Origin of the sequence: Enterococcus florum (assembly GCF_004309355.1) — a bacterium.
Taxonomy (GTDB): domain Bacteria; phylum Bacillota; class Bacilli; order Lactobacillales; family Enterococcaceae; genus Enterococcus_A; species Enterococcus_A florum.
Genome location: NZ_BJCC01000022.1, coordinates 57,672 through 115,342 on the forward strand (window position 1 = coordinate 57,672; position 57,671 = coordinate 115,342).

At 41.2% G+C, this 57,671-nt stretch carries 46 protein-coding genes and 1 pseudogene (2 of these 47 cut by a window edge); 45 read left to right on the forward strand and 2 right to left on the reverse strand.

The annotated features are described in order from the left end of the window. From NRIC_RS12920 to NRIC_RS13110, 38 genes are all read left to right on the forward strand, one after another. A protein-coding gene (locus NRIC_RS12920; protein WP_146623118.1) for a GH39 family glycosyl hydrolase crosses the window boundary here: on the forward strand, positions 1-64 show its 3' portion. It extends 2,366 nt beyond the left edge of the window; the window shows 64 of its 2,430 coding nt (coding positions 2,367-2,430); its start codon lies off the left edge, out of view; the stop codon is at positions 62-64. Positions 65-224: 160 nt separating this feature from the next. Then, positions 225-1,619 (forward strand): MFS transporter, encoded by a 1,395-nt coding sequence (locus tag NRIC_RS12925; protein WP_146623119.1) that lies wholly within the window; start codon positions 225-227, stop codon positions 1,617-1,619. 216 nt (positions 1,620-1,835) lie between these two features. Beyond that, the gene (locus NRIC_RS12930; protein WP_146623120.1) at positions 1,836-2,930 is read left to right on the forward strand and encodes a Gfo/Idh/MocA family protein; all 1,095 of its coding nucleotides are present in this window, start codon (positions 1,836-1,838) and stop codon (positions 2,928-2,930) included. A 99-nt stretch (positions 2,931-3,029) separates the two neighbouring features. Next, positions 3,030-4,040: a sugar phosphate isomerase/epimerase family protein gene (locus tag NRIC_RS12935; RefSeq protein WP_146623121.1), complete on the forward strand. Its 1,011-nt coding sequence runs from the start codon at positions 3,030-3,032 to the stop codon at positions 4,038-4,040. A 13-nt stretch (positions 4,041-4,053) separates the two neighbouring features. Next, positions 4,054-4,443, forward strand: a complete 390-nt coding sequence (locus tag NRIC_RS12940) for a C-glycoside deglycosidase beta subunit domain-containing protein (protein ID WP_146623122.1) — start codon at positions 4,054-4,056, stop codon at positions 4,441-4,443. 18 nt (positions 4,444-4,461) lie between these two features. Beyond that, positions 4,462-5,517 carry a Gfo/Idh/MocA family protein gene (locus NRIC_RS12945; protein WP_146623123.1) on the forward strand — a complete coding sequence of 352 codons (1,056 nt, stop codon included), beginning with the start codon at positions 4,462-4,464 and terminating at the stop codon, positions 5,515-5,517. A gap of 14 nt (positions 5,518-5,531) precedes the next feature. After that, positions 5,532-6,443 (forward strand): sugar phosphate isomerase/epimerase family protein, encoded by a 912-nt coding sequence (locus NRIC_RS12950; RefSeq protein WP_146623124.1) that lies wholly within the window; start codon positions 5,532-5,534, stop codon positions 6,441-6,443. 11 nt (positions 6,444-6,454) lie between these two features. After that, positions 6,455-7,402: an ROK family protein gene (locus NRIC_RS12955; RefSeq protein ID WP_373862079.1), complete on the forward strand. Its 948-nt coding sequence runs from the start codon at positions 6,455-6,457 to the stop codon at positions 7,400-7,402. Positions 7,403-7,940: 538 nt separating this feature from the next. Beyond that, on the forward strand, positions 7,941-8,381 hold the full coding sequence (locus NRIC_RS12960; protein ID WP_146623126.1) for a DUF4279 domain-containing protein: 441 nt from the start codon (positions 7,941-7,943) through the stop codon (positions 8,379-8,381). 229 nt (positions 8,382-8,610) lie between these two features. Continuing rightward, positions 8,611-9,234 carry a DUF6287 domain-containing protein gene (locus tag NRIC_RS19315; RefSeq protein WP_175580092.1) on the forward strand — a complete coding sequence of 208 codons (624 nt, stop codon included), beginning with the start codon at positions 8,611-8,613 and terminating at the stop codon, positions 9,232-9,234. A 766-nt stretch (positions 9,235-10,000) separates the two neighbouring features. Continuing rightward, entirely contained in the window at positions 10,001-12,040 is a 2,040-nt protein-coding gene (locus NRIC_RS19930) for a BglG family transcription antiterminator (RefSeq protein ID WP_146623127.1), read from the forward strand. 15 nt (positions 12,041-12,055) lie between these two features. After that, positions 12,056-12,688 (forward strand): bifunctional 4-hydroxy-2-oxoglutarate aldolase/2-dehydro-3-deoxy-phosphogluconate aldolase, encoded by a 633-nt coding sequence (locus NRIC_RS12975; protein WP_146623128.1) that lies wholly within the window; start codon positions 12,056-12,058, stop codon positions 12,686-12,688. Then, the gene (locus tag NRIC_RS12980) at positions 12,688-13,146 is read left to right on the forward strand and encodes a PTS sugar transporter subunit IIA (protein WP_146623129.1); all 459 of its coding nucleotides are present in this window, start codon (positions 12,688-12,690) and stop codon (positions 13,144-13,146) included. Before NRIC_RS12975 ends, NRIC_RS12980 begins: the two co-directional genes overlap by 1 nt. A gap of 24 nt (positions 13,147-13,170) precedes the next feature. After that, positions 13,171-13,449 (forward strand): PTS sugar transporter subunit IIB, encoded by a 279-nt coding sequence (locus NRIC_RS12985; RefSeq protein WP_146623130.1) that lies wholly within the window; start codon positions 13,171-13,173, stop codon positions 13,447-13,449. Between the two features lie 24 nt (positions 13,450-13,473). After that, on the forward strand, positions 13,474-14,838 hold the full coding sequence (locus NRIC_RS12990; protein WP_146623131.1) for a PTS galactitol transporter subunit IIC: 1,365 nt from the start codon (positions 13,474-13,476) through the stop codon (positions 14,836-14,838). Positions 14,839-14,853: 15 nt separating this feature from the next. Further along, positions 14,854-15,999: a galactonate dehydratase gene (gene dgoD / locus NRIC_RS12995; RefSeq protein WP_146623132.1), complete on the forward strand. Its 1,146-nt coding sequence runs from the start codon at positions 14,854-14,856 to the stop codon at positions 15,997-15,999. 16 nt (positions 16,000-16,015) lie between these two features. Next, the gene (locus NRIC_RS13000; protein WP_146623133.1) at positions 16,016-16,492 is read left to right on the forward strand and encodes a hypothetical protein; all 477 of its coding nucleotides are present in this window, start codon (positions 16,016-16,018) and stop codon (positions 16,490-16,492) included. Between the two features lie 474 nt (positions 16,493-16,966). Then, on the forward strand, positions 16,967-20,095 hold the full coding sequence (locus NRIC_RS13005) for a leucine-rich repeat protein (protein WP_146623134.1): 3,129 nt from the start codon (positions 16,967-16,969) through the stop codon (positions 20,093-20,095). 151 nt (positions 20,096-20,246) lie between these two features. Then, entirely contained in the window at positions 20,247-22,706 is a 2,460-nt protein-coding gene (locus NRIC_RS13010; RefSeq protein WP_146623135.1) for a LuxR C-terminal-related transcriptional regulator, read from the forward strand. A gap of 1,207 nt (positions 22,707-23,913) precedes the next feature. After that, entirely contained in the window at positions 23,914-27,024 is a 3,111-nt protein-coding gene (locus NRIC_RS13015) for a vWA domain-containing protein (protein WP_146623136.1), read from the forward strand. Then, positions 27,021-27,734: a pilin N-terminal domain-containing protein gene (locus NRIC_RS13020; RefSeq protein ID WP_146623137.1), complete on the forward strand. Its 714-nt coding sequence runs from the start codon at positions 27,021-27,023 to the stop codon at positions 27,732-27,734. Before NRIC_RS13015 ends, NRIC_RS13020 begins: the two co-directional genes overlap by 4 nt. Next, positions 27,731-29,386 carry a SpaH/EbpB family LPXTG-anchored major pilin gene (locus tag NRIC_RS13025; RefSeq protein WP_150136657.1) on the forward strand — a complete coding sequence of 552 codons (1,656 nt, stop codon included), beginning with the start codon at positions 27,731-27,733 and terminating at the stop codon, positions 29,384-29,386. The genes NRIC_RS13020 and NRIC_RS13025 overlap by 4 nt, the downstream gene beginning before the upstream one ends. Before the next feature lie 555 nt (positions 29,387-29,941). Then, the gene (locus NRIC_RS13030) at positions 29,942-33,085 is read left to right on the forward strand and encodes a SpaA isopeptide-forming pilin-related protein (RefSeq protein WP_146623138.1); all 3,144 of its coding nucleotides are present in this window, start codon (positions 29,942-29,944) and stop codon (positions 33,083-33,085) included. A gap of 419 nt (positions 33,086-33,504) precedes the next feature. Beyond that, positions 33,505-34,014: a YehS family protein gene (locus NRIC_RS13040; protein WP_146623139.1), complete on the forward strand. Its 510-nt coding sequence runs from the start codon at positions 33,505-33,507 to the stop codon at positions 34,012-34,014. Positions 34,015-34,115: 101 nt separating this feature from the next. Beyond that, positions 34,116-34,478: a MoaF-related domain-containing protein gene (locus NRIC_RS13045; RefSeq protein WP_146623140.1), complete on the forward strand. Its 363-nt coding sequence runs from the start codon at positions 34,116-34,118 to the stop codon at positions 34,476-34,478. Positions 34,479-34,607: 129 nt separating this feature from the next. Next, complete coding sequence (locus NRIC_RS13050) at positions 34,608-34,892, forward strand: hypothetical protein (RefSeq protein ID WP_227873800.1); 285 nt, start codon at positions 34,608-34,610, stop codon at positions 34,890-34,892. 333 nt (positions 34,893-35,225) lie between these two features. Further along, positions 35,226-37,382: a hypothetical protein gene (locus NRIC_RS13055; protein ID WP_146623141.1), complete on the forward strand. Its 2,157-nt coding sequence runs from the start codon at positions 35,226-35,228 to the stop codon at positions 37,380-37,382. Between the two features lie 13 nt (positions 37,383-37,395). Further along, positions 37,396-37,914: a hypothetical protein gene (locus NRIC_RS13060; RefSeq protein ID WP_146623142.1), complete on the forward strand. Its 519-nt coding sequence runs from the start codon at positions 37,396-37,398 to the stop codon at positions 37,912-37,914. 42 nt (positions 37,915-37,956) lie between these two features. Next, positions 37,957-38,592, forward strand: a complete 636-nt coding sequence (locus tag NRIC_RS13065; RefSeq protein ID WP_146623143.1) for a hypothetical protein — start codon at positions 37,957-37,959, stop codon at positions 38,590-38,592. Positions 38,593-38,616: 24 nt separating this feature from the next. Beyond that, positions 38,617-38,850: an LPXTG cell wall anchor domain-containing protein gene (locus NRIC_RS13070; RefSeq protein ID WP_146623144.1), complete on the forward strand. Its 234-nt coding sequence runs from the start codon at positions 38,617-38,619 to the stop codon at positions 38,848-38,850. A gap of 497 nt (positions 38,851-39,347) precedes the next feature. Then, on the forward strand, positions 39,348-39,548 hold the full coding sequence (locus NRIC_RS13075) for a cold-shock protein (RefSeq protein WP_146623145.1): 201 nt from the start codon (positions 39,348-39,350) through the stop codon (positions 39,546-39,548). Positions 39,549-39,652: 104 nt separating this feature from the next. Further along, positions 39,653-39,871: a DUF2187 domain-containing protein gene (locus NRIC_RS13080; protein WP_146623146.1), complete on the forward strand. Its 219-nt coding sequence runs from the start codon at positions 39,653-39,655 to the stop codon at positions 39,869-39,871. Between the two features lie 137 nt (positions 39,872-40,008). After that, positions 40,009-41,070, forward strand: a complete 1,062-nt coding sequence (locus tag NRIC_RS13085) for an ABC transporter permease (protein WP_146623147.1) — start codon at positions 40,009-40,011, stop codon at positions 41,068-41,070. 39 nt (positions 41,071-41,109) lie between these two features. Then, the gene (locus NRIC_RS13090; RefSeq protein ID WP_146623148.1) at positions 41,110-41,802 is read left to right on the forward strand and encodes an ABC transporter ATP-binding protein; all 693 of its coding nucleotides are present in this window, start codon (positions 41,110-41,112) and stop codon (positions 41,800-41,802) included. Positions 41,803-42,591: 789 nt separating this feature from the next. After that, positions 42,592-45,921: a SpaA isopeptide-forming pilin-related protein gene (locus NRIC_RS13095; protein WP_146623149.1), complete on the forward strand. Its 3,330-nt coding sequence runs from the start codon at positions 42,592-42,594 to the stop codon at positions 45,919-45,921. Further along, positions 45,922-47,409, forward strand: coding sequence for a SpaH/EbpB family LPXTG-anchored major pilin (locus NRIC_RS13100; protein ID WP_146623150.1), 1,488 nt, complete (start codon positions 45,922-45,924; stop codon positions 47,407-47,409). It abuts the gene before it with no gap. A gap of 2 nt (positions 47,410-47,411) precedes the next feature. After that, positions 47,412-49,259 carry a pilin N-terminal domain-containing protein gene (locus tag NRIC_RS13105; protein WP_146623151.1) on the forward strand — a complete coding sequence of 616 codons (1,848 nt, stop codon included), beginning with the start codon at positions 47,412-47,414 and terminating at the stop codon, positions 49,257-49,259. 82 nt (positions 49,260-49,341) lie between these two features. Next, the gene (locus NRIC_RS13110; RefSeq protein WP_146623152.1) at positions 49,342-50,190 is read left to right on the forward strand and encodes a class C sortase; all 849 of its coding nucleotides are present in this window, start codon (positions 49,342-49,344) and stop codon (positions 50,188-50,190) included. A gap of 1,226 nt (positions 50,191-51,416) precedes the next feature. Here NRIC_RS13110 and NRIC_RS19895 read toward each other — a convergent pair. Both NRIC_RS19895 and NRIC_RS13120 read right to left on the reverse strand, forming a co-directional pair. Continuing rightward, a pseudogene (locus NRIC_RS19895) lies at positions 51,417-51,821 on the reverse strand (helix-turn-helix domain-containing protein); the annotation flags it as partial. 814 nt (positions 51,822-52,635) lie between these two features. Then, positions 52,636-53,403, reverse strand: coding sequence for a DeoR/GlpR family DNA-binding transcription regulator (locus NRIC_RS13120; protein ID WP_146623154.1), 768 nt, complete (start codon positions 53,401-53,403; stop codon positions 52,636-52,638). Positions 53,404-53,684: 281 nt separating this feature from the next. Here NRIC_RS13120 and rpiB point away from each other — a divergent pair, with 281 nt between their 5' ends. The 7 genes from rpiB to NRIC_RS13155 all read left to right on the forward strand — a co-directional run. Then, positions 53,685-54,134, forward strand: a complete 450-nt coding sequence (rpiB, locus tag NRIC_RS13125) for a ribose 5-phosphate isomerase B (RefSeq protein ID WP_146623155.1) — start codon at positions 53,685-53,687, stop codon at positions 54,132-54,134. Between the two features lie 15 nt (positions 54,135-54,149). Continuing rightward, positions 54,150-54,794, forward strand: a complete 645-nt coding sequence (fsa, locus tag NRIC_RS13130; RefSeq protein WP_146623156.1) for a fructose-6-phosphate aldolase — start codon at positions 54,150-54,152, stop codon at positions 54,792-54,794. 36 nt (positions 54,795-54,830) lie between these two features. Next, positions 54,831-55,601, forward strand: coding sequence for a triose-phosphate isomerase family protein (locus tag NRIC_RS13135; RefSeq protein ID WP_146623157.1), 771 nt, complete (start codon positions 54,831-54,833; stop codon positions 55,599-55,601). Between the two features lie 4 nt (positions 55,602-55,605). After that, the gene (gene dhaM / locus NRIC_RS13140; RefSeq protein ID WP_146623158.1) at positions 55,606-55,989 is read left to right on the forward strand and encodes a dihydroxyacetone kinase phosphoryl donor subunit DhaM; all 384 of its coding nucleotides are present in this window, start codon (positions 55,606-55,608) and stop codon (positions 55,987-55,989) included. Between the two features lie 80 nt (positions 55,990-56,069). Beyond that, positions 56,070-56,492 (forward strand): Lin0368 family putative glycerol transporter subunit, encoded by a 423-nt coding sequence (locus tag NRIC_RS13145; protein ID WP_146623159.1) that lies wholly within the window; start codon positions 56,070-56,072, stop codon positions 56,490-56,492. A 62-nt stretch (positions 56,493-56,554) separates the two neighbouring features. Further along, complete coding sequence (locus NRIC_RS13150) at positions 56,555-56,896, forward strand: Lin0368 family putative glycerol transporter subunit (RefSeq protein ID WP_146623160.1); 342 nt, start codon at positions 56,555-56,557, stop codon at positions 56,894-56,896. Positions 56,897-56,914: 18 nt separating this feature from the next. Beyond that, on the forward strand, positions 56,915-57,671 hold the 5' portion of the coding sequence (locus NRIC_RS13155) for a dihydroxyacetone kinase subunit DhaK (protein ID WP_146623161.1). The gene runs 236 nt beyond the window's last position; only the first 757 of its 993 coding nucleotides appear in the window; it begins with the start codon at positions 56,915-56,917; the stop codon falls past the right edge of the window.

Genomic DNA, 57,671 nt, shown 5'->3' on the forward strand with positions numbered 1-57,671 from the left:
GATCGAAATGGAACTTTCCCCCCAAGATATTCAATTGATTGAGATCCAAAAGGTCTCTCGTTAACAAGATTGTGTAATACAATCTTGTTTTTTTGTGGGAATTTTGTCGATCTTCCTGTGAAAGTATCAATAGAATCAATGACAAACGCCGAGTATTGTTTCCCGTGACAGCTTAAACTAGTCATTGTAAACGTTTGCAAATACAACGATTCTAGGAGGTTCACATGGAAAAAGAGGTCTTTGAGAATGGAATGAAGATGGAGAAAAAAGGATTAACGAAATTTTCGATGATTGCGTATGGTTTGGGAGACTTGGCGAGTCAATTTGTTTGGACGTTTGTCGGCACTTATTTAACTGTTTTTTATACAGATATTGTCGGTTTGGCTCCTGTGGCAGTTTCCATGATTATGTTGGTTGCTCGTTTGTGGGATGGGATCAATGACCCGATGATGGGAATGATCGCAGAACGGACAAGAAGTAAATTAGGCCGTTTTCGTCCCTATATTGCTTTTGGTTCACCGTTTTTAGCACTCTTTTCAGTTTTGACCTTTACTGGCCCATTTGGCAATGGAACCGCAGGTATTGTCTGGGCAGCGGTTATTTATATTATCGCCGGAATGATTTACACATTGGTGAATATTCCTTATGGTGCATTAGCAGCAGTCATGAGTGAGGATGCCAATGAGCGAAATCAACTGAATGCTTGGCGCTCTGTGGGAATGAATGTGGGGATGATCATTGTTAACTCCATGTCTTCCTTTATCATGCTAGCATTCTCGGATGGTTCGCAGGTAGCGACGGGACGCGGCTATTTTATGACCGCCTTGATTTATGCAGTGATTTCCATTCCTTTGTTCTTTGCGGTATTTGCGACTTCTCGAGAAGTTGTTCAGCCGATGAAAAATGAACACAAAGTACCGTTTCGTACCACGATAAAAAATGTCATTGGAAACAAATATTTAATGATTGTTTTTCTGATTATGATCTTGCAAATGACGGCCTTCATGGGCAGAATCGCCGTAACCACGTTCTATGTCATTTATTGCCTAGGGGCATTTACGTTGATTGCGTTACTCATGACGATTCCTTCCATTGGCGGTGCACTTTGCTCATTAGCGATTGTCCCGTTAGTGAAACGATTTGGAAAACGCAACGTGTTGATGGTTTCCTTGATTCTTCAAGGGATTGGTTTGCTGGTGGTTTATTTTGCAGACTTTGATAACCTGCCGATGATTATCGCCGGTCACGTGATCTTTGGGCTATTCAATATGGGCTTTCCAATTTCACTATCTTTAGTAGCAGACTCAGTCGATTATCAAGAATTGAAATCAGGCGTTCGGACCGATGGTACCGCTTATGCCACTTATGGACTCGCGACAAAAATTGGAAACGCTATTGGGGCTTCAGTAGGGATTATGTTGCTGCATTCCTTTGGTTATCAGGCGAATATGGAGCAATCACTGGCAACTAAAAATGGCATCAATCTTGTGGTAAATCTGATACCAGCAATCCTGTTCTTTGTATCGGCCTTGGCTTGTCTCTTATGGAACTTAAGTGACAAGGACACGGATGATATTCGTACACAATTAGATAAAAAGCGTGAGAGCAACAACGATTGAGCATAAATGTATGATATAAATTTGTACGAGAAAAACCAAAGAATGAGAAAGTGCAAAGAAGTTTGGCTTTTTCTTGTAACTTTTGAGAAGTACAAAACTCAATGATTCTATAAACTAGATTTTGTAAGCGATATCTATTTAGCCAGTCGAATAAATGCTAAGGGCTGGCTTTTAAATGGATAGCCGTTCAGCAGAACGCATAAGGAGGAAAACAACATGACAAAATTAAAATTTGGGATTATCGGGTGTGGCGGAATCGCCAATCAAAAGCATTTACCAGCGTTAGCAAAATTGGCTGATCAGGTAGAATTGGTGGCTTTTTGCGACACCATCATTGAACGTGCTGAAAAGGCGGCGGCAGAGTATGGTGTTTCAAATGCTTTAGTGACCGCGGATTACAAAGATGTGGTGAAACAGGAAGAGATCGACGTGATTCATGTATTGACACCGAATATTTCTCATTCATTTATTACGGTTGATGCGTTAGAAAGCGGCAAGCATGTGATGTGTGAAAAACCAATGGCGATCAATTACGAAGAAGCGAAGAAAATGCTGGATGCCGCAGAAAGAACAGGCAAAAAATTAACGATTGGCTATCAAAATCGCTTTCGAGCGGATTCATTAGCAACTTACGATGCTTGCAGCAAAGGAGAGTTAGGTGAAATTTACTTTGCGAAAGCCCATGCGGTTCGGAGAAAGGGCGTGCCAACTTGGGGCGTATTCCCAGACAAAGAAAAACAAGGCGGCGGACCATTGATCGACATTGGTACCCACGCATTGGATTTGACCCTTTGGTACATGAATAACTACAAACCAAAAACGGTCTTAGGCTCGACGTATCAGAAATTGAAGGACAATCCGATGGCGAATATGTTCGGACCTTGGGAACCGGAATCCTTTGAAACGGAAGATTCAGCGTTTGGTTTAATCAAAATGGAAAATGGTGCAACGATTTTCCTTGAAGCAGCTTGGGCGTTAAACATGATCAACCCGAAAGAAGCACAAGTGACTTTATGCGGTACAGATGGTGGGGCAGAAATGTTTGGTAAAGCTTTTTTAGACCAAGGATATGTTGTGTTTAATAAAGCAGATCATAATCAATTGGAACAAACGGAACCTTCAGATGCCGGTGGTGTTTTTGGTTTTGAAGGCGCTAGTCTAGAGCAAAAAGATGCAGAAGCGAAACAATGGGTAGAGGCCATCATTAATGACACAGAACCTCTGGTAAAACCTGAACAAGCAATCGTTGTAACCCAAATCTTAGAAGCAATTTATAAATCTGCTGAAACAGGTAAAGTTGTCGAATTGTAATAAATTGTTTGGACGAACATTACTTGTCATAATGTTCGTCCACTATTTTCAAAAAGAATAGTGAATAAGTGTTTAGTACAAAAAGTAGGAGGAATAGGAATGTCTAGAATTAAAACTGCTGTAAGTTTATACAGCTTACAAGATGAATATTTAAATCATCGGATGTCATTAGATGATTTGATGAAGTTTTTAAAAGAGCATCACGTGGAAGGTGTGGAAATCTTACCAGATCAAATGATTAAAAATGCGCCTCATCCTTCAAACGAAGATGTAGCACACTGGCACAAGCTGCTTGAAGAAACAAGGATCAAACCTGTGATTGCTGATGTTTTCTTGAACACCAATTTGTATCATAATCGTAATTTGACTCAAAAAGAATGTATTGAATTGCTGATTGAAGAAATCAAACAAGCGAACCGTTTGGGAATGAAATTGATTCGACTTGTATCAATGGTCCCTTACTGGGTTTGTGAGCCGTTATTGCCTTACTGTGAAAAATATGATGTCACGATTGCTTTGGAAGTTCATGCAGGAATGGCGTTTGATGAACCAGAAACATTGAGTTTTATCGAGGAAATGAAGCGGCTGAATTCGCCATATATCGGCTTAGTCATTGATACGGGTATTTTCTGTCAAAAATTCCCACGGGTGGTTGTGAATTACGAAGTGAACAATGGCGCTAGTCCTGAAATGTTTGCCTATCTAGATCAATTGTTTGAGCAAGGAACAGACTTACACCGAGTAATCCGAGAAAATAACGGAGAATTTCCTGAGGACTTCAAGAAAGTCATAAAAACAAAAGAAGATCAAATGTTCGCACCTCTTTGTGATGGGTATGAAAACTATCCATTCACTGTGTTAGATGAATACATGCCGTATATTAAACACTTCCACGTTAAGATGTTTGAAATGACTCCAGAAGGTCCAGAATATTCCATGGATTATCGTGGACTGTTAGAGTACTTGCATGAAAAAAATTATGACGGCTACGTGGCAACAGAATACGAAGGAAACAGGTTTACTTTGCCAGGCAAACCAATGCAGGAAAAAGAACAGGTGGCGGCAAATCAAGCGTACTTGCAAGAGTGTCTAAAAGAGATTCAAGGATAGGAGGAGCAGTAAAATGTTTGACAATAATGTCTTCAAAAAAAATAGTTGTAAAAACATCGAGGAAAACGGAGAAATCATTGGGTACGAATTGCAAACGCTAATTACTTATTATCGAGGAATTCCTCTCTCTATGTTGGAATTTATTAAAGTGGCAGTTGACGGGCAAGAAGAATCACCTGAAGCTATTCAGATTTCAATTGATCAAAAGGATTGGTTTACATTAGATGAGGCGACTACTGTAACCAGTTATAAATGGGAATACGGGGAGCCGTTGTATGTCCGTGTGCTAAAACCTGGTGGGTTAGAGAAAGGGGAGCATCAGGTTGCCTTAACAGTTGCTACTAGAACGGCCTATATTCCAGTACCATTAGTGGGTGTAAAAGAACGAGCAGTTACAATTTAAAGGAAATGAGGAAATGCTATGTTGAATTTTGGAATCATTGGCTATGGCTTTATGGGTCAAACTCATGGAGACATGCTTCAAAAATTGGATTATGCCAAAATCGTTGGTGTTTGTGATATCAACAAAGAACAATTAAGAGATGTTCCCGCAGACATTCACACCTATCTAAAGGCCGATGAGTTATTGGCAAATTCAGATATTGATACCGTGATTATTGCTGTACCAAATCATATTCATTTGGAAATGGTTAAAAAGGCAGCAAATGCTAAGAAAGACATCATTTTAGAGAAACCTGCTGCTATGAATGGACCTGAATTTCAAGAAATGATGGTGTTAACGAAAGAAGCAAATGTTCGTTTTACGATTCATCATCAACGACGTTGGGACAAAGATTATCGTTTGATTAAAGAAGTCGTGGATAGTCAGACATTAGGAGACATCTATACTATTAAGAATTGTTTATACGGTTTTAATGGGAATATGCATGATTGGCATGTTTACCCTGAATTTGGTGGGGGCATGCTTTATGACTGGGGTGTACATTTGATTGATCAGATGCTCTGGATGATTCCTGGAAAACTTAAAACAATTTATGCCGATGTCAGAAATGTCATCAATCAAAATGTGGACGATTATTTCAACATCCAGCTGTATTTTGATAGTGGTATTACTGGACAAATTGAATTAGGAACGTATTTCTTAGAAGACAAAGAAAAATGGTTTGAGCGCCATTGGTTTGTAGGAGGAGACAAGGGCAGTGCATATGTGGATGGTTTTGAACCAAAAGGGAAAATCGTTCGGACCAGTGAATTGTTAGCCAATGTTCCAGGAAAGATCACCATGACGGCTGCTGGTCCGACGCGTTCATTCGGACCACCACCAGCTGGACGGTTAGTTACGGAAGACTTGCCCGATGTGAATGTAAACCATCAAATGTTCTTTGACCATTATTATGATTATGTAGAAGGTAAAGAAGAGTTAGCGGTGAAACCAGAAGAAATCTTGCGCTTAATGAAGGTTCTTGATGCTATTCGGATTTCAGCTGCTGAACATCGTTCAGTGGATTTTGAATAGGAGGAAATGAAAAAATGCAAATAGGATTAGTTTCAGCTATTTTAGATCAAAGCGACTTCTTTGAAATGATCGATATTGTTGCTGAGAATGGATTGGATTGCGTGGAAGTTGCTTGCTGGCCTGCAGGAAAAGCAGAGCGTCGTTATGCAGGTGTTTCACACATTGATACAGAAAATTTAACAGAGAAACAAGCAGAACAATATAAAACTTACGCCTCTGAGAAGAATGTTGCAATATCAGCTTTAGCATATTATCCCAATCCATTAGATGAAGATTTGACCAAACGTGAACAAGTAATTAACCATCTTTATTCTATTATCGATGCAGCAAGATTAATGAAGATTAATCTTGTGACAACTTTTATTGGAAGAATGCCATCGAAAACAGTTTCTGAGAACTTAAAAGAAATGGCAAAAGTATGGAAACCAATTGTTGCCTATGCTGAACAAAATGAAGTGAAAATTGCTATCGAAAACTGCCCGATGCTCTTTACAGAAGATGAGTGGCCGGGAGGACAGAATTTGATGACGACACCGGCGCTCTTCCGAAAGATTTTTGATATTTTGGATAGTGACTATATCGGGTTGAATTTTGATCCATCCCATTTTGTATGGCAACAGATGGACTATATTGCACCGATTTATGAATTTAAAGACAAGCTTTTCCATGTTCATTACAAAGATATCAAACTTTATTGGAATAAATTACAAGAAGTTGGAATTATGGCAACCCCTCTAGAATATATGTCACCTAAGTTACCAGGATTAGGCGATGTAGATTGGGGAAACTATGTCTCTGCTTTAACAGATATTGGGTACGATGGCTATACTTGTATTGAGGTAGAAGATCGAGCATATGAAACTGATTATGCTGATGTAAAACGCTCCATCAAGCAGAGCACCCATTATCTACGTAATTTTGTCTAAAGGGTGAGATGATGACGAATACTGTAAACAATATGATTGGGATCGACATTGGAGGCACCTCAATAAAATTTTCTTTAATGGATAAAAACGGTGCAATTGAAAAAAAATGGTCGATTCCTACCAACATTTCTGAAAAAGGTATGTTTATTCCGAAAGAAATCTGTGAGTCAATCCAAACTCAAGTACTAAATAATGAAGCATATATGATTGATGGGATTGGTATCGGAGTTCCTGGTCCAATCTCTACAGATGGAAGAGTCGTTCTTCAGGCGGTTAATCTTGATTGGTACGATTTACCACTGAAGGATTTGATTGAAAATGAATTGGGGATTGGTGTGGCACTTTTAAACGATGCGAACGCAGCGGCACTAGGCGAAATGTGGCAAGGTGCTGCTCGGGGAAAGGAGAACCTCTTGTTTGTGACATTAGGCACAGGGGTTGGCGGCGGCATTGTCTTAAATGGACAAATCTTAAACGGGTGCCATTCCGCTGGAGGAGAAATTGGACATATCCCAGTCCGTTCCACTGAGAATCGTTTATGCGGTTGTGGTGCTAGAAATTGTCTTGAAACCTTTTCTTCTGCGAATGGATTAACCTTGAGCATGCGAAAAAAACTAGAAGAAGTTGGGGAAAGCTGGGCCTCACTATCGGCTCCTAGGATCTTTTCAGAAGCTGAAAAGGGAAATCCCCTTGCTCAGGAAGTGTTAGCGGAGTTTATTGATATACTAGGACAAGCATTAGCGGGGATTTTGAATACAATCGATGTAGAGCAAGTAATTGTCGGCGGTGGTTTGTCTGCAGCGGGTGACCAGCTATTGAAACCACTAAAAGCGAGCATGGACAGGTATGTGTTTCCACAAATTAAACATCATTTCTCCTTGAAAAAGGCTCAATTAGAAAATGAAGCGGGTAGCTATGGTGCTGTTTATGCTTATCTATCAATGAATGACCTGAATTAGCTTGACATTAAACATTTTTAATTGATATATGGAATAGTGATTGCTATGTAAGCTAGACCCATTTACAACACTGAGGTATGATAGATGTCTACTTAGTGATGTGAATGGGTCTTTTTATTTAAAAAAGAGTGAGGAAAATGAAGTCGAATTTTTTATGGGGCCATTGTAGCGAATCAAGTTGAAGGGGCGTTCATATGAATAGTAGAAAATAGTCTGGGTGCAGTAGATACACTAGACAGTGAAAATGAGATTTGCGACGTTTATCGTATCGAGTTAGTAAGTGCAAGCAGTGGCGAGATGAGTAACCGTTATGGGGCTTTGAAATACACGTTGCTAAAAAAGCGTTGTCGTTCCTGTCCGCTCCAACACGAAGGAATCTGTCAAAAAGTGATCAAGATCAAACAAGTTTTTAAAAACAGAGTATTGTTGTATGAACGCATAGGAGCCGTATCATAAATAATGATATTTTTTGAATTTTCCGCGGTATAATAGATGTTATAGCACGTTAAATAGAAAAAATGAATCGAAAGGATAGCTTATGACAGATAAAACCAGTTGCTATACTTATTTCATTATTACAGGGAATTTTGAACCTGATGATCTCACGAGATATCTGAATTTGAAGCCATTCGAGCAATGGCGGATCGGCGATGAGAAAAAGAATGGAAAAAAATTTGATTTTGCAGCATGGAAATTTGGGCTGTGTGAGGTGTACGATGTTTTGGTCGAAAATCAGATGCATAGCACACTAAAAGAATTAATACCTAAAAAAGAAAAACTGAAACATTTAAAGGCTGAATTTGACTTATCATTTTCATTAGAGATCGTTCCCTCGATATACATTGATGAAGTCCATCCGTGCATAAGTCCTAGTAAAGAAGTAATCGATTTTTGTTCAGAAACAGAAACGGCGATTGATATCGACTATTATGTTTATGATTCAAGAGATGAGGAATGCCAGATCACTGAAAAATCTTAGATCGAATAGCAGACGTAGTATAGCAGCATAAATAATTGAATGAAAATAAGAATAGGTGAGTTTAATGAAATACGAATGTCCTTTTGTAAACACTATGGATCTATGTCAATAAAGTGGACTCATTTTTTGAAACCAATCCACTGCGACTAAAAGAATGCGTCATCTTGTTCGTGCGCAAAGCTTACTCAAAATACTAGAATTATTATTTTAAATTAGAAGGAGAATACATATGAAAAACAGAAAATTATTTCTACTGATAGCAGTTGTTTCTATAGGATTGGTGGGTTGTTCTACAAATGATTCTGCCAATTCATCGAGTTCTTCGAGTTCTTCAAAGGAGACCAGTGATAAAGCTAGTTCTAGCTCAATCATTGCTAGTAATGAAAAAAGCAGCGTGATTGCGAGTTCAACTTCCTCAAAAGAATTTGCTGAAACTTCAAGTAGTTTGGAAAAACAAACTAATTCTACTGGTTTAGAGGAGACTCCTATATTGAGTGGTGATTATACATCCATGAATGGGACTTGGACTAATTCAAATGGGTATCAATTAACATTTAACAATGGGGAGGTTACGTTATCTGGAGATGGATTGGGAGGATTAACTCACTTTACATTAAACGACCCCGTGAAGCAAAGCAATGTAATTTATTTATCATTTGTTCCAGCTCCGGCTCCAAATGGAATGAATTTGATGCTTGCATTAAAAGGTACTAGTCCCTCCGAAGGGTTGGATGAAGATGGTACGGATTCAAGTAGAGATCGGATTATTATGGGGAACAACGGCGGAACAATGTTGTTCGCTCCTAAAGAAAAAGGAGGTATTCCTGATACTGCTTACTACAAGGAAAATTAGAAGTTCAGCCTTTTAGTGAAAGTAACACAATCTGAGTATGTTATTTCGGATGAATTATTCGATGCTAGAGATTTTAAAGGTGAACGAGAATATTTCGTCGCAAGGTCAGACTTAATTTTTCAGTGTCTCTTTTTAAAACTGTAGAAGTAACATATGAAAATATAAGTATATATTATTATCGTGAAGCCCAATCATCTTAGAAACACTCTTGTATATCATACATGATATAGTAGTTAATATTTTCAACTATCCCGTATGGCAGGGAAAATAAGTGATGATAGAAACTATTACCCCCTTTTTTTCGCCTATCTCAACAATGTCTACCGCGAAAAATTAATTTTAATAATGTAGCCAAATAGATTGATGAGAAGGGGAATCTTTGAATAATATTCGGGGGAGTAGGGTTGTCAAAATAGGCCTATTCAATGAAGCTAAATGAAAAGTGCCCCTTTTACAAAAGTTATGATGGAAAAGCACAAATTGAAATGTTTACATTATTCGTATAACCTCCAGCTGGCTCATCACCGAGTATAAAATCGATTTAGCGATTTTGTACTCGGTTTTTTCTGTTACATTGTTGCCGTCGAATGACTAGTACATAGTGAGTTTTGCATCATGAAATAAAAAAGGACCTTAGCCAGCAGCATTTTTATAGTTACCTTTGACTGTGACAAAACATCTATCGAACTATGACAAAATTAGGTTGAAAAGCAAGAACTAACAGACTAAGTTTTCCCTTATAATAAACATGTCGGGAGGGGAAAAAATGAATGAACGGATCCGAAATATTCTGACTTTGTTAGTAAAGAAGCCGGAGATAAAAATGGCTGAATTAACGAAAGAGCTTGGATTGACACGAAGGCAAATCAACTATGCTATCAACCAATTTAATTCTGAATTGATCACTCAGAAAATGCCAAGTATCCAGCGTAACCATACCGGCGATTTTAATATTCCACTGGAAGTTTTGCAAATGATTTCGACCCAACAAACACAAGCGAGACAGCTGAACCTAATTCCATCAGATAATGAAAGAATTGCGTTAATTATCATGTTTATTGTCACTAACAATTACGTGAGTATTGATCATCTTAGCGATTATTTATCCATCGGTAAGACAACTGTAACTGAAGATTTGAAAAAAGCAGAGCAGCTTATAGAAAAGTATTACCTAACACTGAAATATGATCGTGTTAATGGCTACCATATAGAAAAATCGGAACATAGAATTATGCAGCTCTTATCTGATTTAGTGAAGCGCTACCCAATCATTAAACGAGAGGAGCAGTTGGAACAGTTAAGCAATCGTATCTCCAGAGAAGAAGTCATCCATCTTATTCATAATATGGAACAATTGTTGCATTTAAGTTACTCAGATGAATCATTGGAGTATTTAAAAACAGTATTACCCTTGCTTCTAGCTCGAGGAGTAGTTAAGAGTGAATTAGGCGTAGATGGTTTTTTTGAAGGAGAGGTAAGAGATACCCCTGAATATCGCTTTTTGAATGTTCTAATTAAAGAGACGGAATGGAAGCTTTCTGAAAGCTATCTTGAGTGGATAACGCTGCTGTTTTTGATATCAAATATTTTTGAAAAGAAAACAACGCAGGAGTTTGATTCGGATAGGCAACTCAAAGAGCTGATTAGAGAAATGGTCTCCAATTTTGAACGGCAGACATTCACTACAATAGAAGATCGTGAAAACTTTGAACGGCGTATTCTCAATCATTTGCGTCCCGCATGTTTTAGGATCAAGTACAACTTGAGCTTGGGTGTGTATTCGCTAGATAGTTTAATCCAAGATAGCAACCACGCTATTTTGAGCGACTTGATGAAGGAGTTGATCGTTCCAACTGAAAATTGGTTGAGACGAGCGTTTCCTAACGATGAATTGGAGCTTCTTTCTTATTATTTCGGTTTTCAGTTAAGCAATCAACATGTCGTTAAAAAACAAAAACCGAGAGCTGTTGTTGTTTGTACGAATGGAGTGATGGTTTCAAAAGTAATCAGAGAAAGTTTGGAAAAACTTTTTTCCGAACTGCACTTTTTATCCTCATTTTCCGTTCGAGATTTTTATCAGTTTGAAGTAGATTATGATCTTGTTTTTACAACAATTCCATTGGAAACAGAATTGCCTCAATTCATCATTGATCCGATCATGACCTATAAAGAACAAATCAGCTTGCGGTATCGAGTATTAAATGAACTAGGAATCAATGAAGTGGATCAGTCGGTGGATCGCTTGATGGGGATCATCCAGAGATATTCCGAGGTCTCCAACTCGAAAGAATTGAAGGAAGAGCTTCAATATTTCCTTCTGCAGGAAAAACAAGATTCACCATTAGAAAATACCAAAGTCCTGCCATCACTAACGTACTACTTAAAGCCGAATTATATCACCGTTATTGATGAAGAAATCAGCTGGGAAGAAGCGATTATTTTGGCCTGTAAACCCTTGATAGATAATCAGGTGGTCAATGAGGCATTCATAACTGACTGTCTGCAGCAAATTCAACAGCCAAACTATGCCGGTTTTTTTGGTGAAAAAACATGTATTCCGCATACTACGGCAGAGCATGGGATTCAAAGAGAAGGAATCAGTTTATTGATAAGTCAAAAGAAGATTGACTTTCCTAATCGCAAAGGGATTCAACTGATATTTCCTTTATCGTTCCTCGATTTGACCAAACATTTGAAAGCGATTAATCAAATTGCGGATATTAGTACAAATCAAGAAGTTTTACATGAATTATTAACGAAACAAGAGACAACATCAATCTACCAGTTAATTCGACAATTTACATGATAAGAGAGGTTTGGAATGAAGATTAAAGATTACCCTCGCTTCACGATTATTATGCGTGGTTATACCTTTCAACAGGCGGATGCCATTTTAAAAGCCATGGAGGGTCTTGAAAAAAATTTCGCTGTTGAGATGACATTAAACACGCCTGATGCATTACAGCAGATTCGACAGCTGACAGAAAAGTATGGGGATTCAATTTATATAGGTGCGGGGACTGTTCGTTCAATCAAGGATGTGAAAGAAGCAATTCACGCTGGAGCGCAATTTTTATTAGGACCTCATATCTTTACCCAAGAAATGCTGGATTACGCCAAGCAACACCAGGTGTTGAGTGTGCCAGCAGCGATGACTCCTTCGGAAATCGATGAAATGTTTACTCGAGGAGCAGATATTGTCAAAGTATTCCCGGCTTCAGTTGTAACCCCACGTTTTTTCAAAGACGTCCAGGCACCCTTGGGGAAACTGCCATTAATGGGTGTTGGCGGAATCTCGATCGAAAATGCTCAAAGTTTCCTATCAAATGGTGCAAGCTATTTAGGACTTGGTTCAGGAATGTTTAATAAGAAGGATTTGGATGACCTAGCTAGTGAGAAGTTAGCAAAATCGATGCGGAAATTAATTTCTAGTGTGGAAGGAGTAGGTGTTTGATGGAATTGTTTTTGCATGAAGAATTAGTATTTAGAGAAGTAATCGCGAAAACGAAAGAAGAAGTACTATCCTTTTTAGCAGAAAAGCTGTTTGAAAAGGGCTATGTAAAGCATGAATACATTCAAGCAATTCAGGAAAGAGAAAAAGAATATCCAACAGGATTGCCTTCGTCAGAACCGGGGATAGCGATTCCTCATGCGAACTTCGAAATGGTAAACAAAACAACATTGGCGATTGCTACGTTAAAACAGCCTGTTGAATTTCACAACATGGAAAAGAAACAGGCGGAGCTGCCAATTCAGATTGTGATCATGATGGCGATTGGTGAGCCGCATGGACAGGTAGAAATGCTGCAAAAAATCGTGGCAATCATCCAAGATGAACCTTTGCGGAAAGCGATGGTTAAAACAAAAACAAATAAAGAACTATTACAACTTTTAGAGAAAGTTGTGGCTTAAAAATAGTAGTAGGAGGAAATGATTATGAAAAGAATTTTAATTGCTTGTGGAAATGGAATCGCGACATCAACAGTAGTAGCGACTAAGGTAAAAGAATATTTAACGAATCAAGGAGTTCAAGTTGATACTACTCAAACAAAACTAATGGAAGTTCCAGGCAAAGTTCAAGATTACGATTTGTTAATCACCACTGGCGAATTTGAAGGTCAGACAGGAGATGTTCCTGTAGTTAAAGGAATGCCGATCCTGATTGGTATGGGAATGGAACAGACGATGGAAGAGATTTTGAACTATGTTAAATAGGCTACCTATCGAGGAGGGACAAAAATGAAAGTAATTATGAGTGTCTTCAACTTTCTGATGGCTGCTGGGCCGACGGTTATGCTGCCAGTAATTATTACAGTCATCGGTTTGATTTTTGGGTTAAAAATCACTAGAGCATTTAAATCAGGTTTGACGTTGGGGATCGGTTTTGCTGGGATTAAGTTGATTCTTGATTTTATGACGACCAATGTGGGGCCAGCTGCAAAGGCTATGGTTGAGCGGACAGGCGTTCAATTAGATGCATTAGATGTTGGCTGGGGATCAATAGCTGCTGTTACATGGGCTTCACCGATTATTGCCCTGTTGGTCTTTGCAATTCTGATTGTCAATATTATCTTACTCGTATTGAAACGAACCAATACACTGGATGTGGATATTTGGAATTATCATCATATGGCAATCGTAGGGGTAATGGTTTACTTTGTAACCAAAAATGTTTTCTTGGGAGTCGGTGCTTCGGTTGTGATGGCCATTATTACCTTCAAAATTTCTGATTGGTCACAACCGATGGTGGAAGGCTTCTTTGGAATTCCGGGTGTTTCATTACCGACTGTCTCAGCTTTGTCATCGCTGGTTATTGCTTGGCCATTAAACTGGTTATTGGATCGCATTCCATTATTCCGCAAGTCAACCTTCACCATTAAAGATGCACAAAAATACTTAGGCTTCTTTGGGGATTCAATGATTATGGGCTTGGCAATTGGTCTGGTGATTGGATTGTTAGCAGGCTTTGATGTGACACAAATATTCCAGCTAGGAGTAAGCATGTCTGCTGTATTGGTTTTGATTCCTAAAATGACTTCTTTGTTTATGGAAGGGCTGATGCCAATATCTGATGCGGCTCAAAAATGGTCGCAAGCCAAATTCAAAGGACGTCGTCTATTTATCGGATTAGATGCAGCCGTTGTAGTAGGAAATCCAGATGTTATTACGACCGCTTTGATTATTATTCCATTGACGATCGCTATGGCGTTAGTGTTGCCAGGAAATCGTGTGCTGCCATTCGCCGATTTAGCCGTGGTTCCTTTCCGAGTAGCAATGGTCGTTGCATTAACTAGAGGGAACTTACTGAAGAATATCGTGATTGGATTAGTTGTTACTGCTTCACTACTATGGTGTGGTACTGCGACAGCACCTGTTTTAACTGCGATTGCCAAATCAGTCGGAATCGAATTAGGAGCAAACGCGATGCTGATTTCATCATTTGCGGCAACCGCAATGATTCAAAGTTATTTGGTTTTCTTAGCCTTTACCTTTAAACCAATGATTGGGATTCCAATCTTACTGCTGGTTTTTGCAGGGGCTTGGTATTATTTCGAAGGTGTTAAGAAAATCAATGTGGAAACTATGAAGGAAGCTACAAACTAAAAAGGGAGTCCTATCGTGAAAATTTCAAAGATTAAAGTATACAAAGTAAAGCCTCGCTGGATATTTATTAAGGTTAGTACAGATGAAGGTATCGATGGCTGGGGCGAAATGATCTCAGGTACTAAGACGGAAACAGTGGTTGCTGGAGCTTATGAAATCGGCAATCGGTTGATTGGGAGAAATCCTTTTGAGATTGAGCGCCTATTTCAAGAAATGCACCGTTCCTTTTTCCGTGGAGGCCCCATCAATGGAACGATTGTTTCTGGAATTGAGATGGCCTTATGGGACATCAAAGGAAAGGCCTTTGGCGTACCTGTTTACGAATTACTAGGCGGTGCTGCGCGCGATAACATTAAAGTCTATTCCTGGATTGGGGGCGATCGTCCTAACGAGGTATTAGAACAAGCGCAAGATCGTTTTGATCGAGGGTTCACTGCAATCAAGATGAATGCTACCTCGGAGCTGCACTATATTGATTCTTATGAAAAGGTTGAAGAAGTAGTTGAACGAGTAGCATCCATTTATGATCATTTTGGCAGCAAACTGTCGATTGGAGTCGATTTCCATGGTCGTGTGCACAAGCCAATGGCCAAAGTGCTGGCAAAGGCTCTCGAACCTTATCATCCGATGTTCCTAGAAGAAGTAGTCTTACCAGAAAATGAAGAACACTTCAAGGAGGTGGCAAATGCAGTTGCGGTACCGCTGGCAACTGGCGAACGTTTGTATACTCGCTGGCAATTTAAGAACATCTTCAATCAAGGGGCGATTGATGTCATCCAGCCAGACGTTGCCTTATGCGGAGGCATTCTTGAAACGAAGAAAATTGCGGCTATGGCAGAAGCTTATGACGTGGCTGTTGCTCCTCATGCACCCTATGGGCCAATCGCACTAGCGGCAACACTACAAGTAGATTCTTGTACACCAAATGTTTTCATTCAGGAACAAAGCTTAGGAATTCATTACAATAAGGGCTTTGACTTGTTGGATTTCGTGAAAAATAAGGATGTTTTCCAATACAAAGATGGGTATGTCGACTTACCAGATAAACCGGGACTAGGTCTTGAAATGGATGAAGAAAAGATTGAAGAAATTGCGCAAGAAGGGCTGGTTTGGACGAACCCTCAATGGAAGAATTATGACGGTACGATAGCTGAGTGGTAAAGGAAGGTGAAAAAAGATGGCAGAGGCTGTAGCAATCGCGATTTTCTTAGTGGTCTTGATTATTTTACAAGTGAAGGAACAAAAAAAGATAACATTAGCTGCTAAAAGCAGTTGGATAAAGAAGAGTCTTTCAGTGGTTTTAGCCATTACGTTACTCATCATCTTTTGGTCGAATAATCCAGCTGATCAAATCAAGTTGATTGCCTTTGCCACTCTTATTTTCACATTTGGTTTTATGAAAGAGGGGTTCAGCGAAGATCATTTGATTAAGTTAGGTGTTTTAACAGGTGATTTTGATGAGTTTAAAAAGATTCAGATCGAAGAACTACCAAATCAAGCGCAGTTCGTCTCCTTTTATAAAAATAAGAATAATCGCTTGACCTTAGTCTTTAATTCTTCACAAGCTGAAATCGTTTCTTATTTTGAACAAATGAATCTACAGGACCGTCTAATCATTGGTGAAAAAAACAAAGAGAAAGATAGAAATAAATGATCTATTCCCTTTTTACAATGGGACAAAATTGTGGCTAGGCATCAATTTATGATGTATTTCACTCCACTTCGAACTTACACACTAAAAACATACTATGACGAAAGTGTCTAGCTCCGTGGATAAGCCGAATAATCCGAAAATCGCTTCTCTTATTTTCGCGAGTATTCGGCTTAGTTCTAAAAGAGCTGCTTCATTCACACCAACTATGCGTTTTTTTAAAAGGCTATGACAGGTATGTCAAAGCTTTTTTTGTTTGCCAATAAATTGATTAAATATTATTTTTTGGGATAAATTCCTTCAGGTAACCTAGAAAATTTATTTTATTCAAACTGCAGAAAAAAAATAAAAAAATAGAAGAGGAATAGCGGCTTTTTCCGTCATGAAATAGTTTTTACCATCCATTTTGAGGAAGATTTCCCTTTTTTTTCTCGTTATACTCACAGTATGAAAAAGACATAAAAGAGGGTGATGTAAATGAAAAAGAAAAAGGGATTCTGTACCCGTATGACTAGGATTAGTACTTTAATAATGGTAGTGGTTATTTCTTTATATACACTTTTTTCGCATCCGTTGCAAGCGTTCGCGAAAGAAAGCATTGTTGGGACAACGAGCAGTACGGTTGTCAATAAAAAGCAGAAATCACCAGAGTCAGCACCTGAAAATTCGAAGTTTCTTGTTGAGTCCGAAGAAGCGGCTCCTACACAGTCCACGGATGAAGAAATAAAGCCGTCACAAGCTGAGAAAGAAGGAGAAACAAGTAAAAGTGAAAAAGATTTAGGACCAGTTCAGGCGACGAGCAATGATGACTCTGCAGAAAAGCCTGCTAATTCCAATCGCCAAAGCCACTCCACTATGGCAGCCGCTACGATCGATTGGGAAGGCGTCGCTTCTAGTCTTGGAAATGTTTACTATCGGCTTTGGTCAGACGGGAGGGCAGGTGTCGTCCATGGGAATCAGATTGCTGAAAACGCGACTATTGAGATTCCTGATACTGTAGTATTGAACGGAAAAAATTACGATGTCGTCCATATTTATGAGAACGCATTTCTCAATAATAAAAAAATAAAAAGCCTAAGATTTACAGGGAATTCCAATTTAGAGTACATTTTTGAAGGAGCCTTTGAAGGCTGTACCAATTTAGAAAAAATCTATTTTGAAAAGTGTCGCTATTTAAGAGAAATCAGAGCCAGTGCCTTTAAGGGATGTACCAAGTTGAATTATGTTTCATTTGATACTTGTGAGAGGTTAGTTGCGATTGGCTCTTATGCGTTCGCTAAATGCGGAAATCTAGCAGTTGCATTGGATTTTTCAAACTGTAAAGCATTGAAAAAAATTGAAGAGCGAGCGTTCAGTAACTGCAAAAAATTGAGTAGTATTTCATTTGAAAACTGTGAGAAATTAGAGGAGATCGGTCCTTATGCGTTCACATATTGCGAAGGATTGTCAGGCACACTGGATTTTTCAAGCTGTAAAACGTTAACAGCGATCGGCGATGAGGCGTTCAGTGCATGTAAAAACATTACTTCATTAAATTTTGGTAGCGATCCTGCTTTAAAATCGGTAGGAACACAATCATTCCGTGACTGTGAGGGATTGGGCGGTACAGTAATCAATATTCCGGATTCAATTAAGACGTTCGGTGAAAAAACGTTTATGAATACAATCAATGGTTACAAAGAATTGCATCACCAAAAAATTGCTGAAGTAAAAGGGGTGCTGCCAAATTTAACAGTAGAACCGATCGCACTCCCTGCTGAAGCTGAAGCGTATGAAAGTAAAGTTGATAGTTCGAGAAACAAGACATTGCTTCATAAAGGAGCGAAATGGACAAACAAAGAACGGACAGAGGCGGAAATTCGAATTGATTACGGGTACAATTTTGATCGAATTGCAAACGTAGATATTGTATTTGTAATGGATTATAGTGCCTCAATGCTGTCACCCACACCAATAACAAAAAATGGAGTGAACTATAATTATCCTAGAGCCTATCTAACGGATGATATAGTGAATGATGCTTCCAAAATGTTTTTAGAAAGCGATCAGCTAGGATACGATAATCGTGTGGCAGTAGTAGCATTTGGAGATAAAGAGGAGCCACTCTATACGTCAAACTTTATGACTACCTCTGATGAGGTAAAGAACCATCTCATCAAAAGCCCTTCCTGCTGGGCACAAGACACAAACTACGATGCGGGAATGAACGGGGCAATCAAGTTATTAGAAAATAATAAACAGCAGGGACGAGAACAAGCGGTTATTTTTTTAAGTGATGGGGAGCCTAATAGAGGAAATGGTATCAGTCAAGCGGATAGTCTACGTAAGAATGGTGTAAATGTTTATCCTGTAGCGATGTATGCTGAAAATAATGGTACACCTGAGGCGCTAAAAAAACTTTCTCACGATGAAAAAACTGTCTACGTCGCAGATGATACGGACTCATTCGAAAAAATCATGGCGGATGTGGTAAAAGATGTGATCAACCACGCTGAACCCTTGACCGTGAAACTAGAAGATGTGTTGGGCAAGGAATTTGAATTGCCTTCTGGTACGCAAGCGGACTTTGAGCTTTCTCCTGACGGCGGCAGTGTGATCGTCAGCGCAGACAAAAGAAACATTACTTGGGATTTGCGTGATTGTGCTCAAGGTGTAGCCCATACGTTGAAAATCAAGGTACGGGTAGAAGAAGGGAAAGAATTTGTGACCACTGGGACCTTGGAAACGAATGAGTCGTTAGAAGCCATCAGTACCAAGAATCCTCTAGATCCTGCAGAATGTCTTGAAACAGTAGAGCAGCCGCAGTTAGATCGCTATTTGGCCCATTTCGAATTCAAGAACGTCAGCTTCCCAGGCAAAGAGTTGCCGGAAGAAGTCAGAAAACTGCTTCCGCTTTCCAAAGGTGGCTTCGCCAATAACACACCGGTTCAAGCCGATCAAGTGACCAATAAAGTTCGAACAAAAGACGGACAATGGTGGGAGTTCCTGGGCTGGGACGAGAATGAGAAGACGATTGCCGGGAAAGATATTCTGTTCAGCGGGGGATGGCGTTATGTCGGTTATGACTTCAGTTTTATCAAACAAAATGAAGAGAACGTGGGATTACCGAACGCAGAATTTAGTTTGTATGTATGGAAAGGCAATGGTTCGCCGAAAGAGTCTGATCTAGTCAATGATGCTAGTTTAGCCGCAGGTAAATGGCAATTGATTGACACGCAAACGAGTAGGGCGGATGGACGGGTGGATTTCTTGGAAATCCCGGTTCAAGAAGGACGCTATTTTCAGTTAGTCGAAACCAAAGCGCCATTTTTATATGTTCACCCGCAAGGGCAGTGGCGCTTGACCTTTAGTGAAGAAGATGGGTTTTTCGAAAATGATCAGATCATTGGTCTGCCCGGTAAGGATGGACAGCCGCCAGTATTTGAGAAGATTCCAGAAGGCGAACACCAAGGCATGTGGCGGATCATAAACAAGCACGCCAACGGAGAAATGCCGGCAACTGGCGGCAGAGGATCCAGCAGCTTTGCCATCGCCGCTTTGATCTGTTGGGGAATTGGGATGAGTGGTCTGGGTGGCTGGCATCTATACAATCGCAAAAAAAAATAAGCCCTTTTTGAGTCGCAGGGAGGTCGCTTAAAATGTGACAGCCCTGCTCTCTCCTTAGAGTGAAAAACCAGCCGGAATTTTGGAGAAATCTAACTAGTTATTCATCCCATTGGTTCCTGTGATAAAATAAAAGTAAAAAGAGCGTGATAAGATGGAAGAAAATCACAAACATCGAGTCGAAGGATTACTAAAACAAGCAATGCATCATGCCGTCATTTTGATTGAAGCGGCGCCTGGATATGGTAAGAGTGAACAAGTAAAAGCCTTTCTTAATGAAAGAAAGAAAAATTATGCTTGGTTACGCCTCCGCAAGATGGATAATCATTTGTTTTTTCATTGGAAACAATTGTTGAAAGCGCTAAATGAGATCATGCCCGAAAAAAAAGAAGCCTTGCACGCGCTAAGCATGCCCGATGAACCCGCTCAAATCGCCGAATTGATCGAGATTATTGAGATGAATGATGAAGAAGCTGTACTGGTGATTGATGACTACAGTCTATTGACGGATCAAAAAGTTCTCTTTTTGTATGAAAACCTTATAGAAGCATCGTTTGAAAAGCTGACCCTCATCGTTATCAGCAGTCGGAAAACAGAGCTTGGCCGGCTATGCATCAAGAGTAATGTCTCCTTTTACTTGATTGGCGAAGAAGAGTTAAGGCTCAGCAGTAAAGAGGTCCAGAGCCTTTTTAAAAAGAATCGTCTTTCAATCACGCAAGAACAAGCTGAAAAACTTACTGAAAAATGGTATGGTTGGCCGCTGCCGTTATCGATACTAGCAGAACAGCATACGATGGCCGATGAGACCTACACAGGATCGTTAGAAAAAATCCAACAATTGTGCTATTTCTATTTGTATCGAAATTATTCTAAACAAACGAAAAAGCTATTGATTAAATTAGCCTTAGTGGATGTGCTCCCGTTAAAATTACTTGATTCACTAGATGAGGAAGACCGTGAGTTGTTGGAAAATCACCCAATGTTTTTCTTCGATTATAAAAAAGGGGTCATCCATATTCAAGAAACCTACAAAGAGTTTCTGAGAGGGTATCAAGCAAAATTGTCAGACACAGAAAAAAAAGCAGTGATGCAACTGGTTGCGACCATCCTTTTTAAACAAAATGATTTAGAAGAGGCCTTGCCATTACTTCTAAAGAGCGGACTCCAAGATCAAGCGGTAGAAGCAATATGGCAATTGATGACGCCTACTACTGATTACAATCAAACGTTGTTCCTCTTCGAGCAGTCGAAATTGTTATCAAAAGAATATCTGGAGGAGCATCCGCGAGCAGAGTTGCAACGGGTTTCGCTGCTTTTCTTTCTTGGAAAAACAGACCGAATTGAACCAATTTTAACTGAACTTTTGGAAAAGCTAGAGGACAAAGCGACTTCGGATAAAGAAATACTGGGAGAAATCCATTTTATGCTTTCTCGAATCATGAGCATGAAAGGCGAAGTCAGTTCTTTGGAGCATATCAAAATTGCCAGTACGTATCTTCCGGATGGCAGCCGTTACTGGGGAGAGCCTGCACCGATCATCTTAAAAGCTTCTTGGCTGCGCTTGCCACGTTACGAAAAAGGCGTGAATGATCAGCTGATAAAGGCCCAGAAAATGTACGAAGCCGTAAATCCAAGTATAACGATTCTGTTGAAGGGAAGGAACATTTACGTTGACCGCTTTTTCGCCGCAGAGATCGCTTATTATACATTTAAAATAAAAGAGGCGAAAGTAAGATTTTTAGAGCTGCTGTATATTGGGAAGAACGATCAGATCCCGGAAATCATTTTGCTTGCTAGAGAGTATTTATTACGCATTGGATTAGTAAAAGGCGAATTGCAGGAAGCGCAAAATCAATTAAAAGAAATTGGTAAATTGATTAATGAACTGGAACTTTATCAATATAACGGTCTTCATGCACAATTAACCGGTTGGATCGCTTTGTATCTGCAAAGTGTAAAAGATGTCCCTAGCAGGATGATCGAAGAATCTACCCGTGAAAAATCAAAATGGGAAATTGTTCGAAATGGGTTTACTCAAGCAAGGTATATGATTCAAACCTACGATTTTTGGGAAGCGATCGCGTTGCTGAATTATTTGGAAGAGGTCTATCGGGTATATTCAGGTCATTGGTTGAGTCTGATGTATGTCAAAATATATCGAGCCATTACTTATTCTAAAATCGGCAATCGTGAGCTGGCGATCAGAGATCTTGAAGCCTCGTATGAAATGAGTTTCGGAAACAATATAATTACACCATTCATTGGCTGTGCCGGGGATATGCGGTATTTGATCCAAATTGCGCGTGAAGATGCGCAAGAAAAATTTGATGATACTTGGCTGGACCTGATTTTCACAAAGGCTAAAGGACTGGAACGGAAAGTAGGCACACTACGTAAACAAAATGACGCAGAAAACCAAACCGTCAAACTCACACCGCGCAGAAAAGAGATCCTGCAAGATTTAGCCAAAGGATTAACAGCAGAAGAAATTGCAGAGCAGCGTCATATCGCAGTGACCACCGTTCGCACCCACATCAAAAACATTTATGGTGATCTGGGGGCTGTCAATCGAGCGGATGCCGTCCGAATCGCTGTTTCGAAGGGTTTGATTTGACAACTGGAGGCTTTTTACGAAGATGACGATACTCATTTTTTAGAGAATAAATGAATCGATATTACGACAATGATTCGCCTAGAAACAAGCCAATACTGAATAAAAATAAGTCGCCGGAATAACCGATATCATTATTCCAGCGATTTTTTTGGTATTTATTGACCTATTGAAACGTAGTTGATTCCTTGCAGTCATTGAATTTGAATCACTGCTCAATGGAACAGGAGCTGTTATGAAGGTGTCGGGAACTTAGCAAAGGTGATGAAAGAAAAGAATCAAGCGACCATCATGCGAGCAGGTGTATAAAATGGAGGAGAATTTTTAGAAATTTAGGAAAAAGTCTAATTGAACAAAGGTGCAGCAAGATACATTCAGAAGAATTTTTCTGGCTGTATCTTTTTTTAGTTTCAAGAAAAAAATTGTCGTCTCCGTTCATTTTTTGAAAGACGATGGATTCATTTATTGAGATAAAGCGGTTAATAGTATGGATAACCCAATAGTATCAACTGGTAATAAATAAACTAGCTTTATGAACACATGAAATTTTTTTCGATGAGTGCTCTTTGTCTTCTTCAGAGAGAGGTCAATATGTTAAAAAAAGCTGATTGAAATCATTAGGATGCGCACTATTTATTGAATAAAAAATAAAATTTTTGAGTATTGAATTTTTCTTTGAATTGCTTGATTGGTACAGGATGAATAAGCAAAATTCTAAAATGAATGCTTTTTGATATTTTTTTCATTTTTTTCTCATAAAAAAGTATGAATAGGACGAAAAAATAGCTAGTTAACAAAAAAATTGAAGAATAAACCAAGTAAGTCCTTATCGCTTCCATTACAAAATAAATAACGGTTTTTGTAGAGTAAATTTAGAAAATAACTAAAAACATTTATTTTGAAGAAGGGCATCTAAGAAGAATTAGAAAGGATACAAGTGGTATAGACAAAAAAAGGTTGATTATAAAGTCTTTTTAAGACTTTATATACCAAAAAGAGTATTTTTTTTTCAATAAAAAAATACTCAACAACTTAAATTCTAGTTAACAAAAACAAAAAATAACGTATCTAGGTATCGCGATGCTTGTGGATTAAAAGAGAGTGAGAAAAAAAAGAACGAGGGTGTTTTTTTTTGAAAAAAAATATAAAAAATGAAAATCGGTTAGAATGTAATAGCTCAGGCAAAGTAAGAAAAGAAGGAGGAGGGAAATTGAAAAAACTAATAAAAGTAGTTAGCCTGGCAATAGCTTTCTCATTTTTATCTCATCTTTTGCCGACTGCAAGAGCATACGCGGAAACTGGAACTGCTTTGGTCAATGAGCAAAATGTCAAATTGACGTACAAAGTAGAAGAAAAAGGGGCGTTTAATCATTGGCATCTTGAGATGGATAGAAAAAGTGATACGCCAAATGGACGTCAACGCATAAAGTTCAAATGCACAGACACTCAAGGAGATCCAATCGAATACCAAAAAGCAAATGGTCTAAAAACTGAAAACGATTGGTATGTAGAAGAAGAATTCTCAGCATCGGAAAAACGAGAATGGACTTTTGCTGTACCTCAAACGCAACAAAAACTGCAGCTTTACCTTCGATTAGAAGAGGAGCTGGAGGAGAACGATGAAACGATCATTGAAGAAACCATTTTTAATGATGGTGAACCTTATGTGTTGGTTAATCCGACACAAGTCACAACGAGTTCAGTTTATTCAGGAGAGATTTCGACACTGTCAGAAACGGGAATACCATTTTCGATAGCGAATTATTCACAAAATTTGCCGTTGTATGGGGAACGTGAACCAGAATATACCACTGATGCGACAGGAGTTTATCCAACGCATTCATGGCAGCCGAAAGATCAGAAAAACGTCATCAACCATCAAGGGATGCGAGACAATGTGGCTGGTTGGGACGGTGTGACTACCTGGGACACTTCGGCGGATGATCGAACAAACTCATATTTCCATTATGGAAGTCGAGGAACCGACAAAGAAAACCTGTCGATTCGCAAAATGGCGATGGAAACAGATGTTGAAGATGAGTTTTTGATTCGCTTAAATGTTCGCGGGAATATCAATTATGAGCCAGGTGTGGATATTGTGTTCATTTTGGATGCTTCCAATTCAATGAATACAGATCCATTCAATCCAAAAAACAACAGAAAAGGAAAAGCCAATGCGGCAATGAAAAAGCTGACTGAAGAGTTAGTTAAGCTGAAAACAGATGAAGATGCGAATCTTCGCGTTGGTGGAGTTATTTTCGGAACGGACGTAGCAAGCAGGCATGCTGTTAGTGAGGATACAACCAAATGGACGAACTTGGCAACAACCTATGAGAAAACGCAGACTCAAGGACAAACGTTTACTCAAAAAGCGATTCAAATAGGAAGTGATTTGCTAGAGGATGCAGGACAAGGCGCAAATACAAACCGCAAAAAGATGATGTTTGTTTTGACAGATGGTGCACCAACAAAAAGTTGGACCCCTTTGTCAAGAGCAGGCGATGATGCGCCACATTCCTTGAATAAAATTGATCCTGTGATTGTAGGAACCTTTAATCAAGGAAATAAACCTAATTATAATATAGGACAAAATGTAGGTGGCAACGGTGGTGATCCCTTTGCTGCAGCAGTGCTGCCGACGGGACATAAGATTACCAGTCATATCACTTTAGCAAATTCAACCGCTTTTGCGATTAAACAAAAAGGGGTAGAAATTCATGCTCTTGCTGTTGCCATTACTGATCAAGGTGGATTTACTAAGTCACAATTGTTAAGTGGATTATCTAGGATGTCCACGCAAAGGGCAGGAACTTCGGGAACATCTGATTCCCATTATTTGTTCCAGCATATCGAAGATTCAGCAGATGTGACTAGTTATGTTATGGATTGGTACAAAATTGTCACACGAACTGTTGATAATGGAAAGCTGCTTGATCCATTAGGGGACATGGTAACTCTTGTTGATGGCCCAACAACGAATCAAGTAGCGGGAGATCCATTGAATCCAGTGCCGAAAGCAAAGGCGACAACAGATAAGCGGACGATCACATTAGGCAATGATACGTTGACCTATCTGTCCTATGGCCAAGAATTACAGATCGAATACCGTGTGAAGCTGAAAGCGGAAGCGGAAGAAGGTAAATGGTATCAAGCGAACAAGCCGACTATCTTGGAACCAACTCCTGAACGAACCAGTGACAAACTAGACTTCGGTGTTCCTTCAGTACGAAAACCACAACGCATTTCGAAATTCGAAATTCCGGTTCAAAAAAATTGGACGGATACTGGCAATCAATGGACACTACGAACAGAGAAAATCGATGCTGTCTTACAAAAGAAAGATGGAACTACATGGACAGATATTAAAACGATCGAGTTGGATGCTGGCAATGGCTGGAGCGGGAGCTTCACTGACATTGAAGGCGGCGAAGCCAATACCTATCGTGTGGTTGAGAAGATTGAAGGCAAAGATAGAGTCTCAGGCTATGAAAAGCCGACGTATTCTCAAGAAAGCTTTACTTCAGAAAATCTAGCGGCTGGCGGAATCGTCATCACCAATAAACTGATGAAGACCGATACTTCCTTTACGAAAGTCGCTCAAAATGGACAGCCATTTACAGGGACGGATCTGCCGAAATTCAATGTGACACGCGATGACGGCAAGTTTGCAGCAGCAGATATAGTGCCAAATGCCAGCGGCGTTGTTTCTATCCAAGGTCTTCCAATAGGTACGTATAAGATCGAAGAGAGTTATGTGCCGCAAGGATATCAAAAAATGTCTGATTTGGAGCTAGTGATCGCTGAAAATACAGCGGGAACGGCACTAACTGCGAAGATCAATGGTCAAACGAATTTCCAAGCTGTGAATAAGCTGAACGATTTCACCGCAGAGATCAACAAAGTTGATGGGCGCGGCAAGGAGCTTTCAGGTGCAGCGTTCGAGCTGAAGAAACCAGATGGCACCAAAACGACGATTGACACAGGATCGACCTTCAATTTTACAGGGTTGAAACCTGGTAAATATGAATTGAAGGAAACAAGAACTCCAGAAGGTTTTGTAGGATTGAAGGATGTCTTCAAATTTGAGATTCACGAAGATGGTCGTGTGACTTCTGATACGAACTCAAATGTGGAAGTTACCAGTTCACTTAGTCATAACAAAATCACGATCGTCGTCGAAAACATGATGGGCAACCCATTGCCGAGTACAGGTGGATTCGGGATCAATTCAATGCTGAAAATTTCAGCAATATTTGTTGGTTTAGGCAGCCTGTTGGGGATCGTGTACGAGTATGTAAATAGACGGAGGGGCGTCCAATGAAAAAAATAGCCGCTTACTTTGGTCTGATCCTTTTAGTGATCAACGGATTGTTTGTACTGCCTGCCTATGCCGTGGAGCAGAACCCCGTAGAAGTTCAAATCGATACAAAAAAAGAAGGAAAACTTGTACCTGGAACAGAAAATGTCGACTTTGCAGTCTATGACTTGAGCAACTGGCGGCATACCAATGACCGAACGGAAAAAGAAGCCATGGGATTTCTGATGGATGAGCAAGTCACGAAAGAAAAAATGCAAGAATTCGTAGCAGCAGAACAATTACAGGTCGTGCATGAATCGATTCGTGTGGATCGTGAAGGCAAAGCTGTTTTCACCGTTGAACGCTACCAAAACAAAAAGGATGCAGCCTATCTCGTCCTTGCCAAAAACGAAACCAGCGACCAGCTCTTGCTGCCGATCGTGATTTATTTGCCACAGTATTATCTGGATACAGAAAACGAAAGTAATCAGTTACTCATTTATGGAAAATACGCGGACAAAGAAGTTCCTCAAGAACCAAAGAAAGAGGAACCGCCAACACGCACGGAGGTTGTTCAAAAGACAACAGAATTAACTCAGGGATTACCATCTTCCAGCAAGTCGTACCCGCAAACCAATGATGTCGCGACAAACGGTATCGTATTGGGCGGATTAGTATTGTTACTTGCGGCGATGGGTCTAATAAAAACTAATTTAGGGGGAAATAAGGAATGAAACGCAAATTAATGACAATGTTAGCGGCAGCAGCATGCATCGTGCCGTTGGCAACAGGGGTCTTTGGCTTAGGAAGTACAGCCGAAGCAGCCGAAGAAGTGAACGTAACACTTCACAAAAAGAAAATGGATGAGTTTCCATCAGAAGCAATCAAAAATGACGGGAAGATCAACAGTGCTTTTGATCACTTCCAAGGCTTAGAAGGTGTTGAATACACACCTTACGACATCACTGAGGATTTCTATAAAACTTTAGCTTTAACAGGTAACGAAACAAATGAGCAAGCGAAGGAAAAGACAGAAAATTGGATGAAATCGTATGTCTTCAATCCGTCAAAAGCAACACAAGCAGCACCAATGGATACAACAGATGACAAAGGCGAAGTGACGTTCAGCGGACTAGAAAAACGTGCTGCTGACGGAACTTACAAAGTTTACTACTTTGCAGAAAAACTTCCTTCAGGCTACCAACATGATGTGAATCCAACAATCTTAGTCTTGCCAGCAATGGACGGTTCTACTGAATTAACAGACATTCATTTGTATCCAAAAAATAAAGTAACAGACAAACCTGGACCAGAAAAAATCTTGGTTGACGAAGACGGCAACCAATTGCCAGCTCTTCCAGCAGGTGAAGACAACTACACATTTGAAATCGGCAAATTAATCAACTACAAAGCTTCTTTCAACTTCCCTAGCCAAATTGGTGATGTGAAGACAGTAGATGCTGATACAAACGAAGTACAAACGCGTTACAACAAATTCACCTTGGTCGATAGAGTATCAAAAACGGGTGTGAAATTTGAAGGAATCTCAAAAGTTGTTATCAACGGCAAAGAAATCAAAGGCGCTGAATTGACAGAGTTTTATACACACATGACGTTGACTCCTTATGGAACAACTGCACCATATGCTGATGCTGCTGGATTTGATTTAGCTGCGAACTTGAACAGCGAAACAAACCTTACAGATGCTGCGAAATATGCAACATCTAAAGCGACTGCTGATTACTTGAAACAATTTGCTGGTCAAAAAATCGAGATCGTTTATGGGATCTCATTGACTGAGCATACAGACGTGGATACTGAAGTAAAGAATGATTTGAAAGTCAACATGACACATGATGGCAATGTAGATGACAACCGTGGTGTAGATACGCCGCCTCCTGGTGTTCGAACTGGTGGACGTAAATTCTTCAAACACGAAGCTGGCAAAGAAACACAAGGCTTAGGCGGAGCAGAATTTGCTGTTGTCAAAGAAGCTGGCGGCAAAAAATATTACTTGGTTCAAAATGCAGCTAAAGAAGCAACTTGGGTAGAATATACTAATAAGAGCGAATTATCTGGCGCAACGAAATTCAAATCTGCAAACGATGGAACATTTGAAGTTGTTGGTTTAGAATATGGCGAATACGCATTGGTGGAAATGAAAGCACCAAATGGCTTCCTATTGTTGGATGATGATTTCGATTTTTCAATCAATAATGGATCTTATACGGAAACAGACGCATTGTCTAAAGTAGCAAACGTTTCTTCAGGCGGCTTCTTGCCATCAACTGGCGGCATGGGGATCGTAGCATTCCTAGTTGTGGGTATGGGCTTGATGGCAGTAGCGCTGATGAAATACCGTCGCTTACATGACCAAGCAATCTAAGCAATAACGAATAAGATGCACGGACATACAATTGTGTCAGTGCATCTTTTTTTGCTAGTTCTAAGGTTATTAAAGGGTGACTCTCTACGAACGATTCTTAAAATTTCTGTAATAAAATAGAATAATCTTTTTTCACAATTTTATTTAAGATTTACATGAGTGGAATAAAGTGACCTTGTAAACGGTTCAATTTCAAGCTTTATGAATCACTTTTTGGCAGATCACCTGAGCGATTGTTCAGGTGATTCTTTTGTGTAGTGCGTGGATTCTTAAAGAAACCTTGATAAATAAAGGTTTTCAGGCAATTGGTTTTGCCAAAATCAAATACGCATTACTAAAAAGTTTAAATTGCTATTTACAAAAAAAATATTCATTAACTTAATTCAATCTTCTTTATTAGAGAAAATAACGTAAAAATTAAAACGTTCGTTATTTTCTTAGCGTTTACCCATCCAAAAAACAACGATGTAAATACTTTTTGTTAAAAAGCGAAAATTCACCGAATTGTGTACACTATAGGTGCTCAGGCAGATAAGAAAAGAGAGGAGAGAGAAATTGAAGAAACTAAAAGTACTACTAAGCTTGGTAATTGCTTTCTCGTTTTTTTCTCATTTTATGCCAATCGGGATACGAGCATTCGCGGATACAGCGATTACTTTGATCAGCGAGGATGGTTTTTCTCTAACCTATAAAGTGGAAGAACAAGGAGAGGTGAATCATTGGCATCTGGTGATGGAAAGGGAAAGTGATACGCCAAACAAACGTCAACGTGCAAAATTCAAATGTTTAGATGCGGGAGGACAGCCAGTTGAATACCAGTTGGTAGATGGTATGGATGATGAAAAGGGGTGGTTAGTAGAAGAACAGTTTTCGGAATCAGAAAAACGCGAGCTGACGTTTATCACTCCACAGGAGGTCACACACCTGCAACTCTATGCTCAGTTAGAGGAAGAACGGAATGAAAATAATGAGAAGGTCATTAAAGAAACGGATCTTAATGAAGGTGACCCGTATATTCTGCTGAATCCTAAGAATGAACCAGTGAAAAAATCTGTTTATTCTGCGAACGCAGAGTTGACAACCCAAAGCTCTAGGCAGTATCAATCCATGTATAATGAGAGACTTCCTGTATACACAACGGATGAAAACGGAACGTATCCAGAGCATCATTGGATACCGGAAGGTCAAACCAATGTTCGGAATCATCAAGGAATGAGAGACGATGTTGCAGGCTGGGATGGTGTAGAAAGCTGGGATACCAGTCAATCCAATTTTTCAGATTCCTATTTTCACTATGGTAGTAACGACGCCTTGAAAAAAGAAAACTTATCGATTCGAAAAATGGCGATGCAAACCGCTAACCCAGAAGAATTTGATATTCAGCTGAATGTTCGCGGGAATATCAACTACGAGCCTGGGGTAGACATCATGTTTATTCTAGATGCTTCAAGTTCGATGAATACAGCTCCTTTTCTTCCCGGCGATAGAAAAGGAAAAGCGAATGTAGCCATGAAGTCAATTATAGATGAACTTGTAAATATGAAGACGAATGACGGTGCGAATATTCGAGTAGGTGGCGTTATCTTTGGGACAGATGTTGTACATAAAGAATCTGTTTCTGCAACTACATCAAAGTGGACAAGTCTGGCACAAACCTATAAAAATATAATGACACAAGGTCAGACATTTACTCAAAAAGCAATTCAAGTGGGTAGTGATTTGCTGGAGACTGCTGGACAGGGGGAACATGCGAATCGAAAAAAAATGATGTTCGTTTTGACAGATGGTGCACCGACAAAAAGCTGGAACCCTGTATCTAAAGCAGATGACACTGCGCCACATTTGCTCAATAAAACTGATCCAGTGATCATCGGAAAATTTGATCAAGGTTCTCCGCCAAATTATAAAAGTGGTCAAAATGTAGGAGGGAATGGAGGAGATCCTAAAGCTTCTGCGACTGGAGGTTCATATCCGAATCAGTTCGCTATCACTAGTCATATCACACTAGCCAATTCGACTGCTTATGCTGTCAAACAAAAAGGGGTGGAGATCCATACTCTTGCTGTGGCGATTGAAGCGCAAGGTGGCTTTAGTAAAAACCAATTGTTGAGTGGTTTAGCCAGAATGGCAACTAGAAAGACAGGAACCGCCGGAACAGCTGATTCTGACTATATGTTTAGACACATCGAAGACTCTGATGATCTCACTAGCTATGTTATGGAATGGTATAAATCCATTACGCGGACAGTTGAAAAGGGGAACTTGATTGATCCTTTAAGCGATATGGTGACCCTAATAGGGAACCCTACAATAACAAGAACATCAAGTAGCACTCCTTATGAAAATTGGGCATCTATAGAGTACGACGATCCCAGTCGAACCATTAAAGTGAAGGATATTAACTTAACTAGGAATCAAGAATACATTATCAATTACAAAGTTAAGTTGAATACGGATCATCCGCAATTTGTGCCAGGAGAGTGGTATCCAGCGAACAAGGCAACCACATTGGAACCTACACCTGAACGATCGAACGATAAACTACATTTTGGTGTTCCGTCAATCAAATACGGCAAAAAGGATGTTCAATTCGATGTCCCAGTCAAAAAGGAATGGGTAGATACGGTAAATGGTGAAGCAAACTACTGGAAGCTCCGAACGACCTCCCTGACTGCTGTGCTGCAAAAACAGGACAGTACAGTTACAGGTGGATGGCGTGACGTAGACAGTCTTCAATTGGATCCAGGAAATAGTTGGCAAGGAACATTTACTGGCGTAGAGGGCGGATCGGAAAATACTTATCGTGTGATTGAAAAAGTCAACGCTCTGACTAGTGTCCCAGGGTACACCAAGAATATCTCAGGAGGAAGCTTTACTTCGGAAAACGTACCAACGGGAGGAATCGTCATCACGAATACTTTGATGACGACCGATGCTTCTTTTAAGAAGGTCTCTCATGACGGGACGACACCCTTTGATACAGACAAGCCAAAGTTCAAACTAACGAAAACAGGAATTAATATCGTTGCAGCAAGTAATGTAGAACCGGGAGATGATGGAACAGTAAGTTTTCAGGATTTGCCGCTAGGAAGCTATGAAATCGAAGAAACCTATGTGCCCAAAGGACATAAACCAATCGGACCGCTGGAATTAGTTGTGGCAGAAAATGCGGACAAGACGGGTTTGGTAACTAAGATCGAAGAGCAAGAAAATTATGTTCTTAGGAATGAACTGCAGGATTTCTCGATAGAAGTCAACAAAGTCGATGAACGTGGCAATCCTTTACGTGGAGCATCCTTTACCCTAAGTGGACCGAATAGCTATAGCCAAGAGCTCAACGATGGACCGTCCTTTGATTTTTCAGGCTTGAAACCAGGAGATTATACACTGACGGAATCACAGGTCCCTTACATGTGTATCGGTATGGAGGACGCATTTCATTTTACGATCAATCAGGATGGAAGCTTCACTGCAGATTCTCATTCGCTGGTAACCATCAGTGGAGGAATAACCGATTCGGGAAACAAGTTGACGATACATGTCAAAAACTTTGTGTCAAAACCAATGCCTAGTACCGGAGGAAATGGAATCAGCTCAATGCTGAAAGTTTCTGCATTGTTTGCAATAGTCGGAAGTCTAATAGGTGTTGTGTACTGGAGTATGAACAGAAGGAAGTGCAACCGCAGCAAACCAGAGTAAAGGTTGCTTTGACAAAAGTGGACGTGGTTCAGCGTGGAAATAGGTTAAAATCAAACGAAGAGGATCTTCAGTTCTATTCCTTTGGCTATGCATCAAACAAATAGAAGAATATCCAAAGAAGCCGTATCTGATAAAGGTACGGCTTCTCAAGGTTATTTTAGAGGATGTACTGGTCTGAATGGCGTACCATTCTGGTGGAATAGAAGGCAACACGATTGCTTTGCCGCAGACTGTCTCGATAAGTTTAACACGCAGTAAAAATAAAGCTGTACTCAATTGGTATTGGGCATGGCTTTTTTGGGGATACTTTGTCTATAATATAGAAGATACTTTTCTATCTATTATCTATACAAAACGAAGGATCTATTGTAGATTCTTATTAATAGGACAAGCAATCATCGAAAACAAGGAGACTCTAAATGAACAACAATGACAGACTGTTGCGTTTAAGATACGCGATTGACATTAAGGATAGCGATCTCATGAAGTCCTTTGAACTAGGGGGACTGACGATCACTAAGGAAGACATGCATGAGATGTTGATCAAAGTAAAGCCGGCTTCACGTGGGGAAGACAATGTGTATTTGAAACCGATCGATAATCAAGAACTCAATGCCTTTCTAAATGGCTTTATTATACTTAAACGTGGACCACAAAAGAATAAACCAGTTGAAGAAACAACGCCACAAAATAAAGAGATCAACTATATCAACAATGTTCTTCTGAAAAAGTTAAAAATCGCCTTATTCCTGACCAGCGATGACATGTTGGCAATTCTTGCTGAAGCGAAAGTCTACCCTTCAAAGGGAGAACTAGGCGCCATTTTGCGGAAAGAAGGGCACCGGAATTTTAAACCTTGTGGTGACAAATATGCGCGTAACTTTTTAAAAGGGTTGGGGCTGGTTTATCGAAGTGAGGAGAACAGGTAAATGAAGCGATTTTTTGAGGGATTTGTAATACGTTCGTCATCTTAGGAGAACGATAGCGCTCCAATCAGATAAATAGGGATTATCAAAAAAAGGAGAATACGATGAAAACACATCCATTAGAAGGTAAAATAGCGGAGATCAAATTTGATTCAGGGCTGGAATTTCGAATTGATTTTTTAGAGAACGATCAATTGCGCTGGACCTCCACTCGTGAAGAGGACAAAGGCAGCACTGATGTTGAGACGATCCATATCGAGGAATATCCTGGCGGGATTTTTTCGGTCGACTGGGTGGAAGAATCGGGTCTGTGTGTCTCTTACACGATCGATACTGCCAATCATTATGTAAAAAGCTTTATGACCTTTACCGACGATCACTATCGCGGCGGTCGGAGACCCTTTACTCACGAAGGCCCGTTTCATTTTATTCTAGAAAATGGGGAACCGGATTTAGCGCCTTTGTAGGAGCAAGCTCTGATGTATTCGTGCGTTTATTGAACCTCTAGAGTCCAGTCATCTAGATGAATGATTGGGCTTCTTTGGTGCAGGCGGGAACAAGTTTAGACATTTGAGTCGCTTTTTATAAAAGAGGGTGTGAAGGCAGCCGATGTTCATCCGCTTGAGCTTGTCGATTTTCCAGGCGGGCTGTACGCGATGGCAGTCAGTATCGATGAGGACGACGAGAGTATTCAAAAGGTGCATGACAAAATTGATCAGTGGGTAGCGACGACCAATTTTGAAGTCGATAATACTCGCAGTTTCATGTTCAATATGCCTTATCTTGATGAGGCAAACGAATATCAGCAGGACATCGTCAAAGGGTTAGGATATCGACAAATGCAAAGATATGTTCCGATAAAGCTAAAGGAAGGACAGTAAAGTAAAAGGTGCACGAAGTCAATCCGTGTGCCTTTTTAACATGCCTTCGATAAAAATACGTTTCATAGAAACCGATTATCCAAAATGGACAATCGTTTTTTTGCACGGCAAGAAAGAGGATATCGATGAGTGTTATATTGGCAGAAAACCCTTTTAATAATTTTTGCTATTTAATAAATGTAAATAACCAATCGATAACCCAAAAATGTGATTACAGAATGAAAAAAAGAGTAAAATTATTAATTTTATCTTAAATGAACTTTTATTTTATTTGTAATAATTGTTATTTAGTATAAAATCTTATCCAATCGTTGAAGTTTATTTCGTTATTCTATGAAATTGGTTAAGGGCGAAGGAGGGATCGTTATAAAAAAAGCAATAAAAGCTGCAGCGATTTTTTTAGCTCTGCACATTCTTAGTCTTCCTGCCTGGGCAAAAGAGGTGGCCGCATCCTCATATTCCACGCAAAAATCTTCAACTAGTTCCTATGTATTGGAAGAGACGAGTACAGATTCTTCAGAGGAAGAGACGGTTTCATCTTCTGAAGTTAGTGAGCCGCCTGTTTCGGAAAGTGCAAGTGAAGCAGCAGTGGAGGAGGAACCCGATAGTCGAGCGGCAGTCGGCAGCGGAATCGCTGATAATCCTTATCTGGTCACTACGTTTCAAGAATTAAAGGATGTACTGAACATAGCGGCTGGAGGGCAAACGAAGTACATAAAGTTAGAAAATGACATTGTATACAATGCTAACTGGATCTCGATCAATCAGTCTACCGTGATTGATGGTGATGGCCATGCTCTTTTATACAGCGGCTCAAATTATGATACGCCCCAATTTAGTACGGGAGCGAACAATATCGACGTTCACTATAAGAATCTGTCATTCGGCAGCAGCACATACCCCAATAGTTCTTGGTACGGCATTCTATATACCGGCAGCAACGGAATCCGTTTCACGGTTGAAAACGTCAATTACCATATTCAAAACGGCAGTCAGCCTTTTTGGGGCAACAATGGGAGCAGCAACACACTGACCTTCAAAGGGAAAAACCAGTTCTATTCTTCGGGAAGAAGCAATGGCGGTGAATTTATCGAAGGCTTTCGAACAGTGAGCTTTGCCGAAGACAGCGACACGACTGTCTACAATGATTCGCCAAATGCAACCGGGGTCTTTTACAGTACCAGTCAATCGGTCACAGTAGAAAAGCGGGCTTCACTTGCGATTGAATCCAGTAAAGACTATCTTTTCTACAACAGTGCTGTGCTGAATGTTCAAGAGCAAGCCAAGTTTTCTTATAAAAAAATTAGAGGCACGAATTATGTGTCCAATATGGCAACCTTATGTACGGCGGCTCTGACCATGAATTTTGACGAAGCTTCGATTGGGCATTTTACGACGAATGCGAACAGCTTTTCCGGCAGCAATCCGACGATCAATGCCAACGCGCCAGATTCGATTGTATTTGATGCGGCAAGCACCTCTAAGCAAGTACTAAGTTCCATGAGTCCCATCTTTAAGCGTGTAGATACGGCTGCAGCCCTTTACAAGCTGGCGTACTTAAGTGCCGATGGACAAAAGACGTATGTGCCCAAGGTGAATTCTGGAGCAAGCTACTCTGTAGCATCGAGAAATATCGACGATGGGTATTCGTTTGTCTATGCCCCAATGCCCTCGATCGACCAACCAACGGCGGCACCAGTGACTGGTCCGGACATCAGCAGTCTTGAAGTACAACTAACTGCGGCTGCACCTGCAACCACTTCAAGCAGCAACGTACGCTACAAACTGGCAAACAAACGGTTGTATAGCGGAGCTCTCGCAGAGGATACTGCTCAGGACAGCATTCAAAACGCGGATACGACGAATGGTGTAAACGAGGTCGCAGATATTGTTTTGACGAATCATTCTCTCCCGGTTGGAGCTGAAACGAACCATTCATTTACAAGATTGCTGGCGGGAAATTACTATGTATACGCTCAGGCAGATGATCAACGAATTGCCGGGTATACTTTTGAAAGCCTTTGGCAGGAAACGGTCGCTGAAGTACCGCCTTATGTTCTGATCCAGTTTTCCAATAAGGCGTTAGCATTTGACAGTCCGAAATCTGGACCGTTTGGCAAAGAGCAGAATTTGGAAGAGTATACGATGCGCAATGCGGGCAATCTCCCCACTGAGATTCGTCTAAAAGAGATTACACGCAAAGCGGAAAGCTCACCAGCGATTTCTTTGGTAGAACAGTTCAACACGAAGCAACAGGAGGTCATTTTGTCACTGATCGCCGAAAAAGTGGACAGCGGCACACGAGTTACACTCGGTCCCTTGACTGAGAAGGATCCGCTAAGTCTAACACCAGTACTGTTACACCCATTTTGGGATACGGATGCGCAAGCTGCTTTGTATTTAGCTGGTGACTACTCCGGACCTTTGACCGAACCCCAAACACTGAGTTATCGTTTTTCCTTTACTATTTCAGGAGTTCCCACAAATTAGAAGGAGTTATGCCATGGAAGAAAAAAAGAAACGCAAAAAAGGCTGGCTGCTTTTAGCCCTTTTGCTGCTGCTTCTCGGCGGCTACGGCACGTATCATTTCTTTTTCGCACCAAAACCGCAGGCGATGTCGGTGATAAGCGGCGATTTTTTGCCCGAAGGAAAAGATGCCAAGAAGATGTCGGATAAAGAGCTGGCTGACCTTGCTCAACAAAAGGTAGATGAAAGCAACTTTACGATGATGATCGCCTCTGATGCCACCATCAGCAGTGAGACACAAAAAGGGTATTTGCCGATCAAAAACCCTAAGAGCAATGCCTATCCGGTCAATGTCGAGATTAAAGAAGATCAAACCGGTGAAATCATTTACACCTCAGGAGCGATTCATCCTGGAGAAGAAATCGATCAGGTTCAGTTGGACCAGTCATTGTCCAAAGGAACCCATCAAGCAACCGCAACTTTCAGCCTGTATGATGCCCAGACGAAGAAAAAGCAGGGCGAGGTCTCAGCAGGCGTCACTATTTCAGTCAACTAACTTTAGGTTACACAGTCATTGTTTATATAGGAGGAAACTAGAATGAAAAAAGTACTAGTTATGTTATTAGCAACAGGAATCGCCTTGAGCGCAGCACCATTGGCTTTTGCCGCAGACGGGACCGAAACCGGCAGCCAGCAACCGGTCAATAGTCAATCCACGGCAGATATTGAGGTCTATGGAACGTTAGGTGCCGACAATACCGACCCAGAAGCCAACATTCCTGAAGAGGATGTAAACTGGATCAACGTCACAGTACCTACCAAGACGATTTTCTACAACACAGCAAGCGACAAAAGCATCAAAGCACCAACCTATTCAATCGTTAACAATTCCGGACGTCCTGTAACAGTGACCGCGAATGGATTTACCGAAAACGGCAGCAACCCAACCTTGCCAAGCGACTTCAATTTAAACTTAGACGTCAAAGGTTCTGCCGGCAATTTGCCAACAACGGCTTCGACTAATTTGGTAACCAATGGTTCACTGGCAACACCACTGAATGCCGAATTGATCACTTTGGCGAACAACAAAAACCAAATGGTCGCAACGGAGCCTGAAACCACACCGGAAAATAACCAAGCAACCTTTACCTATTCTGGGGATGCGACAGCGACGGCTCAAATGCAATTAGCGTACACATTGAGCCTGAAATTTGATGCTGTAAAATGGAACTAAGAATTTTGCTAAATAGGTGATATCATGGATACGACTATTCAGATCCACGGTCAGCTAGGAGTAGAGGTTGCAGAAGTACCCGTTGAATTAGAACAGCTGCCTGAAATGAAGGGGCAATTGGTTCCACGATATGCGGTACAGCAGCAAGCATATCCTAAAACTGGGGAGATAAATCAGGGATTTTTCGTTTCTCTTTTTGGTGTGCTGCTGGTTTTGCTGGCGGTATGGTTGATGAGGGAACTGAGGGATCGAAAGTAGGCCACTAAAACAACAGCCGTTGAAGAGATGATTTTGTCATCGTTTCAGCGGCTATTTAGATAGAACGTATAAAAGGGATTCAATCTTTTAAAAGCTGAGCCTGGCTTACGTGATTGATTAATCGACTGAATTTCCTTCAACAACTGATTTTGCTTACGTACAACCACAGGCAGGCTGATTGTAGTAGGCGATCGCACCGATTTCGTTGCTGTATTTTGGAGCAGCTGAGTTGCCTTCAAGTAAAAATGCGGTTCATTTTCCTTAAAACCTTAGAAAACCAGGAGCAAATATTAAGGAACACGTAAGTTTATCCATGAATGGATAATTAACCTCGATAAGGTATCTATTGGGGTTCAATGTGTGTATAGTAGAAGTTGTAGTAGATTTGTCAGTTAAATCAAAGAGTCATTTCATTCGTATGGGTGTGGTTATTCTTCTTTTTTAGCAACAAGGTATTGCAAATTTAATTGTGCGAAACGCATTAGGAGGATACACATATGAATTCAGGTACAGTGAAATGGTTTAATGCAGACAAGGGCTTTGGTTTTATCACTCAGGACAACGGACAAGATGTCTTCGCACATTTTTCAGCGATCCAAAGTGACGGCTTCAAAACATTAGACGAAGGTCAAGCAGTGACTTTTGATATTGAAGAAGGCCAACGCGGCTTGCAAGCAACGAATATTTTCAAAAGCTAATCGATAACCAGTCAGAAACGGTCCAAATGAGTTGGATCGTTTCTTTTTATTCAATCAATCGGTTTTTACAGTAGTGAGTTAAACCAAGAAAAGGGGCTAATTGAATGGGATACAACGGGTGGAAACAATCAGAAGCATCTGAGAAAAGCAAAGCATTTAACGAAGGACAGGCAGTTTCGTTTCAGTACAACAAAACGATCTGCAGCGGCAAAGTGGTAGCTTTGTTAGTAAATTCAGCAATTGTGAGCATCAATGAATCGCCTCATCACAAAGATCAAAATGAGAAGACTGTGATCAGCTATGGGAATTTAATGGTTGATTAAACGTAAACTAAAAAGAGCCGAGTCTGATTGATCAGATTCGGCTCTTTTTTGCTTGCAAGGGCTGCAAGCATTATATTTTCGTTTCACAACCAATCGTGATACCTTAATTTTATCAAGTGATAAGTGGAGGATTTCTCATGTTTTTAGCGATAAATGAAATACGACATTCCAAATTACGCTATACCTTGGTCATGGGGGTCATGTTTTTGATCGCCTACCTCGTTTTCTTTTTGACCGGTTTGGCTTACGGGCTGGCTCAAGACAATCGAACGGCTGTAGATAAATGGAATGCGGACACAATTTTACTAACCGAAGAAGCCAATGACAATTTGAATATGTCAATGATCCCGATTAAAACCTTCGATGAAGTGGAGGCAGATGAAAAAGCCTATCTTGCACAAACTGCGGGGGTCATTCAAGGAGAGGGCGAAGAAAAAATCGATGCCAGCTTTTTTGGGATCGATCGTGACCAATTCTTAGCACCGGCGATCGTTAGCGGTGAGATGTTCTCGTCAGACGATGAAGCAGTAGCAGACAGCAGCTTAAGGGATCAATACGACATCAAGCTAGGTGAGACGATCAAAATGGCAGGAAATGATAAAAAACTGAAGATCGTAGGATTTACCGACAATGCGAAATTTAATGTAGCCCCGGTTCTTTATACAACGATCGGAGCCTATCAGGAGATCCGTTTTGAATCAGACAATGTGACGGATAATACACGGATCAATGCGATTATCACTCGTGGAGAGGTCCAAACGATTCCGGATGATCTGGAAGAAACCAGTATTTCTTCTTTTATCAATGCTTTGCCGGGCTACAGTGCACAGGTATTGACCTTTGGCTTCATGATCGGATTTCTGATCGTGATCGCAGCGATCGTCATTGGTATTTTTATCTATGTATTGACGATGCAAAAGGCCGAAATTTTTGGTGTGATGAAGGCACAAGGGATTTCCAGCCGATATATCTCCAACTCCGTGATCGCTCAAACCTTTTTACTGGCAACCGTGGGAGTGGCGATCGGTTTGATTGCCACACTAGGAACCGCCTTGGTGCTGCCTGAAGCGGTACCGTTTCAAGTAAATGCGTTATTTTTCGCAGGCATCAGCGGGCTGATGATACTGATTGCAATGGTCGGTGCCTTCTTCTCTGTTCGTACGATTGTCAAGATCGATCCGCTAAAAGCCATTGGCTAAGCGAATCAACCAAGGACGCAAATTTAAGGAGGAATACGCATGACTGCGATTGAATTTAAACAAGTCAAAAAGTCATTCAAAGATGGAGATTCAACGATTGAAGCGCTCAAGGAAACCAACTTCTCGGTGGAAAAGGGCGAATTCGTGGCGATCATTGGACCATCCGGGTCGGGCAAAAGTACATTTTTAACGATTGCTGGGGGACTGCAGACACCGTCTGAAGGAGAAGTGCTGATCAATGATGAGGACTTTAGTGAAAAAAAGGAGAAGGAACGTGCGAAATTGCGTTTTAAGGAGATCGGCTTCATCCTGCAGGCCTCAAATCTGGTGCCGTTTCTAACGGTTCGCAAGCAATTAAAATTGGTTGATAAGGTCAGTAAAGAAGAAAATTCCGATACGGCTGAAAAATTGTTTAAACAGCTGGAGATCGACAGCCTGCAGAATAAATACCCGGAAGAGCTTTCCGGGGGTGAACGGCAGCGGGTCGCAATCGCGCGGGCTTTATACCATGATCCAACGATTATTTTGGCGGATGAACCAACCGCCAGCTTGGATTCTGAAAAAGCGTATGAAGTTGTGAAAATTCTGGCTGAAGAGACGAAGGAAAAGAAGAAGGCGACAATCATGGTGACCCATGACACGCGACTGGTCAAGTATTGCGATCGTGTATTGGTCATGAAGGATGGACAGTTGAAGGAACAAGAAAAATCGGATACTCAAGAGACAAAATAGCATCTGCCCTTTTCCAGAAGAAACCGATTGGATTATCCTATCGGTTTTTTTGTATTTGAGTGAACAATAAATGAGGTCTATAAAATAAGAAGACAGAGTTTCCATACTCCTTCAGTTAATGAGTGGAGAAGGGATTGATGCACTCATTAGACGGATCAACGTGTATAAAGAAAGTCCGATCATTGAAGGCTTTTGCTAGTTTGCTTCATCTTCCACTGTTCCCAGAAGCGGATGCATGAAGGCGAAAGTATTCTTCATCGTTCATTGCAGAGATTTCAAACATCACAGAGTCGTTTAGTTTCGTGATAGCAACAGCTGTCATATCGTCATTTGAATCTTTCTGTCTAAAGTACAAAAAAATCGGTCCGTTTAAAGCCAAGAATCGTATTGTTCTTGGCTTTTTTAGCGTTCTTGGCTAACACTTTGCTGATATGAGTCAACTTGAAAAAAATATTTTTAAAGGATTGAATAAATGGCATAAAGATAAGCGTTCCAGATAACTGGAGGCATCGATACAAGTGTCTATAGATAACCGAAGGAAACGGTATAAATAACGAGATATTTAATTTTTGATATGCACTATAGTTATTTATAGTGTATTTGATTCGCTATATTTTAATTGTTAACATTTATATAAAGGTATTTTAAGTATTTTTATAATTATTTCACATCAAGTTCTAGTTTTTTTATAATCATTAAATATTGTCAATCAAATAATAAAAAATAAATTTTTCGAGAAAGAGGTGGCGCTTAGACGTTCGAGAGGATTTTAGAAAGGACAGGTGAAAAATGAAAAGGAGAGTATCGTGCGGATTTTTGCTACTGGCCTTGCTCATTCCCTGTTTGCTGCAGCTTGGAGCTTTATTTCCAGAAGACAGTCAAGCAGTGGTGGACGCTGAAACCATTTTGGATAATGAGCGGGTAAAGGTTTCCTATCGATCGAAGGAGCAGGAGGGGAAGATTGTTTGGACGCTCTACTATGAACGGAAGGCTGTGCATGAATCCGCGACAAAACTAAAACTGCAGATGGAAGAGACGGCTGATATGGTCTCAACGAATTGGGAACACGAGCATGAATGGTGGATTGAAAAAGACTTCTCTTATGAAACGAAAAGACACGTCACTATTGAAACCTCGTTAGATAAACCGCAGCTGTTGATCACTCTGCAAGTAGATGAGCAGTCTGATTCTGAAAAATTGGATCGTGATGTTTTACTCAGCCAAGAGGAAGGACCTTACACATTAGAGCATCTGCAAGCCGAACCAGCTCATCCGCAACAAGAAATTCCTCTTAGGGAAATGATGACGACGGCATTTGCAAATGAAGCACAAGGCAAGGACTTGATTTTGTCTGACAAGACGATCGCGAACAAGGTCGAGGTAGACGTTGCTTCGCAGCAAGGCCGCAGTGAGTATCAACCGAATATTGTGCATAAACCCAATAAAGAAAACAACAGTCTCCATGATTTGACGTTCGCTTATGCTGCACGAACTTCTTCACAGACCTACAAAGAATTCGTGAATGGCTCTGGATCGGTCGTGTTGGCTTACGATCGCGGGGGAAACAGCAATCCCTACGTCAATCAAATCAGTAATCATCCAAATGGAAGCATCCTGCAATACAGAACAATCAGTGGGAAAACTGAAAACGAAGAAATCACATTGACCTATGATCATGTGGGTGCCTATGAAACGTTGAGCAGTACAGAGCAGGAACCGGAGTATGTGAGCATCGGGGCCAAGATCACATTGACCAATATTGTTATCGGCCCTTCCCCTAGCTGGGTGGGGTGGAAAGCCGAGTATTCCAATCGACCGTGGATGGAATTTTCGACCAATTTGTTTTCAGGCGTAGTCTACGGGTTTATTAACAAGTTCGACATTCAATTTGAATTTTTTGAAGCCGATGATCCGAGCACAGTGGTAAATCTGGTCTCGTCTTCAGCGGGAACACTCACGTTTGCTTCGTTGAACGGGTATGGCAACAGTCAAGTCATTTACAAGAGTGGAGGCACACAAACCCGCAATTCCCATGAATTTGCCGGATCTTTGGAGGGGAAGACCGGAGTGTTGGGAGAATGGACTACGTTAGCGAAACATAGCGGGAATTTTGATTACGACAAAGATGTTTATTATTCGAATGTTGAAAATACCTTTACCGATTATCTTGGCGGAGCGACCTTTTATCGAGCCGCAGTGACTTTTCCGTTGGAAGGCACCGCGCATCGGTTTAAATTCGGATCTACCTACGGACGAGCCTGGAATTCATTTGCCAGCAGCAGCGTACGGGCGATCCAGCATAAGAATCCAACAAAAACAGTCCAGCCGATCAAGCAATACCAGGCAGGAGACACTTGGGAGAATCCAACCGGAGAGAATTCCGGATTTGCGGAGCGGTTCTACAATGATTTAGACCGGTATGAAGATGGGATCGGCACGTGGGATCTCCCAGAGGAATACAGAGCAGCAGGACATGACGCGGAAGATCCGGCTAGTTTAGCCCCAGGAGTCCCAGAAAAGGCAGACCGGTACGTTTCCACTGGACAAGACTATTATTACTATATCAATCAAGAAACGATCAATGTCGTTTCCGGATCGGTCATGGTTCCGGAGACCTTTATGATCGAGGATCAACTGCCTGAAGGGATTGAGCTGGGAACACAATGGCCGATCGATGCCGTTAAGCTGTTCAATTTGGATGGCAATGAAATTCCAAATGCTTTTGAGCAGGTCAACCTCAACAGCAATAAATTGACGTTAGAAATTGCTCAAGAAGCGATGGATACCATCAATACATTGTCTGGAAAACCAGAATACCGCGGCAAAGCATTTACGGTGCAGATCCGAGTAAAAGTAACCAACACCACAGACGATCGTATTCCGGATTTGATGGAAAACCAGGCCATGACGAAAGCCATTTATTACGACGAAACGATCAAAGAAGCAAACTCTAATCGGGTGCATACTCGTGTGAAAGCTGTGACGGTAGATTTTCAGCTGGACAAAAGGATTACTGGAACTACAGTCGCGCTTGCAGAAGCCGGGTTTGCCCTTTTCGACAAACAGACAGGCGGAAACAAGCGTTACGGTGATTTTGTCTCTAACTCAGAGGGGATTATCCGTTTTACTGACATTGAGCCAGGAAGCTATTGGCTGCGAGAAGTGCAAGTGCCTGAAGGATTTATTCCGATGAACCCTGTTCAGATTCATATCGATGAAGCAGGCAATGTTGATGGACTTGATCAAAAGACCGTGTTCAACACACTGAAAAATGTCAATCTAGTGCTGAATAAGCAAGACCGTGCTCAGAAAAAACCGTTAGCAGGTGCTGTCTTTGTGTTAAAGGACACAGACGGCCAGACCGTCCATACCTTTTCTGAGAAATTGAGTGAACCTGGACGGCACACGTTGGAGGATGTAAAACCTGGAAGGTATACGCTAGAGGAGCAGAAGGCACCCAAAGGCTATCAACTGTTGGGAGAACTAGGTGTGTTGACCCTTTCGGTCGATGGGAAAATCACGTTCCAAAAAACAGGAGACCCACAGGCTGAGGAATTGCAAACCACCATAAATGAAGAAACGATCGAGGTGGTCCTTCCAGATGCCTTGAATGAGGTTCGGCCGTTTGAGCTGTCGATTTTTAAAAAAGCGGCAGAGGATGGCCGGCCGTTAGCAGGTGCTGAATTTGCTCTTTATGAGAAAGATCCAGCAGATGAAACAGCCAAGGTTGTGGCAACGGCTAAAACAGAAAGCGCTGGAATCGGCAAATTTATGCAGGATGGGAAAGGCTTTTCGCTAGGTGTCGATCGAACGTATTTTGTGAAAGAGACCAAAGCTCCGGATGCACATGTCTTGTTAAAAGGCGTGTTCAAAGTAGTCGTTTCTGCGACAGGAGAGGTTGCCATCAGCTATGAGGGGACCGATCTTTCCACAGACCGAGTGCAGGTCGATTTGACCGAAAGCGGCGACAATCAAATTCAATTTATCGTCGAAAACACATCGAAAACGCCACTGCCGAAAACAGGAGGCGAGGGCCGAATGGCCGTTGTGCTGTTTGGTACATTGAGTGCTTTAGCGGCAGCGTGGTATTTGGTAAGAGTGAAGAGGGAGGTGGTCTAAATGAAAGGATTGCGCCGATTATTATTGTTTTTCTTGGTCGTCAGTCCCTTTTTTTTCACTTCTGCTCAGGCACTAGCGGAAGAATCCGTTGAGTTTACACTGCACAAAATCGTTTTTCCTGCTAATCAAATGCCAGAGGAAACCCAAAATACAGGAGAAGAAAGGCTTCAGCAATATCAAGGCTTAAACAATGTTACTTTTGAGGTTTATGACGTGACTGCCGATTTTTATCAAGCCCTTGATGTGGCTGGCTCAGCGATCTCAATTGAAGAAGTTCAGAAACGTTTGATAGGAATGGACGTGAGTGGACGCACGAGGTCTTCTCAAGCAACGACCGCTACGATCGATGGAGAGGAAGGAATTGCTCGGTTCGCTTTGCCGGCAAAGTCGCAAAACCGAGATGCTGTCTACTTGTTCCGGGAAACTGCAGCGCCAGCAGATATCAAGAGTATGACCAACGACCTTATCGTAGTACTGCCGTTGGTGAATGATTCAGGAGTACCAATCAATCAGCCGATTCACCTGTATCCCAAAAATGAACGCAATCAGCCGCCGTTTGAAAAAGAAATCGTCAATGAGTCAGACAGCTATCAGTTAGGGGATCGGATCACCTATCAGTTGACCACGACACTGCCTTCAGGACTCAATGCATACAGCAAGTTCATTCTTTCAGATCAAGCCGATTCGGCATTGCTGCTGGATGCTTCATCGATCAAGGTCGAAGTGAACAAAAAGGTGTTCTCAAGCTATCACTCAACTGCAGGAGCGCATCATTTTCAGCTGAATTTTAATTTGATCGATCTGATACCGCTGAGTGGACAGGAACTGAAGGTAACTTACACAATGACGCTGCAATCAGAGGAGAAAGTCGATCAAGCATTAATCAATACGGCACAGCTGGAAACCGACTTTGATCGAATCATCCGAAAACGTCAAATCAAAACAGGCGGCAAGCGCTTTGTCAAAGTCGATATGAATGATTCGGAAAGGAAATTATCAGGAGCTGCCTTTCTAGTCAAAAATAATCAAGGCCAGTACTTGCAAAAAAAGGAAGGCGCATACCAATGGGTCGCAAGCAACACGGAAGCGCAGCTTGTCAAGCTAACCTCCGATGGAGAAGGCGCGTTTGAGATCAAAGGCCTGCGGTACGGAACCTATGCTTTAGAAGAAATAACCGCACCTGAAGGCTACCTGTTAAGTCAATTGCCAATCGATTTCGTAGTTGCTGAAAACAGTCATAGGATGCTGGATGGCACGTTACAGATTGTCAATCGTCGATCCACAACGATCTCACGAAATCGATTACCGGGGACATTAGGCTCTTTGTCAACTGTGGAGGGTGGGAAAGATAGCGTGAGTTCCGTGCGGAGGCTTTTGCCGCAAACGAACGAATTTTTCGCACGATCGATGAGTGTCGTTGGTTTGATCATAGTTGCTGGGATCGTTCTATATAAAGTTGTCGGTATATCAAAAAGAAAAGGGGAATAAAGATGAACGTAAGAAAACAGAAGTTGACCATCGTATTTGCAGTATTCAGTTTATTGCTGCCACTGCTTTTCAGCATTGGCGCACTGCAAACAGCGCATGCTGCTGAAGGGGAACAAACGGTGACGATCCATAAACGCAAGTACACGACCATGCCAAATGAGATTCAAAACACTGGGGATGAAATGGATTTTGGCGGAGAGCCTTTAGGCGGTGCGACCTTCACGGCCTATGATGTCACTAGCACCTACTGGACAGCTTATGATGCCGCAAGCGGCACTCATGCGCAAAAAGAGGCGGCAGGGATCGCTGCTGCAAAGGCTGCAGACACCACGTCAATGACTGGGACGGTTTTCCCAGCCACGGATGCCGCAGAAGGTATTGCGGAAAAAGCACTGCCTGTAAGCTCTGGTGGGCAAAATGCCATATATTTGTTCAAAGAGACCGGTATTCCTAGCGGTGTCGTTCAATCCAAATCGATTCCTTTTGTGATCGGCCTGCCTTCCCACAAAGCAGATGGATCGTTGCGGGAAAAGGTTCATGTATACCCCAAAAATGAAGTCAAGACCAACACCTTGAGCTTTATTAAATACGGGATCGAAGCAGATGGCACAAAAGCTGTTTTGCCAGATGCAACGTTCATTTTGAAAAGTGTTGCAAATGGAAAGTATTATAATTCCACTTCGAATCAGTTCGATGCAGAGCAAGCAGATGCTGCACGGCTGACCTCGGATGGATCAGGCATTGTTTCTGTACCAGGATTGGCATTAGCACCTGGTGATTATGCGTTTTACGAAGTAGACAGCAGTGTTTCCACGGCAGCAGAGCAGCAGGGAACGACAGAGATTTTCCACTACAAGACCAATCCAGTCGTCGTGGCACATGTTTCAACAGATATGGCAGTTACCTACGATTACTATGATCAAAGCTTAGTCAAAAAGACAGGCCAAGAAAATGCGGAGGCTTACAACTACAAGGTGCCGATTCCGGAAAAAGAAGCAGACGATCAAGAGGTGGAAAATGGCCAGATCGTGACCTTCACGATTAAGCATCCGATTCCAGATGATGTTGCGCAATACACGCTGTATCAATTAGTAGATGATTACGATAGCCGTCTAGAACTGGTATCGACCGAGCAGGAGCTCAAAGATAGTATTCAAATTGATGGTCAGAAGGAAACGTTAACGAGTACCTATGCATCCGGAACGAATCAATTCACCTTGGCTTTTGTACCAAGTGAACTGACTGCTCATGCAGGCAAGATTTTGACCTTCAAGGTGAAAATGAGAGTTAAGACCGGCACTGATTTGACGTTGATCGATAATGAGATCACCTTCGACAACAACTTCTATGACCGAAAGGACAAAGAAGAGATTATCTCTTACGGTAAATTGTTCAAAAAGATCGACAGCAATTCTCGTAAAACGCTGGAGGGGGCGGAGTTTGTCATCAAAGACGGAGCGAATTTCCTGCAGTTGTTGGATGGTGACGGACAACGAGTGGCCAAGGTAACAGGATATGCATCTGGCTATGAAGTGAAATGGGTCTCTTCTGAAGCAGAAGCAACTGTCTTGGCTTCGGACAAGGACGGAAAATTCGGTGTCTACGGTCTAGGCTCTAAAGCGAAGGATCACTATACCTTAGTGGAAACCAAAGCGCCGGAAGGCTATGCTCTCTTGGGAGATATCCTATTCACCGCAGATAACGGCACAGCCATTTTGGACGTCGAAAATAAAACGCGCGGCTTCCTGCCTTCGACCGGGGGTGTAGGAACGACGGTCTTGCTGATGGTCGGACTAGCAGGATTCGCAGGAGCAATGCTTTACTTCAAAAAGACGCGTGTGACTAGATAGAGACTGCGATCTAAACAAAGAATAGCATCAAAAAGAGCTGGTCTAGTGACCAGCTCCTTTTGAATAAAAGGAGGCGGAAAGCATGAAACGCGAAGGGAAAAAAAGGCTGGTTTTGGATGGCGTGATGATGCTTGTTTTGATCTTAGGCACGTTTGCCATGCTGTATCCCTTCGTAGGCGATGCCTTGAATCACTATCTGGATCAGCAGATCATCAGCCATTATCAGAAAAAATCAAATGCCAAAAATCAAAAATCAATGGCGCAGGAACAGGCCCGCCGAAAAGCTGAAAATCAAAGGATAGCGGCTGAGAACAATCCAGGAACAGATCCCTTTTCAGAAGAAAAACAACCGCCGAAACAGCCTGAAAAAGATTACTACGAAACACACACAATTGGAATTCTGAAGATTCCTGCGATCCATGTGTCCTTGCCGATTTTCGATCAGACAAACGAATTGTTTTTAAGCTGTGGAGCGAGTCTGTTAGAAGGCACCTCTTATCCTGTCGGCGGAAAGGACACGCATGCCGTGATCTCAGCCCATCGAGGACTGATGGAGGCGAAGCTGTTTACAGATCTGCCTAAAATGCAGAAAAAGGATCACTTCTATATCGAGGTAAATGAGCAAACCTTGGCTTATGAGGTAGATGACATCCAGGTCATTGAACCGACAGAGCTGGAAAAGCTGGAGATCGTTTCTGGGCAGGAGTATGTCACGCTGATGACCTGTACTCCCTACGGCGTGAACAGCCACCGTCTATTAGTACGTGGTGAGCGGACCAGCTTCGAAGAAAAGATGCAAACAGAGATCAGCAAGGATATTCGGTATCAAAACAGAAAACAAAGCGGCGTTATCGCAGGCAGCTTGTTGCTGGTGTTGCTGATCGGGATAATCATCACGAAACGAGTGAACGCATTGCGAAAGAAAGGCTGAATTAAAAGAGACGACACAGAAAGATTTTAAGAGGCTGACCCAAAAGTCTCTTTAAAGAAAAATTAGCAAAATCAAGCCGAACGATTGCATCTCTATTTAAGGAGATAGAATACAATCGTTCGGCTATTTAGTCATTATTCAAGCTAATTCTAATTTTTTTGTTCGATTCATTTTAAAAATAGTTCGCTCGATTTTTGGAGCTAGAGGCTTTTGTCACAGCCATGTTTCATTTTATGGACTTTTTTTGCTTGAATCTCAAACAACAGCGGCGGCAGATCCGCCTCGTAATCGCGGTTAAGGACACTGACCAAAAAATACGGTTTGTCTTGTGTCGGCAGCAGTTCTTTAAATGTTGTGATATAAAGATCGACTTCTTCGTCAGCTTTGGGGTAGAGAACGATCTCCACAAAGCAAATATTTCTTAAAAAAGCGACCACATGCTGTAAATGAAAAAAATTTGAAGAAGAGATCAACCCTACTCGAATGGAAGTTTCACTGCAAGAAAAGAAAGGGATCAGTGTCAGGCAAAGCATATTCGTAAGTGACTGGTTGACTCCACTCATCCATTTTAAGTCTTTGCGACGACTGATTTTTTTGATCACTTTTTGAACGATGGGACGAATAGAATGATACAAAGCCGTTTGTTCGAATGAGTGTCGACGAATACTCTCAAAAAAGAGAGGAATCTGCTTTTGCTGGATCCAATAATTCAAAAAAACCCGAGTGATCGAGTGCTGCAAGGTTTTCTTCAGGGGGTCTTCCATTGGCGGCAAGACGTCTTCAATAACAAAAGTATAAAAATCATTGATCGCCACAAACAAGGGATGACGACGGTTTAAATTTTCCTGATAATACTCCTCCATTGGTTCGTTCAAATGAGAAGGACAGGCAATGCAATATGGATAGAAATAAATCAAATAATTAATAAACTCCTGATTATGTGAAATTCGTTGAGGTGAAACTAAAAATTCCGACAAATAATTGACAAGTTTGGTTCTTGTTTGAGAAAAGGAAAGATCGTCAAACGGCGAAGGTTCCAACAGCTTATTTTGCTCATTTCGTACTCGGCAAACAGCTAACATCAACAGGAATAATTTTGGATGTGTGTATCCTGGCAGCTCATCTGCCAACGCTTCGACTAAGGCTTGTTCCGCTTCAAAACTACGCCCATATTGATAAATATCTCCACCTAAAGAAGCGTTCCAGATAATGGCGATGTACAGCAGTCGAATCGTGGATTCATTGCCTAAAAGCGTCATGCCCGACACGTTGATTTTGATACCGCAGGAATTGAAATAGCCGCTCAACGGCTGCAGACGGCGTAAGACAGTCGATTTGCTGATGTAATGCTCTCGGCTGAAGTCAGCCAAGCATTTTTCCGGATAGAACAAACTGGTCAACAAGAACTGGTAGGCAGTGGACTGCTTCAGCTGCTCCAGCATGAAATTATTAAAGCGGCTGGGATTGCTGGCCCATTTCACGATGGAATTTCCAACCAAGATCGGTTCTTCATTTAACGTTAGTAAAGTGTCGTTCAATTCTTCCAAAAGACTCAAAAAAGAAAGATAAGGGTAGTGGAATCGCTGACTAAGTGCATGGACCGAATAGTCGCCTGCGGCTAGTTCTTCCATTTGCTTAAAGAAAGCAATTTTCTTTTGTTGCTGCTTCGTCAACAAAAATTCTCCAAACAACACGGTTTTCACTCCTATTCACTCAGCTGAATTTCGTCCATTATTTTAGCACAATCGATGCTTGCTTATAAGATTGTCAGGAGAAGCCTCTGAGTTGAGCCCTTGCGTTTAGTTGCATTAAAATACTGTAATAGCGGGATTTTTTCTGATTAAACATTCGATTTTTCGACAGGATGGGGCGAAATAACTTTTTTTCATGCAGGGGCTTTAATTGTTGATTTTTTATACATATGATATGAAGATTCAATAGTTTCTTAAGTAATCAAAAAAGAGGTTCTTGGTTAGCGAAAAAAGAAACTCTTTTTCATGGTTTTTTCGTGGTTACTTGGTAGTGATTGGCTGAAAATCGATTTTTTTACTTTATTTTGTAAGATTCTTTTATTCAAGAAGATTTCTCTGTTTGTCTGTCTCACTATCATTAATAGAGATAGCATCATGTTTTTCTTCTGTACTTAAAATAGACACACCGTTCAACGTACGTTGAAAAATAGGCTGCACGGGGACCCTCCCACCTAATTTCCTAGGTAGCCTATTAAATGTGCTTTGAGGAGAAAAAGCATTGACACCTTGTGGATTAGAGACTTTGAGTGACTTGGCGAATGGATCAGATGCGATCCAGATTGCTGTGGAGAAAGGCATGCTTAAATAAAAAAGAAGTTAATTTTTAATAGTGAGTAGAAAGGGATACAGAAATGGACCGACCATCTTATTGCTGATCGGTCTATTTCTGTGTTTTTGTTTTCATTCATAATGATTAGTTAAGAAAGGATACTTTTGAATCGTAGTGATCTTTGACACTTTCGATCAATTGACCATCTGTAATAAGCCAAGTTAGTTGATTCAACGTAGCAAAGGTAGCGATTGATTTTTTCTCAAATTTGCTACTGTCGATAAGTGCGATCGTCTGAGAAGCCAATTCCACCATTTTTTTCTTCAATTCGACTTCATAAAGGTTGAAATCAGAGAGCCCTTCTGTAGCGGAAATTGCATAAGAAGAAGTAAACAACGTATCAATATTTACCTTTTTCAAGATTTCCATTCCTAAAGTACCTTCCACCGCATTAGAGGTTCCTTTTACTACACCTCCAATCAGGATCACGGTTAAATTAAGGTTTTCCTTCAAAAGAGAAGCGGTGCGAAGGCCGTTTGTCAGTACGGTAATTTTTAAGTCAGACTGATGAATAAGCTTGGCCAATTCATAACAGGTGGAGCTGGCATCCAAAATGACACACTCGCCATCATTGATGAAATGAAACGCTTTTTTTGCAATTTCTGCTTTTTTATCGATATTTTTTTGTTTTCGGATGTCATAATTCTTATCGATCCTTAGCGTATCGTCTTCTTTCGTGCGTGTCGCCCCGCCATGTGTTCGAATCAGCATGTTGTTATTGCCAAGGTAATTCAGATCGGATCGGATCGTTGCCTTTGAAACGCCTAGTAAATCTGTCAAATCATTGACGGATACGGATTCTTGTTCCTGTAGTAGTGATAGAATTTTTTCTCTGCGCTGATTTGTATACATGTATGATTCCTCCGAATTAAGTATTGTTCTTGCATAAAGTATAAACGATTACTTTCGAAATAACAATATTTATTGTTCTTTGCTTTCGTTTTGAAACGGTTGTGTTAACATGCTTTTCTTTTATAGATAAGATCTTCTTTTATTTTATATTGAATTTCCCGTATAAATTAGTAAGTCTGAATTGTTTAAATGGTAAAAACGAAAATAAACGAAAGTTTGTGTTGACAAAACGAAAGTCAACGATTATTATGAGAGTGTAAAAAGAAAGAGGAGTGAAAAAAATGAAAATTGGTATAGGATCAGATCATAATGCCTTTGAGATGAAACATCAGCTGAAATCTTATATTGAGGCTAAGGGAATCGAGGTTGTTGATTACGGTTGTTACTCAACCGCAGAAGTCGATTATCCAGATATTGCTTTCAATGTAGCAAAGGGAGTTGTTGATCAACAAATTGAACGAGGTATTTTATGCTGTGGTACAGGGATTGGAATGGCCATGGCTGCCAACAAGATTCCTGGTGTGCGTGCTGCACAAGTGCATGACACTTATTCTGCTGAACGGGCACAACTGAGCAACAATGCTCAGGTGATAACAATGGGTTCTAAAGTTATTGGCTTGGAAGTCGCAAAGAAGATCGTTGATGAATACCTGTCAGTTACATTTGAAGGTGGAAATTCTGCACGTAAGATCGATCAAATCATGGAAAAAGAAGCAGAGTTCGCTAAATAAAAAGGAGAAACTATTATGAAATTTTTTTTAGATACGGCCAATGTAGAAGAAATCAAACGTATCAATGAACTAGGACTGGTTGACGGAGTGACAACAAATCCTACGATTATTTCAAAAGAGGGTCGTGATTTCAAAGAAGTCATCACCGAAATTTGCGAATTGATCGACGGTCCTGTCAGTGCAGAAGTCATCGGCCTAGACACAGAGAGCATGGTAACAGAAGCAAGGGAGATCGCAGCTTGGGCAGATAATGTGGTCGTCAAAATCCCTATGACCGAGGAGGGACTGTGTGCAGTTCATCTACTGTCTAAAGAAGGTATCAAGACAAACGTAACGTTGATTTTTACGGTGGCGCAAGGGTTAATGGCTGCCAAAGCTGGTGCAACTTATATCAGCCCCTTTGTCGGGCGTTTAGATGATATTGCAACTGACAGCTTGGCTCTGATTCGCAATCTCAAGAATGTATTGACGACCTATGGCTTTCAATCGGAGATTATTTCTGCAAGTATCCGTAGTTTGAAGCACGTCGAAGAAGTTGCAGGAGTCGGCTCTGATATTGCGACGATTCCCGGAGCGCTATTCCCTAAATTATGGTCGCATCCATTAACGGATAGTGGAATTCAAGCCTTTTTGAAGGACTGGGAAGCTTTTCAAAAGTAAGGAATCTGCTTATAGACAACAAAGGAGGATGAAACTATGCGAAAGCCGATCGTAGGAATCAGTTTAAAAATGTATCAGAATCAAATCGATGCTGCACGAAACTTCGCTCACGCGATTGTAGAAGAAGTGGGGGAAGAGAAAAAGGTGGAGCAATTCATGTGCCCAGGCATGGGTGTCTTGTATCCAGTTGCTATGATTCTAAAAGAGTCGACCATTGGTTTAGGTTCACAAAATATTGCACCTGTTTCAAATGGAGCTTATACTGGTGAGTTCTCTATTGAATCCTTAAAGGATATGAAGGGCAGTTACGCAGAGATCGGACATATCGAACGCAGAACCTATTTTTCGGAATCGGATGATCTAATCAATCAAAAAGTTCGTTTGGCATTGGAACAGGAAGTGACACCTGTATTGTGTATCGGTGAAGTGGAGAAGACCGATGATTATGATGCGGTCAAAGCATTGATGAAAAAGCAATTGTTTTTAGATTTGTTTCACCTGTCTAATCAAGAGGCAGCAAAAGTTATTTTGGCTTATGAGCCAGCTTGGGCAGTTGGAAAAACCTGTGCAGCAAGTGCAGTCCATGTACATCAAGTCCATCGCTTGATTCGAGAGTGTATCAATGAACTTTATGATTCTCAAACAGCAGAAAAAATCCGGATCATCTATGGCGGATCGGTATCTCAGGAGAATGTCAAATTGATCGTGTCAGATCCAAATGTGGATGGGGTCTTTGTCGGTCGTTTTGGTCATGATCCTAAGCGTTATGCAAGCATCGTTGAAACTGTAAAAAGCATGAAGGAGTGAGTAGATGTTTGGAATTATCTTAGTTTCCCACAGCCAGAAAATCACTGATGGGACGAAAGAAATGATCGAAGAAATGACTGGAACCAGTGACGCGGTGCGGATCATTTCTGCTGGTGGTACCGGAGATGGACGTTTGGGCACAAATGCTGTGATGATCATGGAGGCAATCGAAGCACAGACAGACTGTGATCATATCTTGATTTTTTGCGATATTGGAAGCGCTATACTTAGCTCGGAAACAGCACTTGAGCTAATCGAAGCAGATGAACTGAGGGAAAAAGCGGAGATCATGGACTGTCCGCTGGTAGAAGGCGCCTTTGCGGCAGCTGTCCAGGCAACAGTGTGTCAGGAAAAGGAAACGATCTTACAGGAACTGGCACAGTTGTGATCCTTTCTTCAACCGTATAATAACGTCGATAGAAATAGTTGACGTAAAAAATATCAAAATAGAAATGAGGAGAGAACAGAATGAAGTTTTTAAGAAGCATGTTAGGCTACATGATCGCCGGAACTATTGTAATGGCTGTTTGGAATGAGTTGGGTAGTTTTGGTATTTTTGGTGGGTATTTGGCGGCCGGAATTATTATTGGACCAATGTGGTTTATGAACCATTACGTAAATTTAACTGGAAACGAAGACGATGCAGCTTTTGTCGATATGGGACTGGCCATTGGAGTCTGCGGCATCATGCGTGACACGTTGATGCAAGGAACTTCGGCCTTGACCGCTTCTTTGCCAACGATTGCTTTAGTAGTCGCTGGTGCGGCGTTAGGCGGAATCGTGGCTGCTGCATTTGAAAAGAGTATCTCTGCAGAAAAACAACGGGAAGCTGCTGCTCCAGAACCTGGTATGACCGAAAAGGAATTGGATCGTTTAGTTGGAGAAGAGTAACCGACAGTGTTTATTTGATTAGATAAAACCAATAGAAATTCACAAAACTAGGAGGAATGAATATGTCGATAGGTTTAGGGATCGCAACGCTGTGTGGTGGTTTTCTGTTTCCCTTTGTAATCAGAATGGCTTGGGGGAAAATGGTTGATAGTTGGGGAGCCATCGGTGGATGGATGGCTGCGTTGTTCATCGTTGGAACAGTCTGGTGTATCAACCACGGAATCTCGACGCCGTTGATTACTCAGTCGGGAGCCGCTTGGGTGGATCAAGGGCTGGCTGCGGGTGTAGGTGTATGGGTTGCTTCCGTATTGGTTGGTGGCAATGTGAAGAAGTCATTGCCTAAGATTGCAGCAGCTGTATCAGGTGGCTTGTTGGGCGGAATTTTATTATCTTTATTCTTATAAAAAAGGAGACGTAGAAAAATGAAACGATTGATCAATGATGGCTATGATGTAGTAGAGGAAATGTTAGAAGGCTACGAAGCAGCGAATAAAAATTATGTAAAGATCGACATGGAAAATCGGGTCGTCGTCAGCAAAATGATGAGTGAAGAACCTCGTGTACGAGTAATTGTCGGGGGTGGTTCTGGTCACGAACCAATGTTTCTAGGGTATGTTGGGAAAGATTTTGCTGATGCAGCGGTCGTAGGAAATGTGAATACTTCTCCCGCACCAGATGCATGCTATGAGGCAGTAAAGGCTGTCGACAGTGGAAAAGGCTGTCTCTATCTATACGGAAATTACGCAGGTGATGTAATGAATTTTGATATGGGTGCAGAAATGGCGCTGGAGGAAGACGGCATACGGGTTGAAACGGTGACAACGACGGATGATGTGTTTTCTGCCAAAGAGAAAAAAGATCGCCGCGGTGTTGCCGGTGATCTACCAGTATTTAAAGTTGCTGGAAGTGCGGCGGCGAAGGGATACGACTTGGATCAAGTAAAAGCAGTAACTGAAAAGGCTAATGATAATACGTACTCTTTGGGAGTAGCCTTGTCCTCTTCTACATTGCCTGTGACGGGTGAAGCGATCTTTGAAATGGATGAAGGTGATATGGAAATCGGGATGGGGATTCACGGTGAGCCTGGAATTGAACGACGAAAAGTGGAAAAGGCGGATAAAATCATTGATGAAATGCTGACTTATATTTTAGAGGATTCCAAAATTACTTCAGGAGACG

Bases quoted from the DNA above. Each gene is read 5' to 3' on its own strand.
- NRIC_RS12925 (WP_146623119.1), top strand. From the start codon at position 225: ATGGAAAAAGAGGTCTTTGAGAATGGAATGAAGATGGAGAAAAAAGGA.
- NRIC_RS12930 (WP_146623120.1), top strand. From the start codon at position 1,836: ATGACAAAATTAAAATTTGGGATTATCGGGTGTGGCGGAATCGCCAAT.
- NRIC_RS12935 (WP_146623121.1), top strand. From the start codon at position 3,030: ATGTCTAGAATTAAAACTGCTGTAAGTTTATACAGCTTACAAGATGAA.
- NRIC_RS12940 (WP_146623122.1), top strand. From the start codon at position 4,054: ATGTTTGACAATAATGTCTTCAAAAAAAATAGTTGTAAAAACATCGAG.
- NRIC_RS12945 (WP_146623123.1), top strand. From the start codon at position 4,462: ATGTTGAATTTTGGAATCATTGGCTATGGCTTTATGGGTCAAACTCAT.
- NRIC_RS12950 (WP_146623124.1), top strand. From the start codon at position 5,532: ATGCAAATAGGATTAGTTTCAGCTATTTTAGATCAAAGCGACTTCTTT.
- NRIC_RS12955 (WP_373862079.1), top strand. From the start codon at position 6,455: ATGACGAATACTGTAAACAATATGATTGGGATCGACATTGGAGGCACC.
- NRIC_RS12960 (WP_146623126.1), top strand. From the start codon at position 7,941: ATGACAGATAAAACCAGTTGCTATACTTATTTCATTATTACAGGGAAT.
- NRIC_RS19315 (WP_175580092.1), top strand. From the start codon at position 8,611: ATGAAAAACAGAAAATTATTTCTACTGATAGCAGTTGTTTCTATAGGA.
- NRIC_RS19930 (WP_146623127.1), top strand. From the start codon at position 10,001: ATGAATGAACGGATCCGAAATATTCTGACTTTGTTAGTAAAGAAGCCG.
- NRIC_RS12975 (WP_146623128.1), top strand. From the start codon at position 12,056: ATGAAGATTAAAGATTACCCTCGCTTCACGATTATTATGCGTGGTTAT.
- NRIC_RS12980 (WP_146623129.1), top strand. From the start codon at position 12,688: ATGGAATTGTTTTTGCATGAAGAATTAGTATTTAGAGAAGTAATCGCG.
- NRIC_RS12985 (WP_146623130.1), top strand. From the start codon at position 13,171: ATGAAAAGAATTTTAATTGCTTGTGGAAATGGAATCGCGACATCAACA.
- NRIC_RS12990 (WP_146623131.1), top strand. From the start codon at position 13,474: ATGAAAGTAATTATGAGTGTCTTCAACTTTCTGATGGCTGCTGGGCCG.
- NRIC_RS13000 (WP_146623133.1), top strand. From the start codon at position 16,016: ATGGCAGAGGCTGTAGCAATCGCGATTTTCTTAGTGGTCTTGATTATT.
- NRIC_RS13005 (WP_146623134.1), top strand. From the start codon at position 16,967: ATGAAAAAGAAAAAGGGATTCTGTACCCGTATGACTAGGATTAGTACT.
- NRIC_RS13010 (WP_146623135.1), top strand. From the start codon at position 20,247: ATGGAAGAAAATCACAAACATCGAGTCGAAGGATTACTAAAACAAGCA.
- NRIC_RS13020 (WP_146623137.1), top strand. From the start codon at position 27,021: ATGAAAAAAATAGCCGCTTACTTTGGTCTGATCCTTTTAGTGATCAAC.
- NRIC_RS13025 (WP_150136657.1), top strand. From the start codon at position 27,731: ATGAAACGCAAATTAATGACAATGTTAGCGGCAGCAGCATGCATCGTG.
- NRIC_RS13040 (WP_146623139.1), top strand. From the start codon at position 33,505: ATGAACAACAATGACAGACTGTTGCGTTTAAGATACGCGATTGACATT.
- NRIC_RS13045 (WP_146623140.1), top strand. From the start codon at position 34,116: ATGAAAACACATCCATTAGAAGGTAAAATAGCGGAGATCAAATTTGAT.
- NRIC_RS13055 (WP_146623141.1), top strand. From the start codon at position 35,226: ATGAAATTGGTTAAGGGCGAAGGAGGGATCGTTATAAAAAAAGCAATA.
- NRIC_RS13060 (WP_146623142.1), top strand. From the start codon at position 37,396: ATGGAAGAAAAAAAGAAACGCAAAAAAGGCTGGCTGCTTTTAGCCCTT.
- NRIC_RS13065 (WP_146623143.1), top strand. From the start codon at position 37,957: ATGAAAAAAGTACTAGTTATGTTATTAGCAACAGGAATCGCCTTGAGC.
- NRIC_RS13070 (WP_146623144.1), top strand. From the start codon at position 38,617: ATGGATACGACTATTCAGATCCACGGTCAGCTAGGAGTAGAGGTTGCA.
- NRIC_RS13075 (WP_146623145.1), top strand. From the start codon at position 39,348: ATGAATTCAGGTACAGTGAAATGGTTTAATGCAGACAAGGGCTTTGGT.
- NRIC_RS13080 (WP_146623146.1), top strand. From the start codon at position 39,653: ATGGGATACAACGGGTGGAAACAATCAGAAGCATCTGAGAAAAGCAAA.
- NRIC_RS13085 (WP_146623147.1), top strand. From the start codon at position 40,009: ATGTTTTTAGCGATAAATGAAATACGACATTCCAAATTACGCTATACC.
- NRIC_RS13090 (WP_146623148.1), top strand. From the start codon at position 41,110: ATGACTGCGATTGAATTTAAACAAGTCAAAAAGTCATTCAAAGATGGA.
- NRIC_RS13095 (WP_146623149.1), top strand. From the start codon at position 42,592: ATGAAAAGGAGAGTATCGTGCGGATTTTTGCTACTGGCCTTGCTCATT.
- NRIC_RS13100 (WP_146623150.1), top strand. From the start codon at position 45,922: ATGAAAGGATTGCGCCGATTATTATTGTTTTTCTTGGTCGTCAGTCCC.
- NRIC_RS13105 (WP_146623151.1), top strand. From the start codon at position 47,412: ATGAACGTAAGAAAACAGAAGTTGACCATCGTATTTGCAGTATTCAGT.
- NRIC_RS13110 (WP_146623152.1), top strand. From the start codon at position 49,342: ATGAAACGCGAAGGGAAAAAAAGGCTGGTTTTGGATGGCGTGATGATG.
- NRIC_RS13120 (WP_146623154.1), bottom strand. From the start codon at position 53,403: ATGTATACAAATCAGCGCAGAGAAAAAATTCTATCACTACTACAGGAA.
- rpiB (WP_146623155.1), top strand. From the start codon at position 53,685: ATGAAAATTGGTATAGGATCAGATCATAATGCCTTTGAGATGAAACAT.
- fsa (WP_146623156.1), top strand. From the start codon at position 54,150: ATGAAATTTTTTTTAGATACGGCCAATGTAGAAGAAATCAAACGTATC.
- NRIC_RS13135 (WP_146623157.1), top strand. From the start codon at position 54,831: ATGCGAAAGCCGATCGTAGGAATCAGTTTAAAAATGTATCAGAATCAA.
- dhaM (WP_146623158.1), top strand. From the start codon at position 55,606: ATGTTTGGAATTATCTTAGTTTCCCACAGCCAGAAAATCACTGATGGG.
- NRIC_RS13145 (WP_146623159.1), top strand. From the start codon at position 56,070: ATGAAGTTTTTAAGAAGCATGTTAGGCTACATGATCGCCGGAACTATT.
- NRIC_RS13150 (WP_146623160.1), top strand. From the start codon at position 56,555: ATGTCGATAGGTTTAGGGATCGCAACGCTGTGTGGTGGTTTTCTGTTT.